Below are 57,671 nucleotides of genomic sequence, written 5' to 3'. Positions count from 1 at the left end.
TTCGTTCATGTCCGCCCGCAGGTTGTACCACTGCTTGGGCATCTGGTCTTCGGTCAAATAAAGTCTGTGGGGGATTTTAGCCATGGTGATTTCTCCTTTACAAATTTCAGATAGAGTGGAGAGATGGTGAATAGTTTCACTCTCAATTTGTTTTACAAAATAAAAAGCTCCTGTCCCAGATTTCTCTTGGGACAGGAGCGAATACGCTCTTGCGGTACCACCCAGATTGACGCAAACTGCGTCCACTCTGCTCACACATCAAACAATGCGCGCTCCCCTGATAACGGGCGGAGTCCCCGTCGCAGTTACTTGGCCGAAGCCGTTCGCCTTGCCCTGCTGAAGTCCATTCACACGGTCCGTGCCTGCCGCGATCACACCGCCCGCGGCTCTCTTGGAGGTTCGGTCTCCCTGCTACTCGTCTTCGTCATTGGTTTGTGTTGGTTTACTTGGTATGGTCACAGTATATTCGCAAAACAGTGGATTGTCAAGTACGATTTGCGAAAAACAATATATTATTTCTCTTATAAATTCTTATTATGAGAATGAAGGGCACAGTATCGTCTTTTTCTGCACACTGTGCTATAATGGGTAGCAGAATGAAAAAGCAGAAAGGACATGAGTGCAAATGCGGGTGATCGAGGGCGAAAACGAACTGCGGCTGACCTGTTCGCGGAGTGCGAGCGGCGGCATTGCGCTTTTGCGGTGCGAAACGCAGGACGATATTGTGCGTCTGCCGGATGAGATAGACGGTGTGCCTGTTACCGAGGTCGGCGCGTATGTACTCAGCGAGCGTGTCCCCGATCTGGCAGGCAAGGACACGTTTGCTGTCCGTATCACCTGCGGCGGCGCGGAGCCGAAGCACAATGCGGCGGCTATCCGCACGGTTACGCTCCCGAAGGATGCAAAAAGTGTTGGCAGTTATGCATTTTATAACTGCCGAAACCTTGAACGCATTGAACTGACTGATTCCGTCAGCGAATTCGGCGGCGGTGCGCTGATGAACTGCATGAGCCTGCGCGAAGTCATCCTGCACGCCGCACCGTCCGCGCCGACCTGCCTGCCCAGGCTGCTCGGCGAGTACGCCGGAGAACTCGATGTGCGGTTTGATGAGCACGCGCGGCTGCTGTTCCCCGAGTACGTCGAGGAACTGGAGGACCTCAGTCCGGCGCATATTTTTCAGCGGCGTATTCACGGTGCAGGATACAGCTACCGTCAGTGCTTTGACAGCGGTGTGCTGAATTTTCGGCAGTATGATGTTGCCCTGAGCGAACTGCTCGAGCGGCACGATTTTTCGGTCGCGGCACGCGTAGCTGTGCGGCGGCTTGCCGTACCGTTTGTGCTCTCGGATGCCGCAAAAGCGGACTATCTCGCGGTTTTACACACCCACGGCGGCAATCTGGCGCAGTCCTGCGCCAAGGCAGGCGAGACCGCTGCGCTGACGTTTCTGCTGTCGCTCGGTGTGCTCTCTGCTGCCGATGTGGATGCCGCGTGTACGTCTGCCCGCGCAGCAGAGCAGACGGCAGCACTGTCCGTTCTGCTGTCAGCCGCAGGCAAAACCGCATCCAAGGGACGGACAAAATCGTTTGAATTATAATATAAATATATAAAGTTATCAATAAATCCGCAGGGCAGGGTGCCCTGCGATGCAAGATGAACCTGTGAGGTGATGTTTTCTATGTCGCAGTCCTCCCGCTGGACTTCTATCGGGCGCGAAATCCTGTTTTCCGCCCGCACCGAACTGTACATGAATCTGCCGTTCCTCGATTCCGCGCTGGCGGCGCTGCCTGCGGCAGACGGTTACGATACACCCACGCTCGCTACCGACACGCGCGTGCTGTTTTTCAGCGGTGCCTGGCTGGCGCAGCAGTACGAGCGCTCCCGCGCGAACGTCAACCGCGCGTACCTGCACACGCTGTTCCACTGTCTGTTGCGGCACCCCGGAAAGACACGCGGACGCGATGCCGACCTGTGGGACCTTTCGTGCGATATCGCGGTTGAAAGCATGCTGGATTCGCTCGATTACCGCTGCCTGCAGGCCGAAAAGGTGTCGGTTCGGCGGCAGAATATCTACCGCGAACTGCGGGACGAGCTGCCGGTCCTGACGGCTGAGGCGGTCTATCGCCATTTTCGGCGCACACGGCTGAATTCGTATGACTGTGCCACGCTCACGCGCGTGTTTGCGACAGACGAGCACACGCTGTGGTACAAGGAGGACGACGATCAGCAGGAGCGCCGCTGGCAGCAGCAGGCCGAGCGCACGCAGACCGCGATGGAAACCGTTTTTGCGAACAAGGCGGAAGGCGGTCAGGCTGTGCGGGAGCAGCTTGCCGTTTCCACCCGTAAAACGACTGATTTTCGCGCGTTCCTGCGCCGGTTTGCCGCTCTGCGGGAGGAGGTCTCGGTGGATGCGGATTCGTTCGACTACGGCTACTACGCCTACGGGTTGCGTCATTTCGGAAATATGCCGCTTATCGAGCCGTTAGAAACGCGGGAGGTGCGGAAGATAGAGGATTTCGTCATTGCCATTGATACCTCGATGTCCACCTCCGGTGAACTCGTGCGCGCGTTCCTCAGCCGCACCTATGAGCTGCTGCAGGAGAACACCAGCTTTTTCCGGCATTTCAACCTGCGTATTCTGCAGTGCGACGATCAGCTGCGCTCGGACAAAAAGGTGACAAATGCGCGGGAACTTGCGGAATATATGGAGTATTTTGAACTGATCGGTCAGTCTGCGACCGATTTTCGTCCGGTTTTAGAGCACGTTGACCGCTTAAATGCCGAAGGTGCGTTCCGCCATCTGCGCGGCCTGCTGTACTTCACGGACGGACTCGGCATCTACCCGAAAAAACGTCCGAAGTACGATGCGGCGTTTGTCATGCTCGAAGGCGAAGCCTATCCGGATAAGGTGCCGTCCTGGGGGATTCGGGCGGTAATCAGCGAGGATGCGTTGGCCGTAGAATGAAAGTAGAATGAAAAAGGACGCTTTACGCGTCCTTTGAGGCTGTCGCGAAACTACAGTTTCGCCGACAAACAGGAACGGACCGTGGGCCGTTCCAAAGTCGTCCGAAAGTTCCTATACAGAAACTTTCTCCCTCCAGAAGTTCAAAAAGGGTGATACATGCTCCCCCTTTTTGAGCATTTGCAGAGCAAATGCTATTTCATGCGCGCTGCCGCGCGAAATGCTGAAAAAATGCTGACTATATGACTTTTCGACAGACTGAGGACGCTTTACGCGTCCTTTTTTGCAGTTCGGTTATTTTTCACCCATTCGGCGATCGTCTGCTTGACCTTCTTTATCTGCAGCGGCTTTGCCAGATGGGCATTCATGCCTGCGGCGAGGCACTTCTGTGCATCCTCGTAAAAGGCATTTGCGGTCATGGCGATGATGGGCAGCGTTTTCGCGTCCGGGCGGTTGAGCGAGCGAATGGTCTTCGTAGCGTCAATGCCGTTCATCACAGGCATCATTATATCCATGAGAACCGCGTCGAAGGTGTCCGGCGGATTGTTCTGCACGATTTCCACAGCCTGTTTGCCGTCCGTGACGACGGTTACGGTTGCTCCCTCGTCGGTCAGCAGGATCTGTGCGATTTCGGCGTTGAGGGCATTGTCCTCGACGAGCAGCAGCCTGCAGCCTGCAATGCTGATATCCGGCGCGGCATGTGCGTCCGGTGTCTGCTCGGGAGACGGTGCAATTTCAAACGGCAGGGTGATCACGAAGGTGGAGCCGACGCCAAGCTGACTCGTGACCGCAATCGAGCCGCCCATCCGGTCGACAAGCTCCTTGGTGATGGTCATGCCGAGACCGGTGCCGTGATAATAGCTGCGCGCGTCCTGCTTTTCCTGCGTGAACGGTTCAAAAATATGGTCAACAAAGTCCGGACTCATGCCGATACCCGTATCCGAAATCGTCCAGCGGTAGATGCATTTGCCGTCCTGTTCACCGAGCGAGTCCGTACGGGTGGTGATTTTACCGCCGGGACGGTTGTATTTGATGCAGTTGCTGTAAATATTGAGAAAAATCTGCCGCAGATGCAGCGGACTGCCGTAAATATACGGGTACGGAATGATGCATTTGTCCTTTTCGTACTCCCACTCAATGCCGGCTTCTTCGGCGCGGCCGACGATAATGGTAATGATATCGCGGGTCAGCTCCACCAGACTGATGCGCTCGTGCGTGAGGACTGTCGTGCCCTCCTCCAGTTTGCTCATCTGCAGCACATCGTTGATGAGCGACAGCAGGTGATTGGCGGAAATCTGCATTTTTTTGTGATTTTCCAGCAGCAGCGCCTTGTCATCAAAGTGGGTTTTGTCCACCTGCAGCAGACCGATAATGCCGTTGAGCGGTGTGCGGATATCGTGACTCATGCGCGAGAGAAATTCGGTTTTGGTGCGGTTCGCAATACGCATTTCATCGAAGGCGGCCTGCAGACGGGCGTTCTCTTGCTCGTCGCGGGCGTGCATCTGCGAGGTATCCTGCAGCAGGATAATCGCCGTGACCATCGGCATTTCGGCATTGATTTCCGGATCAAACACGGTGGTCTGCGTCATCAGCGCAGTTTTCTGTACCCAGCGGATAGCGCCGTCATCCTCCTGCACGCAGTACTCCACCGTGATGTGTTTTTCACCGGCGGCAAAGCGCTTGAGCAGACGGGCACTGGTATCTGCCGTGCGGTAGCTGCCGAGTGTTGCCGGTGTGACGCGCTTGCGGTACTCGTCGCAGTAGTCGCGGTAGGAGCAGGGAAGCGGGTAGTCGAGGAACAGCGCCCGGTCCGAATCATTCTTGCCCGCAGGTGAAATGTTGCGCTCGAGGGTGTCGCGCGTGAGGTTTACCGTGTAGATTGTGCCCGCCATATCGAGCAGCGCGTCCACATAGCTGTCGTTCTCAAGGATAGACTGCTTTAGCTGCTCGTAGTACAGCGTCAGCTGCTCCTTCGGGTCGATGGCTTGGTCGACGTTCAGCCGGATGGTCTCGAACGCGAGGATAAAATGATGCAGCCTGCCGTTTTCATCCCAATCGACCGGCAGAACGGTCAAACGGCTGTAGCGGCTTTCATCGGCCGCGTTGTACTGCAGTTCGAGGGTATCCTCTGCGCTGTGCAGGCTGCGCTGCAGTACGTCAAGCTGCAGCGCAGAACGGACGCGGCTGCGCTCGCTTTTAGCAGCCTGTTCCTCGGCAATCTGCTCGACGGCGCTGGTGTAGCTGCCGTCCGATGCCAGAAAAAAGCTCTCGCACGCGCGGATGGTGCGGTAGGTGTCCAGATGCGCATCGCAGTACAGACAGTCGGAAAAGCTGCGGTGCAGGCGGTTGACCTGCTTCAGCAGCTGAAAATCCAGCCGCTTTTCGGCGGCGGCTTCCTCGCGCTTGACGTGGTTTTTGTTGATGTACATGTTTTTGTCCGCAAGGTCAAACAGATCGCGCATATTGCTGTCCGGATTGTCCGATGCAAGTGCAAAGCCGGCCGCATAGCTGAGCGGTGTATCCGGGTGCTGTCGGGACGCCTCGGCAAGCTGTTTACGGACATGGGAAAGCAATTTCTGCAGCGCATCGGCATCCGGTCCGTGTGTTATCGCGAGGAACTCATCGCCGCCTGCACGGCCGACAAAATGCTCCTCGGGCATGGCCGCACGCAGCGCGACCGCAAATCGCCGGATGTATGCGTCACCGGCCTCATGGCCCATGCTGTTGTTGATGCGGCGCAGATTATTCAGGTCAAAGCTGCACACGCCGGTTTCTGACGCAGGCAGCGTCGGATCGTCGAGCAGCTCCTCGCACTTGTTCTTGTTGGGCAGGCCGGTCGCGGCATCCAGATAGACCTTATGCTGCAGAGCGCGGTTCATCGCAGCCGTGCGCAGCGCTTGAAACAGCTGGTAGCCGATCAGCAGCATGAGCACGACGATATCCGCTGTGATGTACTTCTCCAGAATGGAAAGCGAGGTTGCCTTGCGCTGTGAGTACGCCTCTGCCAGACCGGTCGCGTCATTGCAGATGCCGAAAAAGGTTTCGCTGATGGGAATGATGTCCGTGTTATTTGAGCCGACTGCGCGCACGCGGCCTATCTCCTGCTTGAGTGCTTGAAAATAGTCATCCAGCTCCTGCATTTTGCTTTGGAAGGCATCATTGTTTAGCCGCACGAGGTTGAGCTCGTCGCTGCCGAAGCGCAGTCCGTCGATAAACGCGTCAATATCTGCGATCATGCCGTCCTGCGGCTGACCGGAGATTTCCAGCTTGACGATACGCTGGGTCTTGCCGCGCACGAGTCCGGCGTAGTTGATGATACGCGCGGTGCCCTGAATACCGGCAACGAGGTTCATCATCCAGACAATCAATATAGCCAGCACGACTGCCAGCGCGCCAATGGCGGCGTTGACGATGCCGGTGCTTTTCTTTTTGGGGTTGCCAGCCATGTGCAATGACCTCCTTGCAGGCTGTCGAATTTTGTCGAACAAATTAGACGGGTGAGAATATATAAAATCATTATATCGTGAAAAGGGAACAGATGCAATGACAGAAGCGGAGAATCACGCGCTTCACAGAGATATCCACAGACTTGTGGATACATTGCCGATTTTGTGCTATAATGCAGAAAAAGCAATCGGAGGAACAGAGGATGAAGCTGCGTTATATGATTATCGGTGCCGGTGGCGTTGGCGGACCGGTAGGCGCGTATTTGAGCAAATCCGGTGCGGATACCACGCTTATTGCACGCGGAAAGCATCTTGCGGTCCTGCAGGAGCACGGCTTGACGCTTGTATCCGGAGAAAAGGAGCGCGAGAGCATTCCGGTCAAGGCGATCGACATGGACGGCTTTCTTGCCGCGAGGGAGCAGGGCGCTCCCTCGCCGGATGTGATTTTCGTGTGTGTCAAGGGATACTCTCTCGCGGATACCGTACCGTTCATCCGCAAGGCAGCAGGCAAAGACACGGTAGTTATTCCGGTGCTCAACATCTACGGCACAGGCCGTATCCTGCAGGAGGAGTTACCTGAGCTGCTCGTCACAGACGGCTGCATCTACATTTCGGCCAACCGGATTGCGCCGGGTGTCATTCAGAAGCACGGCGCAATCTGCCGTATCGTGTACGGACTGCCGAGCCACAAGACCGACCATCCGGTGCTGCAGCAGGTCGAGACAGACCTCAAAAACGCCGGAATCGACCCGGTTTATTCTCCCTATGTCGAGCGCGACACGCTGCTCAAATTTGCATATGTGTCACCGAATGCGGCCTGCGGACAGTATTATCACGCGAAAGCTGCGGAAATACAGCATCCGGGCGAGGTGCGCGACAGCTTTGTGCGCCTGATAAAAGAGGTCGCTGCGATAGCGAACAAGATGGGTATTCCGCTGGAGAGCAGGCCGGGGGAACTGGTCGAGCGCAACCTGCGCATTCTGGACGCACTTGCACCGACTGCGTCTACCTCTATGCAGCGCGATATGGAAGCCGGCAAGCAGTCCGAGGTGGATGGTTTGATTTATCAGGTTGTGCGTCTGGCAGAGCAGTATGGCGTGGATGTGCCGGAGTACCGCAAAATCGCAGAGGCGGTAAAAAAACAGACGGAAAATAAGTGAAAACGGCAAAGACCCGGAATCTTCCGAAGAAAGATTCCGGGTCTTTGCGCTATGGGTGGTGATGCTGTTTCGACTGTCATTGTCAACAACGACAATTTCACTGCACACCGTCCGATGGACGGTGACATTCGCAATCCTTTTCGAGCGCCTGAAGCTGCTGCTCCATGGTCGGCACCTCGCACTTGCCGGTGCGGATGGCCTCGAGCACGACCTCGGGCGACGCAGGAACCTTATTGATGCGCACGCCGATGGCACGCGACACGGCGTTGAGAATCGCCGGTGTGACGGGCACGGTCGCAACCTCGGAAATGCCCTTGGCACCGAACGGGCCCTGCGGTTCCGGGTCCTCGATTAAAATAATCTCGTAATCCGGCGTATCCTCGGCACGCGGCAGACCCAGCTGACGGTACAGCGTCTTGACCGGATAGCCGTTTTCCGTCGGATAGCCCTCGGTCAGTGCGTAGCCCTGTCCCATCGAGCAGGAGCCGTGCATCTGTCCCTCGATGATATGCGGATTGATGGCGCGGCCGACATCGTGCGCCGCGATGATTTTGAGCAGACGAACCTTGCCGGTCGCCTTGTCCACCTCGACGATAGCGGCCTGCGTGGCATACGCATACGCCGGAAAGTTGCGGTATTTTGCACCGCGCTTTTTTGCGCCCTCAAAATCGCCGATGGCGAAGCAGGGGTCGGATGCATAATAGTATTCCGCGCGGCGTTCTTCGCCCGGCCGCCACGGACGGCTGTCTAAATCCTGCTTGAGCTTGACGCACGCCTCATATACCGCACGGCCGCCGCACAGCGTCTGACGCTCGGAAACCGATTCACCGGTGGGGATAGTCAGCTCGGTGTCGCCGTTGGTGATGTAAATATTTGCGATATTCATGCCGAGCGTTTCCGCCGCGATCTGCGTCATGGCTGTGCGAAAGCCCTGTCCCATATCCGTGCCGGAAACGATCATGTGCAGGCGGCCGTCGCCCTGCAGAATCAGCTTGCACGCGCCGTCATCGGTGAAAATACCCTTGCCGACACCGACATTCTTAAATCCCGAGGCCATGCCCCATCCAAGCACCTTGCTGCCCTTGGGATACTGGCCTTCGTATTCCTTGAGTGCTTTTCGCAAACTTTTTTCGCATTGATTGATGGTATCCATCATACCCATGCTGTATTTGAGCACCTCACCGCCGACCGAGGTCGCACCCGGATAGACGGCATTGCGCCGGCGCAGCTCAAACGGGTCGATACCCAGCTTTTCCGCCATCATATCCATCGCGGTCTCAATCGAAATCGCCGCCTGATTGATGCCGTAGCCGCGAAACGCGCCGCCCTGCAGATTATTGTTGCGGATCGCCGAGCCTTCCACCTTGACATTGGGAATGATGTACGGGCCGCCGCTCATCAGCGCGCCGGTCATCAGCGTGCCGTAGCTTTCGCATTCGTACGGGCCGCCGTCCGAAAACATGCGGCAGTCCAGATACTGGAACTTGCCGTCCGGCGTAAAGCCGATCTCGTAATCCGTATGGTAGCCATGGCGTTTGGTGGTGAGGATCAAATCCTCCTTGCGCGTCAGCGTAATCTTGACCGGCTTGCCGCAGGCATGAGCGGCAACAACCGCCGGTGCTTCGAGAAATGAGTCGCATTTTTTACCGAAGCCGCCGCCGAGCGGCGTCACGATAACGCGGATATCCTCCTCCGGCTTGTCCAGAATCTTTGCCAGCATACTGCGGATTTCAAACGGCGCCTGTGTGCAGGAATAGAGGATCGTTTTGCCGTCCTGCACCATGCCGATAGCCGAAACCGGCTCCATGCAGGCGTGCTCCTGCGGCTCGATATCCTTGGAGACATTGAGCTTGACGATGCCCGTCCGCTGCTTTGCCTGCTCCACATCGCCGCTGACGCGGCCGGTGTGTACGATGAAGCTGTTTTTAAGGTAGCCGTCCGCCATGGTGTAGATACCGGGCAGTTCTTCATAGTCGATTTTAACCAGTTTGGCGGCCGCTCTCGCGTGCGCCGCCGTATCCGCGACAACCAGCGCGAGATGGTCACCGAGAAACCGCACCTCATCCGTGCAAAAGACCGGCTGCTCCGGCGTCCATGTGCCGACCTTATTCATGCCGGGCACGTCAGCCGCCGTCACGATGCGCACCACGCCTTCTGCCTGTTCGGCGGCGGAGTAGTCCACTGCGTTGATCTTTGCGTGCGGCGCCGGCGCCCAGACAAATGCACCATGCAGCAAAGTATCTGTGCCGATGTCCTCAGCGGTGAGGTCGTCGCAGAATTTCAGTTTGCCGCCGGTCTTGTCCATGCCGTCCACATCCCAGACCGACTTGCCGACCGCGGAACCGGTGATTTCGGGCACGACCTGATTTTCACCAACCACAATAACCGTGCTTTCGTGGCTGCGGAAGCTGTCAATATCCGGATCTTCTCCGCGCAGCCGCGCCGCTGCCAGCTTGACCGCCTCGATAATCTTGACATAGCCGGTGCAGCGGCAGTAGTTGTTTTTCAGTCCGTCGCAGATTTCCGGCTCGGTCGGAGCCGGATGGTGCAGCAGCAGCGCTTTTGTCGCCATCACCATGCCCGGTGTGCAGAAGCCGCACTGCACGGCGCCGACATCAAGAAACGAGTGCTGAATTACCTGCAGCATGGTGTCGTTCGGTGCGTTTTCGATGGTCTCGACGGCTTTGCCGTCCAATCGGTGCACGAGCGTCACGCACGAGCGTGTCAGCCTGCCGTCCACCAGTACGCTGCACGCGCCGCAGTGACCGGTGCTGCAGGCTTCTTTTGTGCCCTTCATGCACTTTACATTGCGGAGATATTCGAGCAGAGTGCGGTTTTCGCCGTCTTCTATTTCAATTTGTGTGCCATTGAGCGTAAATCGTATCATGGGATTTCGCCCTCCTGCTGTTACTTGATTTTTGCTTTGATGCGCATGAAGCGTCTGTGACCGGAGTCAAGCGCCTCGTAAAAGTCCTCGCTGTCTTTCGGGTCATCCTTTGTCAGCTTGGAGACCACATACATCAGCACGAACGCGGTCGCCAGACCGATCGTGCCGTACCACACATAGCCGAGATCCCAGACGAAGAAGGTCAGGCAGATGATGATCGCACCGACCGAAATCGAGGTGATAGCGGCTTTTCGGGTTGCCCACTTGCAATAAATGCCGAATACCAGTGCCGGGAACAGCGATTCGACCAGGGAGTCCGCGAAAATCATCAGATTGTAGACGTATTCCCAGTGCATGAGCGATACGGCAACCGTTACGGCACCGAACAGCAGAATCACCACGCGGATAACCGAAGTTTCGGAGGCCTTGAACCTGCAGTGGCCGATGCCGACGAGCAGATCCTTGTAGATGATAGAGGACATGACCATCAGCAGCGCATTTGCGGTGGACAGACCGACCGCCAGTACGCCGATGAGGAACACGATCATCAGAATCTGCGCGAGCAGACCGTGCGTGCCCGCGATGATGTTGCACATATACGGGATAACCAGTTCGGTCTCCGAGCTGGTCAGATTCGGCATGGCAGCCAGTGCTACCAGACCGATGAGCATTGTGCCGCCCCAGACAATGATCTGCAGGAACGGTGCAAGGAAAGCCATCTGACGCTGGTCCTTCAGACCCGCGCTGTAATAGCCCGAGCGCACAAAGACCTGCGGCAGCAGCAGCGTGTAGCCGAACGCGCACGCAAGCGGATAGCTGACGCGCGACGGATAGGTGCAGATACCGATCGGACCAGGGTAGGAGAACCAGTCCGGCGTCTGCACACGGACGGTCTGGAACGCCTCGATGATCGAGCCGTTGAATACGATCTTGAGCGTTACGAAAATAATTGCCCACAACGCCAGAATGAAGAACCAGCCCTGTACAGCATCCGCCAGTGCGGTGGATTTTACGCCGCCGAGCATGACGAATACCGTCATGATAATGCCGCAAATGAGCGTAAACGTCTGCGAGGATACCGCGCCGCCGGTGGCCACCTCAGCCGCGCGTCCGCCGGCTACCAGTACCGCCGAGATAAACGGCACGGCGCAGATAATGTAAACGATGTCGATGATAACGGTCAGCGCCTTGGACTTGTAGCGGCAGAAGAAGAAATCCGCCGGAGTGGTGAAGTGCTTCTGCTGGTTGACCAGCCATACCTTGGTCATTGTAAAGTAGCAGATGATCGGGAACATGGAGTAGATGCACATCTCCGAGAAGAAGTAGCCCAGTCCGTAGCGGTAATATGCGCCCGGGCCTGCGAAAAATACCCAGACGCTCATGCAGGAGGCGATATAGGTCATGACCATGACCGGCCACTTGAACCGGCCGCCCTGCAGATCGACCTTGCCTGCGTCACGTTTTTCCTTCCATGTGGTGTAGCGCGCGATGGCGATTAAAAATAGAAAATATGCCGCAAAAACGATCCATACCGTTTTGCCTGAAAGTAAACCCTGTGTTGTCATTTTCTCTGTTATCCTTTATTTGTCCGATTCTTTTTGCGTTTCGGAAGCGGCAGGCGTCATATTCTCTGCCGTTTTGTCCTGTTCCTCATCCTCAATCAGAGGGTATTCCTTCTCGGTCAGCTTGCAGCCGATATACACGGACAGCACCGTGCCGACAAAGCTGATCAGACCGTGTATGATGCAGGCGGTCTCGCTGCCGTAGGGGGGGAACCCCGGGAAATTATAGAATACCCAGAAGAACAGCACAGACGCCAGCCAGATTTTCTCTGTTCTGCCGATTTTCATTTTGTGTCACCTTGTTTTCTTGTTTATATGTAATTTCAGGTATGCATTTAGTCCTGAGAGCGCCATTCATCCAGCAGCGTATCCGAATCCACGACCAGTCCCAGATGCAGCGAGATCATGCGCAGCGCAGGCTCTTCGAGGTGCTCGGAGCCGCGGGTGAGGTCGCGCGGCACGACGACGCGGAAATCGCGGTTTGCGGCATCGAAGGCGGTGTTGATAACGCAGCAGTCGGTCATGCAGCCGGTGAGCACCACGCGGCGGATGCCGAGGTTGCGCAGCAGCAGCTCCAGATCGGTCGGATAGAACGCGCTCAGGCGCTTTTTGGTCGTTACCATGTAGTCCTCGTCGTGTACGTCGATGGACATTCTGTTCCAGCGTGTGCCCTCGATGGCGTGCTCTGCGATGTTGGGAATCTCACCGACCGTAACCGGAAACACCATGCGCCACGCAGACGGAAACAGTTTTTCGTCTGCGCCACCCTTACGCAGCGTTGAGCGGACATGAATGATCGGCAGACCGAGCGCGCGTGCTTGGTTCATGAAATGATTGAGCGGTTCGATGATCTCGCGTCCTCGCGGAGACGGACATGGACAGTCCGGATCGGTTGACAGGTGTCCATCGTGCATGTCGATCGTAATGACAGCCGTGTCGCGGCGATTAAGGAAAACCTGCTGTAATTGCTCCGGAACCTCCTTTTCGATGCTGTCAAAGTATGCTTTCATTTGATTTTTCTCCTTCCCCGGCAAAACGCCGCAGCAATCTGTGCGGCGCTGTCAATAGCGGTATTGGAGTTATTATAGCACATGTGTCATGACATGTGCAAATGTTTTGGTCGGGCGGGTGAAAGATTGTAAGGGTGGGGGACTGGGGCGAGGTTGGGCGGGAGGATGGTGGTGCGGCTATCTGTGTCGATCCCGAGAAGGGAGCGACATCACCGTTTGGTGACAGGTCCCCACCAAACGGTATTTCAATCCACGCCCCCACGAAGGGAGCGACCGCTGTCCATTTTCGCGCAGAAAACCAATGTTGACCAATTTCAATCCACGCTCCCGCGAAGGGAGCGACACCACCGCAAAGCATAGATACCAGCCAACCTAAATTTCAATCCACGCTCCCGTGAAGGGAGCGACGAGGAAACGACGATGGGTCTCGACGTTACGATTAAGATTTCAATCCACGCTCCCGCGAAGGGAGCGACTATCAAATTCATTGTCGGTTTCATCAAGCTGCTTACGATTTCAATCCACGCTCCCGCGAAGGGAGCGACCCGGTTGCAAAGTCGGCGCGGAATACTGTGAAACAATTGCAATCCACGCTCCCGCGAAGGGAGCGACATACCGCGCAATGCCTGAGCTGTGCAGCGGCTCATTTCAATCCACGCTCCCGCGAAGGGAGCGACGCGGTTCAGCCCGCCGTTCATGTCGCTGTGCATGGACATTTCAATCCACGCTCCCGCGAAGGGAGCGACCTCGGCGCCCAGCAGGACGCGCGTCCTGAACAACAATTTCAATCCACGCTCCCGCGAAGGGAGCGACCAGCATACCGCACATCAGTGACCCCAACACCAAAATTTCAATCCACGCTCCCGCGAAGGGAGCGACGGTCAGCACGCCTAAATCCTCGGGCAGCCGATCGATATTTCAATCCACGCTCCCGCGAAGGGAGCGACCCCAAACGGTCAGCCATTGCCGTAAGCGCTTTGATTTCAATCCACGCTCCCGCGAAGGGAGCGACACCGTGGTCTTTTTGTAGGTCTCCAGATAATCTGTATTTCAATCCACGCTCCCGCGAAGGGAGCGACCGCACACCGGGCGTATGACTAAGGACATGGCGGACATTTCAATCCACGCTCCCGCGAAGGGAGCGACCCGAACGCAGCGATTTTATCGAGGACTGCATCGCAATTTCAATCCACGCTCCCGCGAAGGGAGCGACGACTTCAGTGCGGCATGCTGTGCTCGTGTTACCTATTTCAATCCACGCTCCCACGAAGAGAGCGACTTAATCGCCGTGCAGAACGCTTCGGCACAAGCAATTTCAATCCACGCTCCCACGAAGGGAGCAACACTCTTACCACTACCCGGAGTGCCGGAATACAAATATTTCAATCCACGCTCCCGCGAAGGGAGCGACGGAGGTGGAAGAATGGTAGCACCGCTTGATGCAATTTCAATCCACGCTCCCGCAAAGGGAGCGACGCTTAATCCGCCACCCAATGCGCCAAGAAGCGACATTTCAATCCACGCTCCCGCGAAGGGAGCGACCTGCGGGTCTGAATCCTGCCGACTACGCCGACATATTTCAATCCACGCTCCCGTGAAGGGAGCGACCCCTGCTCACGCAGAGCCTCGAGTGCTCGCTCGAGATTTCAATCCACGCTCCCGTGAAGGGAGCGACGACGAGCATCCCCGCATCTGTAAGCGCACTGATGATTTCAATCCATGCTCCCGCGAAGGGAGCGACAGAACGAATGGTAAGAGTGTAATACTTCTCACCGATTTCAATCCACGCTCCCGCGAAGGGAGCGACCTTACGGTTACTATGATGAGCGTATTCACGGCGGCATTTCAATCCACGCTCCCGTGAAGGGAGCGACCTGCGCCGCACCGCCGTCTGTGCCGTTCGGTACATTTCAATCCACGCTCCCGCGAAGGGAGCGACTTCTGGCGGCACGCGACTAGCCGGCGCAGATGCTATTTCAATCCACGCTCCCGCGAAGGGAGCGACCGCGTGGCCTGCTCGTCCTCATCGTCTGTCTTGGAATTTCAATCCACGCCCCCGCGAAGGGAGCGACGGTTGAAAACCTCCAACCGGGTACTTACCGCGTATTTCAATCCACGCTCCCGCGAAGGGAGCGACGCTTGACCCGTCCGAGGTCGAGCAGCTGACGAAAGATTTCAATCCACGCTCCCGCGAAGGGAGCGACGCTCCTCGGCAAAGCCGCTATCAAGCAGCAGGACATTTCAATCCACGCTCCCGCGAAGGGAGCGACTGGACGCGGCCGAGTTGGAGCGGCTGCACCGTGACATTTCAATCCACGCTCCCGCGAAGGGAGCGACATCGCTGCGCTGTTCGTCCGATTCTTTCGTGATAATTTCAATCCACGCTCCCGCGAAGGGAGCGACGGTATCCGACCCGATATAGCCGGTCGCGGTCGCAACATTTCAATCCACGCTCCCGCGAAGGGAGCGACTCTATTGCCTTGCGGCGTGTCCTTATCGAGATACCGATTTCAATCCACGCTCCCGCGAAGGGAGCGACAATATACACGTTATCAATTCCTACCCCCTTAGTAATTTCAATCCACGCTCCCGCGAAGGGAGCGACTTGTGCGGTCTGCAACTTTTTGCGTCTGTGCGGATTTCAATCCACGCTCCCGCGAAGGGAGCGACCGACAAGACCCTGGGGAACTACCGCTGCAACCTCATTTCAATCCACGCTCCCGCGAAGGGAGCGACTTTTTGTTGAGACTCGTAACCGGACTGATTATAGAATTTCAATCCACGCTCCCGCGAAGGGAGCGACGTTTACTTCGTTCGCGGACCGTATTTCCGCCTCTATTTCAATCCACGCTCCCGCGAAGGGAGCGACGTGCTTGTCGCCGTCCTCGACCGGACTCATATTATTTCAATCCACGCTCCCGCGAAGGGAGCGACGTGCTTGTCGCCGTCCTCGACCGGACTCATATTATTTCAATCCACGCTCCCGCGAAGGGAGCGACTCCGTCTTCTGATTTCCGTATCAGATTCTATGATATTTCAATCCACGCTCCCGCGAAGGGAGCGACCTATTACTGGGATAACTCGCAAATGTCAGTTAAATTTCAATCCACGCTCCCGCGAAGGGAGCGACTTGATAATATCGCATTAACTCGGCTCGGCTGGTATTTCAATCCACGCTCCCGCGAAGGGAGCGACGCATTATTTCCGGTCGGCGGTTTTGTATTTGATCATTTCAATCCACGCTCCCGCGAAGGGAGCGACCCCTGCGCTCCTTCTTGTATCTAATCCAATCTTATTTCAATCCACGCTCCCGCGAAGGGAGCGACCTCACAAGCCTTGTAATTGGCTCTCAACAGGATGTATTTCAATCCACGCTCCCGCGAAGGGAGCGACGACCGTATTATTCGAGTTTGGAATAGTGGGTCAAGCATTTCAATCCACGCTCCCGCGAAGGGAGCGACATAGCGATCTGTTAGAAAGTCTAAGCTGACTTTATTTCAATCCACGCTCCCGCGAAGGGAGCGACACAGCACCACCAACGCAAGCAAAAGCGCGTGGATATTTCAATCCACGCTCCCGCGAAGGGAGCGACTTCATGCGCTGACCGTACCACTTCTCGACCGCGAGATTTCAATCCACGCTCCCGCGAAGGGAGCGACTTCCAGGAAGTCACCCTCGTTAATCGTCAGCGCGATTTCAATCCACGCTCCCGCGAAGGGAGCGACATGCGACCTTCGCCCATTTTGCCGGATACGGTAAATTTCAATCCACGCTCCCGCGAAGGGAGCGACATGAAAAGCATTGGGTGCGTTGCGAAATTGTGATATTTCAATCCACGCTCCCGCGAAGGGAGCGACGGTACAACACTGTACACAAATTCAGCTTCCAGATTTCAATCCACGCTCCCGCGAAGGGAGCGACGCAAGCCGTTTTCGCGTATATCCGTTGCGTTCGCATTTCAATCCACGCTCCCGCGAAGGGAGCGACGGCTTTGCCGATGCCGAATCCCTTCTTATGCGCAATTTCAATCCACGCTCCCGCGAAGGGAGCGACCTTACCGCCACGCTTGCCGCCCTCGGCCACGTTATTTCAATCCACGCTCCCGCGAAGGGAGCGACAGCGTCCTCCAGAGCCGAAACAAACTCATTCCGATTTCAATCCACGCTCCCGCGAAGGGAGCGACGCAGCGTGTGATATCGTGGAGAGGTGCGGAGCATATTTCAATCCACGCTCCCGCGAAGGGAGCGACCGGCGTATACGCGCAGCAGCGCAGCAGCTTGGCTATATTTCAATCCACGCTCCCGCGAAGGGAGCGACTTGACACGCTGACGGACACTGACAGCGCACAGGGGATTTCAATCCACGCTCCCGCGAAGGGAGCGACAGCAAAAATCACCAAGACTATCCCCGATGATCTTCGCAAAATAAACAATTGCAATAACAGTTTTGCATAGAATCGTGCAAAATACAACTGCAAAATTGACATCCGATAAAAGTATTGTATATATCCTATCGGAAATTCCGGTGCGAAGCGCCGACGCTTTTCGGTTCGCTTACACTTCGCACCGCCTTACACCATGAGCACGCCTTCCGGCTCATAGCCGCGTTTCGTGCCGAAATGCTCAATCTTATTCTCATACTTGCTGCCGAGATAGTAAAATCGCAGACTGTCCAGTTCATCATCCATAATGGAGCACAGCTTCTGCTGCAGCATACGGCACTGAGCCGCGTCAATCAGGCATTCAAACACGGAATTCTGCACACGCTGTCCATAATTGACGCACTGCCTGGCAATTTGCCGCAGGCGTTTGCGCCCGGCGGCTGTTTCGGTGTTGACGTCATAAGTAATCACAACCAGCATATTCGGCACCTCATTTCCACAAAAACGGCGGATAATCGTCCAGATCGCCGCGCAAATAGCGCGTCAGCAGCAGTGCCTGCGCGTAGGGCACCATACCCCAAGACAGCTTTTCCTCAAGGTATGGGTGACGAATTTCCTCGCGCTTTTTCTCCTGCCAGCCCTGTAAAAAGATTTTGCGGGCGTTCTCTGAGAGATAAACCGCACCGTTCTCCTGCACTTCAAAATCCTTCGCGGAAAACCTGCCGAGATTGACAGCCGAAAGCACAAAACGGTCTGCAAAGCACGGCCGAAGTTCTTCCATCAAATCGGCGGCAAGAGACTGCCGGCCCGGACGGTCGGTGTGCAGAAAACCGACATAGCTGTCCAGTCCGACGGCTTCCAGCGCAGCGGCGCAGTCGTTCGCCAACAGGGAATAGGCGAACGACAGCAGCGCGTTGCATGGGTCGAGCGGTGGACGGCGCGAGCGTCCGGTGAACGAAAACACGTCTTTGTGGTTGAGAATCAATCGGTCGAATACATCGAAATAGATGGCCGCACCTGCGCCCTCCAGTCCGCGCAGAGAGCCTGAATCAGTCTCTGCCTGCACCTGCGGCAGCAGCGCTTTCAGCTTGGCGGAGGCGGCTTTGAGCGCTTCTGTGTCCACGCGCATGGCGTGGTCGCGGCAGGTGCGTTCAATGCTCCACCGCGCGTTGTAAATCTTGCCGAACACCATCATGCGGGCAATACGGCAGGCTTGTGGTGGGTCATCCGCCGTACGGTATTGTGTGCGTCGAAGCAATACATTACCGTTGCTCACGCCGCAGGTTCGCGCCAGAAACCGCCCGCGCGGTGTGCAGAACGACAAGCTTACATCTCGCTTTGCACATGCGCCCATGAGTGCCGGAGACGCGCCTGCATAGCTGAAGCTGATAATTCCGGCGAGGGCATGGAGCGGAAACCGAGCCGTTACCTGCTTCTCGCGGTTGACGACAACATTTTCGCCATCGAGCGTTAAATATGCGTCCTCTGAGGTGACAAACAGCGTGTTAAGCAGCTTTTTCATTCCTCCATCGCTCCTTTCAGGTAGCCGGAGACAGGTTTCGCCTTCATCAGCTCGGGCAAACACAATTCCTTGAGCGAGCAGGCCGAGCAGCCTTTCTGCGGTTTCACCTTAGGCGTGCAGCCGCGCCGCAGATAGTCGTGCATTTCGGCAAGGCTGTCGCGTACACGCTGCCGCAGTTCGTCTGTAAATTCGACAGGCGTCCGTCGGCGCGGTTCACCGTAGAACAGCGCACCGTCGGAAATCTGACAGCACAGCATTTCCTCAAGACACATCGCCTGACCGCACAGCTGCAGCTCGTCCGCGTCGTGCGGCTTGGGTTTGCCGCGCTTGTATTCGATTGGAAACGGCGACCACAGTCCGTCTCGTCCCTGCAGGGCAACGCCGTTTTCCGAGTGATGAAATTCTACCACATCGCATTCACCGGACACACCGAGTACCGCAGAATGGATACGCATGGCACGAACAATCAGCAGGTCGCCGCGGCTTTCTGTGCCGCCGCCGTGCGCCTTCTCGTGCAGAATCGAGCCGTCCACCGTGCGGTAATTCTCCGCCCACTGATGCTCTACATGGATGAGCGCCCATTGCCGACGGCAGAATGCGAAATGCTGCAAACCGGAGAGCTGGAGGAAGTCCTCCTCGGCGTAGATTACCCCAGTACCTTGCAGGTCACGCCGGCCGGCAGGTTGGCTTCGTCAACCGTGATGGTGTAGTCCGTGTACGCACGCGGCGCAATTACGCCTTCGTTGTGCTCGGCATGAACCAGATCAAACAGCTTGTGCGAGGGTGCGTTGCCAAGCTCGGAATCATGCTTGAACACAATCAGCTGGCGTACAGCCATCTTGCCGCGAGCAGCCGAATGGTCGTTCTCGAACATGTTGATGATTGCCGTCCACAGCAGTTCAAGGTCAGCCTCAGAGAATCCGGTCGTCTTGCGGGCGAGATTTGCGGAAACATAGCCTTCCGCGCGGTACAGACCGTAAGGCACGATGTACTTGCGGCCCATTTCGGTGCCCTTTTTCTCCGCGTCAGCCTCGGTGGTGATGGCAACACGCGTGATGGTGACTTCCTGCGGCACAATGGGATCCACACTGCGGGCAAAGCCAAGCTGTACCGGACCGCGCACCTGTCCGCAGTTGAGCGCACCCTTGACAAAGGTGGTCATAACCGCACCGAATGTGCGAATATCGTAGAAATTCTGGCACATAAAGTCACGCAGCTTGCTGTCAAGCTGATCGTCCTTCTTCTTTGCATCCTTGAGCTTGTCCGGCGCTACGCCGACATAAGCGCAGGCTTCCGCATCGCTGCGGTTGAGCGGCACACTGTCCTTAACGTAAATGCGGTAGCCGGATTCGCCTTCCTTGGCCATCTCTATATAGTTGCGGATTTTGCGCTTGAGGCATACATCGGTCACCAGACCGTAGCCGGTTTCCGGGTCGATACGCGGCATGTTGCCCGCATCCGGATCGCCGTTCGGATTGCCGTTTTCCACGTCGAAAAAGATTACAAATTCATAGCGGTTTTTGATGGGTTCCATTTACTTGTCCTCCTTTACTTTGCGATGGTAGTATCCAAGATAAAAACAGGTGGTTTCTTCGGGGTTATAGCGAGAAGGAAGCGTCTCGGTCAGCAGAGAGAGCAGATGTTCCTTTTCGTTCTGCAATTTAACGGCGTAATTGTGCTTATTGCGCATCAGTTTTTTTATATGGTACTCACTAAGCGGAATAATTTTATTAAATGCAGTTTTAGGAGTGGAGCCAGCCGCACGAAAATAGCTGTCCTTAATACTGCGGTTGATCTGATAATCTACAGATGCAAGCTGAATCTGCTCGAGGACATAAAATAACTGTCCCAGAATGTAGGGCTGGTAGGTGCAGTCTTCGTTCAAGTGCATATATGCCACCTCTTTTAGAATAGAATAGTTAGACTGATTTTCGCAGTTTTTCAGCAGATACGCCTTCAAAATTGCGGCACGCCGCCAGTTTATCTCAGAATCTGCGCGGATACGGAGCATAACACCGTTCAGCAGTGCAGCCGGATAGCGGTCGTTGTTCCAGACGGCGCGGGCAGTCGCACCGGCCATAACCGGACTCGGCTTTTTGTCGCGGGCACTTTGGTTGACGGTTTCGGCAAGCAGCTGCCACAGCGGTAAAAAGCCGGCAGGCGCCTTCGCCGGACGCTTGATTTTCAGACGTTCATAGTGCGCGTTGACGTTCTTCATCAATTCACCAAACGTGTTTTTATAGAAGAATCGCACACTCAAACGCGCAGCATTCGGTGCCAGACCGAGAATGTAGAATGCACGGTCAGGATCAAGATTTAATTCCTGACACGGTTCGCTGTCTGCAAGGTGTTTGAGCGCAGCGGATAAGTCATTATCCGACCAGCTTTGCGTGTTATTGCCCATAAGACAGCTGAAAAAATCAGTATACTGCGGTTCCGCAGTCTCCGCCCAGCAAACGACAGTGGTGTCGCCGATGTACTGCGTATGCTCGCGGTCAGCCAGCAGGTGATTGAGCGCCGTCGTATAAGCAAATGCAGCGTGCTTGCCAACAGGTGCGTTGTAGTTCTGCTCGTGACCGTAGGAACAGAAGGCGGGTGCGTTGAACGATACAAGTGCGGCGCCGCTGGACTGCGCATCACGCACACCTTTGATGGCAGGATGAACGGCGGCAATCTCATCCAGTTCGCCGGTGACAAGACATTGCTGCTTGGGTGCATCGGAGTCACCGTCATAATGCGCCTGCCATGCAGCGCAGATGGCCGGATCATCTGCCGGATACTGCCCATTCACATAAAATACCAGATTGGCACCGGCAATGAGTTTGTCGTAATCATCGACAAGAGCAGGGTGCTGTGCAGCTTCGGCAGGCTGCCATGTATCAAAGAAGGAGAGAATTGCGTGTGCGAAAGGAGAGTCCACAGTGTCTAACAGCTTGCGGTGCAGCTCGGCAGCGGCGTGAAAGCATTGCAGACTGCGTTCCGGTTTGCCTTTTGCGTCTATGCCAAGCAGATATGCCGAATTATCCCACATAAAGTTGGACGTGACACCGGAAGAACGCTTGACTGCCGCCGGCAGATGAATATCCTCACGCGGACGGAGCACTTTCTTTTTGCCTGCATCCACTTCATGCAGCAGCGGAATAACCTGGGCGAGTTCACCGTTTTCCCGCAGCTGGAGCGCATAACTGATTTTCGGTCTGCCCCAGCCGGGCGCATCAATTTCACCGCGGGCATTGAGGGCATCGTAATATTGCGTCAGCGCCTGCAAAATCATTTGACCACCTCCGCACTGTGAATCGGGGGAACCTCCATGACACCGTCTACCAGCTTGGCGCGGAAGAACATCGGTGTGATATTGGCGGGATCGCTGTAATCCATGTCGAGCAGCATCCAGCCGAGATCGTGTTCACCGAGCAGTTCCTCCGGACAAGGCGGAAGTTGTTCACAAAGCTCAAATTTTACCGGAAATTCCCGTGTGCCGAAGTAGGGCATGCTGTAGCACTGTCCGCGGCGCAGACGGCGTTTCATAATGTCCTGAAACTTGCCGGGATTGTCGGTCGGCGCAGCCTTGTCGGTCATTTCAAAGTGCGCTTCAATGACATAGTGGACATCACGCAGTACCATTGCGGCACGCTGCTGAATGCTTTCCGACGCAGCAAGGTACAGCTCACCCTTGGGTTTTGCAATCCACGCCTTGACCGAACGCGCGTTGATGGTGTCCTTCACCTCATTTCGGCGGATGTTGGTGAAGTGAATCGGCGCACAGACATGAATGCGGTCGATGATCCAGCGAAGACCGGGGTGCCAGTAAATACTTTCCAGCAACCCGCGTGCCGCCGAGGGTGTCATGCAGTCATAGCTGACGCGTTCGGTCTTCATTTCAGGTCGGCTGAATAGAGCGTATGGACCGCTGACTTCAACTTGAATTGACATTGGTATATTTCCCTCCTTTACGAAGCCTTGCCAGATATTCCTTGGCATCAACAGAGAGTGGGATATGTGACAGGGCTTCGGTGTAATTTATTGAATAGACAGGAAGATGATTCCGGTCTATATTTGTAGTATATCACTTATGCTATATGAAAGCAAGATAAACTTTAAGAGTAGTTGTAATTATAAATCTATTTTCTGATAAGGAAGTGGTTTATGTTTACACGATACGTATAATATGTTATAGTGACGTTGTCGCTGGAAACAGTGTGGATTGAAATAAGAGGAGTGTTATTATAGGAAGACCGGGAGAATGTTACCACATTCTCCCGTTTTCCTTTTTACGCGAAAAATTATCCGAAGAACGCCTGACCGCTGTCTGCCTTGAGCGACAGACCGGTTTTCTCATCATACAGCGACAGATCACACAGAATAGCACTGCGGTCGTCCAGTCCGTTGCGCTCATCGGCGAGAAGCAGCGCACCGGCGTCGTACAGCGCCTGAAAATGCTCATCATACACCTGCACGGCATACTGCCCAAGCTGCCGATACAGCTTTTTAGAGCACGCACCATCGCAAAGTCGCTCGATGAGTTCAGAACCGTCCTTCCACGGAATATAAACTGTGCGTGTGTCGTTGTCGATCATGTGAAAATTTTCGGCGATCGTGCGGAACGGATACAGAGAGCCGCCGCGTCCGCGTTCAAACGCGTCGATCACGCCGATTTTGTCAATCGCGGAACCGTTCAGCTTGCGCAGTTCGCGGAAATAGTTCTCCATTGTCTGCGGAGAAGCGGGATCGGCATTGTTATCCAGCGCAGTATTTGTCGCACCGATGGCTTGTCCAAACAGCGGCGGAGCCTTCTCCGTGCGGCGGAAAATGGTAACAATGCTGTCCTCTGCGGCACGCTTGCCCTCGCGGTTGCAGCGTCCGGCGGCCTGCAGAATGGAATCCAGACCCGCCAGTTCGCGGTAAACGGCGGGGAAATCTATGTCAACACCGGCTTCAACAAGAGAAGTCGATACGACACGGCAGGGCAAACCGTCATTTAGTCGGCGTCGGATTTCCTCGAGCACCGTACGGCGGTGTGCCGGAACCATCAATGTGGACAGATGGAAACTGCCTTCCTCCGGCAATTTCGAGAAAATGGACTGCGCCGCTTTGCGGGAATTGACGATGCAAAGGACCTGCTCATGTGCGCACAGCAATTCGGCGAGTGCGTCATCCTCGAGGACACCGACTTGCCGGAACGTTACACGGCGGAATTTGTCGAAATAGAACGGAATCTGCGGGCAAATCTCGGAAACCGTATGCGACGGTGCGAATCGCTGAATCAAATCGCCGAGTACCGGCTGGGTAGCCGTACACAGCACGGCAGTTGCGCCGAACTGCTCTACCAGAGCGCCGATGGCCGCGACGCACGGCATCAGATGGCACAGCGGAAGCATTTGCGCTTCATCGAAAATAATCACGCTGTTTGCCAGATTGTGCAGCTTGCGGCACTGTGAGGAACGGTTAGCGTACATCGACTCGAAAAACTGAACGGCGGTTGTGATAACGAGCGGGCTGTCCCAGTTTTCGGCGGCCAGTGCCTTGGGATCGGGATTGCCGTTTTCCTCATCGTTCTCGAACTGTACACCGGAGTGATGCTCGAGTACGTTCTCATCGCCTAAAATACCGCGGAAAACATCGGCATTCTGCTCGATGATGGAGGTGTACGGTACAACATAAATCACACGTTTCATACCGTGTTCAACGGCGTGATGCAGCGCAAATGCGAGAGAACTGGTCGTTTTACCGCCGCCGGTCGGAACCGTAAGCGTGTAAATGCCCTTGGGATTGGCTGCGGCGGAAACGCACGCCTGCAAGATCTGCTGACGGAGCTTGTTCAGCGCGGAAGTCGGGTTGTCCCATGCGTTTAGCTTGGCCTGTAAGCGGGTGAGCAGGGTTTCGAGCGAATCTCCGGTGCCGCGCGGCATATCGCCTTTCATGAATCGCTCGGTATCCAGATAATCCGCGTCCACCAGACAGGAGTACAGCATGCGCGTGCGGAATGACTCGGAAAGCGACGGCCTGGTGACCGGACGCTGCGGCAGGCGTACCGGCGGAATGGGATAATCCGGGTCGAGCGGCGGAATAGCGGGAGTGCCCCACTTTTTTATTCTGCCGGTGAAGGTGGGTGTGCCTTCCGGGTCATTTGTGCTGCCTAAATCCGGCAAACCGCTGTGATGCCCCATGACACAAGCGGCTAAGAGCAGATTGTTTGACAACATGATGTTTCGTGCACCGGCGGTTGCATGATCGACCTTTGGACCATTATCCAGAAGACGATGCTGAAATGCGGCAGTTGCTTTGCCGTCATCATGGTGAACACCGGCCTCGTGACCTTCAGCTTGTGCACCGAATGCTTCGGCAAACTGCCCGCAGAGCGTGCCGACACCGCGCTCGTGATCGGAGAGAAGCTGATATTCTGTACGTTCAACGCCGTTTTCATTGATCGGACGGGTATGTGCATAGAATTTTTTATCCATAGCGATCACCTTCTATTGAATTGTTATATACAGTATATAACAGTTAAAGTCCGATAAAAAGTACAACACCCAATATGCCTGCCAAGAAGACCGCCTTGAATTACAGCAAACTGCTGAAAATATCAGTCAAATCCCATAGATTTTGTTGGATGAATTTATACAAAACTGGCAAAACCGCCAGAAAACAAAATCCCTATAATTCCGAGGTTGACACTGGGGATTGACTGTGCTATTCTATAACCAACAAATTCAGTAAGGAATCGGAAAGGAGCGAGCAAAATGTTCATCGTAAACGCACGAATGTCGGGTCGAATGTGTATGAACATGCTGTATTATGCTCAGATGCTGCCTGACCGACAGAATACGAAATTACTTTGAATCGTCTTGCTTGACGCTGCGCGTTCTTGCGGATTCATTGTATTTTCTGAAGCGGGGAGCTGCGAGCTTCCCGCTTTTTTGCGCATTTAAGAGGAATAAGGAGGAATTTTCTTGATAAAATTGTCACATATCTCGAAGGAGTTTGTGAGCGGCAAGCGAACCGTTCATGCGGTGCAGGATGTTTCGCTGACGATTGACAGGGGCGAAATTTTCGGTATGATCGGCTTTTCCGGTGCGGGTAAATCGACGTTGGTGCGCTGCATCAATCTGCTCGAGCGGCCGACCTCCGGCAAGGTGATCGTAGATGGTCAGGATATGCTGTCGCTCTCGGCAAAGGAGCTGCGGCAGGCCCGCAAGAAGATCGGCATGATCTTTCAGCACTTCAACCTGATGCCATCGCGCACCGTAGCCGGCAACGTAGCGTATCCGCTGCGCGGCAGCGGCCTTTCCAAACAGCAGATCGAGGAAAAAGTACAGCGGTTGCTTGATCTGGTCGGCATCGGTGATAAGGCGGAGGCGTATCCCAAGCAGCTGTCCGGCGGTCAGAAACAGCGTGTAGCAATCGCTCGCGCACTGGCAAACGACCCGAATGTGCTGCTCTGCGATGAGGCTACCTCGGCACTCGATCCGCAGACCACCAAGGCGATTCTGCAGCTGCTCAAGCACCTGAACGAAACCCTCGGCATCACGGTCGTTATCATCACCCATGAAATGGCGGTCGTCAAGGAGATCTGCCACCGCGTAGCCGTTATGGAGCACGGCAAGGTGGTCGAGTCCGGCGAGGTGTTCAACATTTTCGCCAACCCGAGAGAGGACATCACCAAGAACTTCATCCACACGACCTCCAATCTCCGCAAGATCGAAGAACTCATCGCGGAGGATTCGCCGGTCGTCAAGCTGAATCCGGGTGAACTGATCGTGCGCCTGAGCTATATTCAGCGCAACGTATCCGAGCCGCTCATCTCGACGGTATCGCGCAAATTCGACATTGTGCTCAACATCATCTTTTCGGATATCGCCATCGTGCAGAATGCACCGATTGGCGGCACGGTAGCCATCATCAGCGGCGGCCGCGATCAAATCACACAGGCAATCGCCTATCTCAGTGAGAAAAACGTAGGAGTGGAGGTCATCAAGGATGCAAGAGTTTCTGAATAACATCATTCCGAACGTGATGGCAAAGCTGCCGGACTTCTATGCAGCCATCGGCGACACGCTGCTCATGGTGGTCTGGTCGGGGGCAATCTCGTTCGTGCTCGGGCTGGCACTGGGCGTGCTGATCACGGTCACCAAGCCGGGCGGCATTCTGGAAAACAAAATCGTCTATCAGATTTTGGACAAGCTGGTCAGCCTGTTCCGTTCCATCCCGTTCATCATCCTGCTGACGTGGGTAATGCCGGTTTCCCGTGCAATTATGGGTACGGCAATTTATGTTCGGGGTGCAATCGTTCCGCTGGTATTCGGTGCGGTGCCGTTCTTCACCCGTCAGGTGGAAAGCGCACTTGCCGAGCTGGACGGCGGTCTGATCGAAGCGGCACTCTCGATGGGCTCCACACCGCTGGAGATCATCTTCCGCGTATACCTGAAGGAAAGCGTTGCCGCCATCGCGCGCGGTACAACCATCACGGCGATCAGCCTGCTGAACCTGACTGCAATGGCCGGTGTTGTCGGTGCCGGCGGCCTGGGCGACTTCGCCATCCGTTACGGCCACGACCGCAATATGCTGGACGTTACCAACGTTACCGTGCTGGTCCTCGTCATCATCGTTTGCATTATGGAGTTCGCTGGCGGCAAGGTCGTCAAGAAGAACACGCACTAAGGAGTGTCTGACATGAGTATTTCCAATCGCAAAGTTGTTATTGTCGGTGCAGGCCATGTCGGCTCCCATGTCGGCTACGCACTGATTTCGCAGAGTCTGGCAGACGAGATTGTCTACATCGACTCCGATCACGCAAAGGCAGTCGCACAGGCGTTCGACCTGACCGATGCGACCAATTACCTTCCGGTTCGCACCAAGGTCACCGCGGGTGACTACAGCGATGCCAAGGATGCACAGATTATGATCATTTCGGCAGGCCCGCTGCCGACCGGCAATCAGACTCGTATGGATACACTGGGTCAGACCATTGCCATTTTGAAGGATGTAACAAAATCTATTAAGGAATCCGGTTTTGATGGCATTATCGTCAATATCTCCAATCCGGCGGACGTTATCACGCATTACATTCAGCACACGCTGAACTGGGCGCCGGAACGTATCTTCTCTACCAGCACCACGCTGGACTCCGCAAGACTGCGCCGCGCGATCGCGCAGGAGATCGGCATTGACCAGAAATCCATCACCGCCTACGCGCTCGGCGAGCACGGCGAAAGCCAGATGGTCGCATGGTCGGCTGTCACCATCGCGGGCAAGCCGCTCAGCCAGTGGCGCGAGGAGTATCCGGACACCTTCGGCAAGCTCGACCTGGATGCGCTTGCTGACGCAGGCCGTGAAGGCGGCTGGACCATCCTGCGCGGCAAGCAGTGCACCGAGTTCGGCATTGGCGCTTCCGCTGCAGAAGTCGTTCGCGCCATTTTCTACAACGAGAACCGCATTCTTTCGGTTTCTGTTCTGCTGAACGGCAAGTACGGTCAGCACGATGTGTACGCCAGCGTGCCCGCTATTGTTAACCGCGACGGCATCGCAGAGATCATCGAGCTGCACCTGACTCCCGAGGAGCAGGAGAAGTTCAACGCATCCTGCAAGACCATGAGCGAGAATTATCAACTGTCGCTCACTCTCTAACATCAGTTAATTAAAAAGTTCACATCATAAACGGAGGTAATCCCAATGAAGCTCAAAAGAATCATCGCACTGTCCCTGTCCGCAGCGACCCTCGCCCTGTCCCTGACCGCCTGCGGCGGCTCGAGCAGCGCAGCTTCCGATAATGCACAGGCATCCGACAGCAATTCCGGCGATGCCGTAACCGTAAAGCTCGGCGTAGTCGGCAGCATTTACGAGGATCTGTGGACCCCGGCCAAGGAAAAGCTGGCTGACGAGGGCATCGACCTTGAGTTCGTACAGTTCTCGGACTACGTTACCCCGAACAACGCACTCGCTAACGGCGAGATCGATCTGAACGCTTTCCAGCACCGTATTTACCTGCAGAGCGAGATCGACAACTACGGCTACGAGATCGAGAATATCGGCAACACGTTCATCATCCCGCTGAACCTGTACTCCGACAAGGTTAAGTCGGTTGATGAGCTTAAGGACGGCGACACCGTAGCCATTCCGGACGATGTAACCAACGGCGGCCGTGCCCTCAAGGTTCTGGAAGCAGCGGGCCTGATCAAGCTGAAGGACAGCGCAGAGTTCAACCCGACCATCGACGACATCGAAACCTACAATAAGCAGATCACCATCGAGGAGCTCAAGGCAAATGTTATCCCGTCCACGCTGGCTGACGTTACCGCAGCTGTCGTAAACGGCAACTACGCACTGGATTTCGGCCTCAAGACCGAGGATGCCATCTACAAGGATGACCAGCTGGACATCGAGGAGTACTGGAACCTGATCGCAGCGCGTTCCGCTGACCTCGAGGATGCAGACAAGCTGGAAACCTACAAGAAGGTTGTTGCAGCATTCCAGTCCGACGAAACCGAGGCAGTATTCAACGACCAGTTCGGCGGCTACTTCATCAAGGCAGGCTGGGATCAGGATCTGCTGGCTGACAAGTAACTCACAGTGATTCCCAATGCCGCCGGAAAGCACCGGCGGCATTTTCGGCAGGAGGAAACAGCAATGGAAGTAAGCAAACAGGCTTTGCAGAATATCATTTCGGATGAAGAACGTCTGCTTTTCGCAGAGAACATCCCGGCGGAATACCTGAGCGATGCGCTCGGCCGCCGCACCGGCACGGCGGATGCGCTCGTGTTCGCGCGCTCGACCGAGGAGGTCAGCGGCGTGCTCCGGTACGCCAACGAAAACGGTATCCCGGTCACGCCGCGCGGCGCAGGCACCAATCTGGTGGGCTCGACAATCCCGCTGTTCGGTGGTATCATTCTGGATGTATCCCGCATGAACCGCGTGCTCGAGCTTGACCGCGACACCATGACCATCACCGTCGAACCGGGTATGCTGCTCAAAGATCTGCAGGCCTATGTTGAGGAGCACGGTCTGTTTTACCCGCCCGACCCGGGCGAAAAGGCCTCGAGCATCGGCGGCAACATCAGCACCAACGCGGGCGGTATGCGTGCGGTCAAGTACGGCGTAACACGCGATTATGTGCGCGGGCTGGAGGTCGTTCTTGCGGACGGCACGGTGCTGAAAGTCGGCGGCAAGCAGGTGAAGGACGCGAGCGGACTGTCGCTCAAGCACCTGCTCATCGGCTCGGAGGGCACGCTGGCGGTCATCACCAAGTGCCTGCTGCGCCTTCTTCCCAAGCCGGAGACCACGGTGAGCGTGCTCGTGCCGTTTGCTGACCTCGGCACGGGTATTCGCAGCGTGCTGACGATTTTGCAGGCAAATGCCAACCCGACCGCAGTCGAGTTCATGGAGCGCAAGGTCGTAGCCCTCGGCGAGAGCTTTTCCGGCGTGCAATATCCGCGCCCGGATGCCGGTTCATACATTCTGCTGACGTTTGACGGTCACGAGAGCGAGGTCAACGCGAATATCGAGCGCGTGCGCCGCCTTGCGCTCGACAACGGCGCCATCGACTATATCGTGCTGCGCAGCGCTGAGCAGGCGGCGAACATCTGGAAGGTGCGCGGTGCGCTCGTCATGGCGGTCGAGGCCGTGTCCGAGCAGGAGCCGGTGGACATTGTCGTGCCCATCAGCCACACGGCGGACTTTGTACGTTACATCAACGAGCTGGAAGCATCCTCAGGCGTGCGTATGATCGCGTTCGGTCATGCGGGTGACGGCAACGTGCATCTGTGCGTGGTGCGCGACGGCCGCGACCGGCAGACATGGGAGCGTGAACTGCACGACAACATGGAGCAGGCATACGCGAAGGCGTATTCCTACGGCGGCGTAGTATCGGGTGAGCACGGCATCGGCATTTCCAAGCGGTCATACTTCCTGCGGGAGACCGCGCAGGAGAATCTTGCCGTGATGAACACCATCAAGACCGCTCTCGACCCGAAGCACACGCTTAACGATCAGAAATCTTACATTATGGGAGGAAAATAACCATGCAGAGCTTATCTGAACGCACCGCCGGCTTTACCGACTCGGTCATCCGCCGTATGACGCGCGTTTCCATGCAGTATGATGCGGTAAATCTGTCGCAGGGTTTCCCGGACTTTGAGCCGCCGAAGGAGCTGCTCGACCGTCTGGCGCAGGTGGCCTACGAAGACTATCACCAGTATTCGATCACATGGGGTTCGCAGAACTTCCGCGAGGCGCTGGCCGCCAAGCAGACCTATTTCATGGGCCGCAGGATCGACCCGAACACCGAAATCGTCACGACCTGCGGCAGCACGGAGGCGATGATGGCTGCGATGATGACGGTCACCAATCCGGGTGACAAGGTTATCATTTTCTCCCCGTTTTACGAGAATTACGGTGCGGATACCATCCTGTCTGGCGCAGAGCCGATCTATGTGCCGCTCGTGCCGCCGGATTTTCACTTTGACGCGAACGTGCTCGAGGATGCATTCCGTCAGCACCCGAAGGCCATCATCCTGTGCAACCCGTCCAATCCGTGCGGCAAGGTGTTCACCCGCGAGGAGCTGGAGATTATCGCGTCTCTCGCGGAGAAGTACGATACCTACGTCATCACCGACGAGGTGTATGAGCACATCGTATTCGCACCCAACAAGCACACTTATTTTGCCACTCTGCCGGGCATGTGGGAGCGCACGCTGTCGTGCTCGTCGCTCTCCAAAACGTACTCGGTTACCGGCTGGCGACTGGGTTATATCATTGCCCCGCCGGAGATCATCGACCGTGCGAAAAAAGTACATGACTTCCTGACTGTCGGCGCAGCAGCACCGCTGCAGGAGGTTGTTGTTACCGGTCTCAAGATGGGCCAGGACTACTACGACGACTTGCAGGCCAAGTACACGCACAAAAAGGAGCTGTTCCTGAAAGGTCTGGACGATCTCAAAATCGCCCATACCGACCCGCAGGGCGCGTACTATGTTCTGCTTGACATTTCCGAGTTCGGCTACGAGAGCGATCTTGCGTTCTGCGAGGATCTGGCGCATTATGTCGGCGTAGGCGCGGTTCCCGGCTCGAGCTTCTTCCGTGAGCCGGTCAACAATCTGATTCGCCTGCATTTTGCAAAGAAGGACGAGACGCTGCTCGATGCACTCAACCGTCTGGAAGGTCTGCGTGATAAGATCAAACCGAAACACCGATAAACAGGAGGAAAAGCCGTCATGGATGTAAAGAAAGCCGCAGCGGAAACGAAGGACTACATCGTATCCATCCGCCGGGAATTTCATCAACACCCCGAACTGAGCCTGCAGGAATTCCGCACCGCGCAGCGCATTGAGGAGGAACTGGACAAGTTCGGCATTCCGCACACGCGCGTAGGCGAAACCGGCGTGCTCGGCACGCTGAAGGGCGCAAAGGACAACGGAAAAGTGCTGGTTCTGCGTGCGGATATCGACGCGCTGCCCATTGAGGAGACGCATGAGTGCGTCTATCGCTCGGAGAATGCAGGCGTTATGCACGCCTGCGGCCATGATGCGCACGCTGCCTGCCTTCTGGGTGCCGCGAAAATCCTGTCGGAGAACAGAGACGCGTTCAGCGGAAAGGTCCGTCTTGTGTTTCAGCCGGGAGAGGAAATCGGAAAAGGTGCAAAGCCGTTTGTCGCAGCCGGTGTGCTGGAGGGTGCCGAGCGCGTGTTCGGTCTGCACACGGCATACGATTTGGAGGCAGGCACGGTGGGACTCAAACCGGGCATCAACAACGCCGCAGTCGATCATTTCCGCATTCGTGTGCACGGTAAGTCCACGCACGTTTCCACGCCGCATCTGGGCGTAGATGCGCTGTATATCGCCAGTCAGATTGTCGTGGCAGTGCAGGGACTGGTTACGCGCCGCACTTCACCGACCGAGCCGGTCATCATCGGTATCGGCAAGCTGAACGCAGGCACGACCTACAACGCCGTGGCAGCATTTGCTGAAATGGAGGGCACAACGCGCACCATTTCGCAGGAGAGCCGCGACCGCGTCCGTGCACAGGTCAGTGAGACCGCGCAGAGCATTGCGGCGCTGTACGGCGGCACGGCGGAAATCGAGTGGATGGACTTTGCCGCTGCGCTCGTCAATGACCCGCAGGTGTGCGAGGAAGCTGCTCGGGTCGTGGACGAGCTGCTCGGAGCAGGACACGTTGTCACCGACCGTGAGCTGTCGCTCAGCGGCGATAATTTTGCCGAGTTTGAGCTGTATAAGCCGGGCGCGTATGCGTATCTCGGCACCGGCAATCCGGATTTGCCGCACACGATGATCACCAACCATAACGGCGGCTTCGATGTGGATGAGAATGCACTTGTGACCGGTGCCGGTCTGTATGTCGGGTATACAGTCGCGCGGCTTGGATAAAGCAAAACGCTCAGCTATCGTTTGATAGCTGAGCGTTTTGCTTTTGAAATTACAGTTTTGAACTTACATCCCGCACTCAAGTCCGTTATACCGTGTTACTACAAACGGATAGCTGAGTGTCTCCGGCTGGATGCCAAGCTGCCGCAGACCGGCGCACAAATCCTCGACAACCTGCATATCGTGGTCGCGCTGCGCGACGGACAGTTTCATTTTATCTCCATACGACGAGATCAGCAGCGCAAACGGCTGCACAGCACACGGCAGGATTGCGCCGTAATCGAGTACATACGGACGGCAGCTTTCCGGCAGGGCGAACCGGCCGACATTGGTAATGAGAAAGCTGTCCTCGAGCACAAAATCGGTCGTGACCTTCTGTGCCGCCTGCATTTTCTCTGCGAGCGGCATGTCTGCCTCATGCAGCGATTCACAGCGGTCTGCGGCGGCTTTTGCACGATAGAGCAGCTGTTCGCGCTGCATCTGATCCTTCAAAAACGCCTTCGTGCGCCGGAACACCTCGTCATTCGGCAGATCGCGGTACTCCGGAAAATACGGCAGATCGATAAAGCAAATAAAATACCGCGTGGTAAGCGTCGGCAGCAGCGGACGCAGATCGACCGGAATCTCCGCGATAACCGGCTTGTCCGTTCCGCCGAACTTATCATCAAACGCTTTCATCATTAGCGGAGCCAGTACGGACAGCGGACTGACGCCGATGGACTTTGCGTAATCGTGCAGCTGAGAAAACGGGAACGTCACCTCGGTAACGACCTCGGAGCCGTCAGCGCCCCACTGTACCTCGGGGGCATGAACAGCCTCCGGCTTTTTCCAGATGCCATCCGGCGAAAATTCACGGTCTGCCAGCTGCTCGTAGCCGTTTGCGCTCTCCTCGGGAGACCAGCGGGTATCCATGCCGCGCACAGAGCCGTCATTCTCAACCGGGAAACCGCAGTTTTTCAGGTACTGGAACAGTACACAGCGGATAAATTCCTCGAATCCGCGTCCATCCGAGATAGAGTGCTGATACTCCATATAGATGGTCTTGTCGTGGTAGCCGACGAGAAATAAGTATCCGTTCGTATCCTTGGAGCCGATGGTGTAGCGGGTGGATACACCGTCGAACGGCAGCACTACGGCGGGCTGCACGTTGCGGCGGTAGCGGAACGCGGTCTCGGTCGGCTCGGCGGTCAGCATCATGTGCGGAAAGCGCAGCAGTGCCTGCTCGACGGCTTCGCGCAGCTTGTCCGGGCGCACTTTATCGCGCATGCGGATGGTGTGGCGCGGCACACAGGCGACGGTTTCATGGGTGTTATACAGGAAGATTTTTGCATAGCTGTCCGTGCGGAGCAGCGGGTCATTCATGGTCATTATAGCATCTCCTCAAAGCATAATCCGGCGCATCTTATCTGGTAATTTCAGTATATCACTCCGCAACGACGTTGTAAATCAAAATGAGTCGAATTTGCACAGTATTATGCAAATATAGAACATGATGTACGATATAATGAGCCGCAAGCCTGGAAATACTTGCGATTCGGTTGGCAGAGTATATCACGCCGGAGAAGCTGACATAGGAGCATGGAATTTCTGCCGCGGCTGTTCGATTCGTTCTCGCGTGAGCGTATTCCGTGTGAGAGGCAAAAAACAAGCGACACCATATTTCGATTGGTGTCGCTTGTGTGCGTTTTCAGGCGCTGTCGGTATTGTCTGCCCTTGCAGGGCGGTTGTTCATGCCATATCCGTTGGGTGGTATGGATCGGATGGGATTACTGGTCGGTGTAGCGGCTGAGGATAACCGCTACCTGAGCACGGGTTGCGGTGCCGTTCGGCACGAGCGTAGTCGGGGTAACGCCGGTTACCAGACCGTTGCCATTCGCCCAGCTCATTGCTTCAGTAGCCCACGACTCGACAGAAGCCGCGTCTGCGTAGCCATCGAGTGCTGCACTGCCCTGCGGCGTATGACCGCGATAGGTATCGTAGCGGTACAGGATGGCCGCCAGCTGCTGACGGGTGATCAGCGTATCCGGCTGGAATCTGCCGTCCGTGAAGCCGTTGACGATGCCATTTTCGGAGGCCCATGCGATGGCTTCCGCGTACCACTTGCCGTCCGCCACATCGGTGAACTGTGCGGTGGAAGCGGCCTTGCTGCCGCTCATGCGGTAGAGTACCTGAACCAGCATTGCGCGGGTCATGCCGTCATCCGGACCGAACTTAGTCGCGGTCAGGCCCTTGAACCAGCCGTTCTCGAGTGCGGTGTTGACCTCGTTGTAGAACCACTTGCGCAGGTTGACATCGGAGAAGTCGCTGCTGTACTCGTGGGTGATAACGAAGGTGGAGAAGTGGGTGGTCTTAAAGGTAGCCTTTCCGGTCGCTGCATCATAAATGACAGGCAGCTTTTCAAACGAGCCGTCCTCAGCAAGATAGTATGCAACCAGATGATCGGCGTTCTCGCCGCTCTTGAGGCTGTATGCCACAGAAATCGCAGCCGTGCCGTTCAGCGCGTGAACGCGGGTTGCAGTGCCGTTTTTCGGTTGTACCTGCGCAGAAATGTTCAGGATGGTGCTGTTCTTCGGCAGGTATTTGCGCTGTGCGTCAGTCAGGGAGGACTTGTCAGCGGAAGCGAGCGAAATACTTGCCATACCGTCAGCCTGTGCGGCGCTGCCGAGTGCGGTCAGCGTCTCACGGTCGAGTGCAACCGTGCCGTTCGGCAGGGTAAGCGCTGCGCCGTTCTTTGCACCGGCAAGAGCAGCTACCACATCGCCGGTGAGCGATACCGTGCGTACGGTGGAATCTGCGGACAGGTCAAGCGTCAGCGAATCCTTGCCGGAAACCGCAGTCAGCTTGGAGCTGTCGGCAGAAACTGCTGCGGTGCCGTTCTTTACCGCAACCGTTGCGGGAACCTTGGTGCCGTCCGGTGCAGTGATGGAGGACGAGCCGCTGTCGGTCGGAGCCGGTGCAACACCGCCGCCGCCCGCTCCACCGCCGCCGCCTGCACCGCCGCCGCTGCTCGGCTTGGCGGCAAAGGCTGCGGTGACAGTAACGTCATTTGCCGGCATGGTGAAGGTGTAGGTCAGGGTGGACGCGGAAACCGTCTTATCGAGTGCGGTCTCCGGTGTTAGCGTCAGGGTTTTCAGCTGATAGCCGCTTGCGGGTGCAGCGGTGAGCGTTACCTTGTCGCCAGCCTTGGTGCGTGCCGCAGAAGCGGAAACACTGCCGTTTTCGGCCTTGCTGGCCGTAATTGCGTAAGTTTTGTGGAACAGATTGTCGGTGTTGACCGCCAGAGCTTCCGTTACGTTGCGGATAACCGCTTCAAAGCTGCCGTCCTTCTCGGTTACGGAAACAACGGCATTCGGAGCCGCCTTCTGGAGTTCGGACTTGATTTCCTCGGCGGTGCCGACACAGTTTGCGCTCGGTGTGAGCGTCAGCTTGACCGTGCCGTTCGCACGAACCTTGGTGGTGTTGGTGTCGATCACACCGTTGTCGTTCGGCTGAATCGGCGTGGTGTAGGTGAATTTGCCGGTGCCGTTCGTGCCGGAAATCTTGGCATCGTACTGTACAAGGTTGGTGAAGTGAACGCGGATGGTCTGGTTGTCATCGAGTGTGTGAATATAAATTGGATCGACAAGATTTACACCATCAACCTGTACAGCAGCATCGTTTTCTGCTGCGGTAATGTCACCCTGGGTAACCGTCCACTTTTCAACCATCTTTTGGGTGTTTGGTGCTGCAGTGAAGGTGATTACACTGCCGTTCGGCTGCTTGGTCTGAGAGTTAATCGCGGTGTCGTCAATCTTGGCGGTCAGATGGCCGTTCTCATCAGCAGTGCCGAAAGTAAGCGGATAGCTTGCCGTAACCTTAAAGTATACGGTTGCAGTAATATTCTTGTCCGCACGGATTTTGCCTTCCGGATTGGTTTTGGAGTTTACGGCAGTCTTTTTGCCGTTTACTTCCCACTGTTCAACCTGATAGCCAGTCTTTGGCGCTGCATGGAAGGTGATTTCCTCATCCTTATAGATGGTTATGCCATCAGTCGGCATAGCCTTGGTCTCAACTTCCTCACCGTAGATATCATACAGCGTGTATTTTACGGTGCCGTTGCCGGCTGCAGCGGTAGCCTTGGCGGTGTAGGAAGCGCTCTGGGCAAATTCGGCGTGGATGGACAGATCGCCGGCCAGTTCGCTGATGGTGTAAGTGCCGTTGGTCTTTGCCGCAGCTTCATCCTGAGCAGTACCGTTTACAACCCAGTTCTTGAAATGCCAGCCGCGGTCTGCGCGTGCCTGCAGCTCAACCTTGCTGCCGCCGGGAATCTTGGACAGATCGTTCACAGCTTCGCCGTCTACGGTTGCAATGATCGTGCCATGCTCCATTTTCGGTGTGGTAATCGCAAATGCGGCACGGTCGGTCTTGAGCGAAACCTTGGTGTTCTCGGTGATGGGGAAGGTATAGCTGCCGTCAGCGTTGAGCTTTCCTGCTTCAACAGCCTTGCCGTTCACCTGATAGGTCTCGCCCGTGGCGGCAGCATAGCCTGCCTTGGGCGCTACCGTAATTTCCGTATCACCGGTAACGCTTTCGCCGCTCTTGAGAGACTTGGTGAGCGTCTTGGAGGTATCGTTCGGATCAACCGTCTGATAGCTTGCGGTCAGTTCGCCTTCCAGCGTCAGCGTGTAGCTGTCGCGCTCGAATACGGCAGCCAGATCAATATCCTGCACGCCAACCTCAACAGAGAGCGTGTTGGAGCCGTTATCGTGCGGGGTGCCGGACGGATAACTGTTTGCACCGCGTTTCGCGAGAATCCACTGCTTGAAGTGCCAGCCGGTATTCGGCGTTGCGGTGAAGTTGAACTTTGCACCGCTGGCAATGTAAACCGGGAAGTTCTTGAGGCTTCCGGAGCCATCTTCATCCGTGCATTTGAGTGTACCGCCCTGCTTATTCTGAACGGAAGCATTCAGTTTGGTATCGGTGGTCTTGAAAAATACCGAAACGATTGCGGATGCTACACCTGTTTTGATAGTAACGCTGTTTGCTGTGATGGGATTACCGCTGCCATCCTTAATTGTCTGACCGCCGTAGGTCCAATGGTCAACTGCATAACCTGCATCCGGCGTAGCGGTCAGGGTAACATCGGTGTCTGCGGTAAAGCTGGAGATTGCACTGCCGTCATCCGCCTTGCCGGCATTCAGACCTGCGGTAATGATCGACGCAGAACCGACAGAGTGCTTATTTGCGCCTTCGCCGAAGTCCTCAGCCTTGAGGGTCAGGATGTAAGTCGTGCCGTTTACCGTGTAAACACCGGGGATAAAGGTGAATTCATAGTTGTTGTACAGCGTTTCGCTGGTAGCGGTAGTCTTGCATGGGGAAATCGTGTAGTTGCTGGGTGCAATGTTCGGCTCGAGCGTTACCGTATTGCCTGCGGTGTTGACTGCGGTATAGTCAAGGTGCAGAGCTTTAATCTCATCAGCAGTCATGTTTTTCGTGTCTGCCGAGAGAGAAAGCTGGGTGCTCGGATTGACCAGAGTCTGATCAACGCCGTCCTTCGGAGTGACAACGCGCAGCGTAACGGCACGCTGAACAACGGTAAACTCAGTTTCCGCAACCGGCTTGGTTTCGCCGTTTACATAAGCATACAGCGTGTAAGTGCCGGCATTCAGCTTATTGTTCTTTGTCAGCGGCTGCGAATCCTCGGAACCGGAAACTGCATACTTGAAGGTTGCGTTATCGACCTTCTGCAGACCATGCGTATCCTTACTCATGCGGGAGAGCGACGGCGTTACCGTATCGCCGTAGGTGAAGCGGGTGACGCTGTTGTTATCCTTGCCGTTGGTGAGCGTCAGCTGATAGCCGGTCGCGTTCTCGCCAACGAGAACCATCTGGCCTTCCGCGTTGCTCATATCCTTGAATACATAGCTGCCCGGATAATACGGGGTAACCGTGTAAGCGCCGTCTGCGGGCACGATAACATCCTTTGTAACCTTGCCGGTTTTGTCAATCTCAGCCGCAACCGTGGTAGAGAAGTCCGTGCCGCGAATCAGGAAGCTGAGCGTGCCGGTCGGGATGGAGGTAGCAGATGCGGAACGCATCGTAGCATTGATGTGCAGCGTGCGGTTGAACGTACCGCCAGCCTGAACATTCTCTGCCGTAACATTCAGATCACACCTGGGCGTGCGCTTGCTGTACTGCGTGGTAATCTCAGGCGAGTAAGCGGAAATGCTGTACTCGGTCTGGGAGGTATTATCCCAATAGCGCACATTCAGACGGCAGCGGTAAGTGCCCTTGTCCGCAGAACCGGCGTTTTCGATGCTCAGCATATCGGAAACGCTGCCGGCAATATCGGTCCAGGAACCATTGTTCAGCTTCTGCCACTGATAGTTTACACTGTTATACTTGCCGCCATCCGGATTTTTATTGTCACCGTTATACTTAACCGTTGCGGTTGCCAGAGAATCCGGATAGATCGGCAGAACCGTTTGCTTCTCCTTGCCGTCAATCGTTACCGAAATATCGGGATAACCTGCGGTGGTCTTGGTGCGGCAGGTCAGCGGTTCGCTGTAGATGCTGTTGCGCTGCTGCTCGGCCTTGTTGTTGTTGCGGGTCTGAATCTGATACTCATACTCGGTATAGGGAGACAGGTTCTTATCCGTGTAGCTGAAGGTGTAGGTGCCGTCGCCGTTCGGATTACCCTCGGTAAACGGTACGAATGCGAGTTCCTTGCGGCCGGAGCCGTCCGGGAAATCGTAGTAGCGGTACAGCTGGAAACCGGAAACGATCTTGTCGTAGGTCCACGTCAGGGTGACGGAATCATCGGTGGTTTTCGCAACATCCTGCTCAAAATCGTCCGGCAGCGGAGACGGAGCCTGCGGCTCGGTTACCGCGTAGGTAACAACCGGGAACGCCTGATTGCCGCTGCGGTAGTTGTAGCAGAAAATGCGCCAATTCATGCCGTAGCCGTACGGTTTGGCTTCAATCGGCATATTCTGCAGCGAACCGGAGAACGAGCCGCCTGCGGTGTTGACCGATACCTTGCCGGCAGAGCTTTCCGAACCGGCAACCACGCCTGCGGTTACGCCGCCTGCGCCTGCACCGGCCTTGGTTTCGATAGAGGTGGTGTTGGTGTAGTTTTTGCTGTCCGAGGTGGAGAAGCTGATCTCCTGCGTGATGCCGGAGCCGCCGCCTGCCGCGGTGAAGTCAACCTTAGCCGGATCACCGTTATAAGCCTTGGAGCCTGCACTCGGTGCGCTCGGATAGCTGGACGGATCACCGATCGTATGCGTCAGCACGCTGCCCGAAATGGACGGCAGAACGCTGTAATCCTCGGCAATGTTTTCGTAGTCGGACAGGTCGATCAGACCGATCGAGGCTTCGTGCGGGATGGAAACGGTGGAGGTTACTTTAGTGTATTTGCCTGTTCCGTCCGGGATGTAGGAGGTATACTCGTAAATCTCCATCGGGATGGAATAGAACGCCACTCTGTCCTCGCCGGAGGTTGTCTCGTAGGTGATGGACTGCTCGAGCGAGGAGGTGTGCTCGGTCTCGTAGGTGAAACCGGAGGTAAAGGCGGCTTCCGCCTCAACGCTGCCGATCTTAACGCCGAATACCGAGAATTCCTGCTCAAAGGAGACATACGCGCCGACCGAGATGGTAGAGGAGGAGCTGGTGCCATTCTCGGTGCCCTTCATGCTCGAGTAGGTGGTGGAGGACTCGGCATAGTTGCCGGACAGGTCATCGCGGTCGAGCAGATCGGAGAAGTACGGAGGCGAAGCCAGTACCGCCAGAACCTGCGGATCGGAGTAGGTGTAATAGTGCTTGCCGGTGTAGGTCATGTAGCTGGTATCGTCGTCCGTGTTGGCGAGACAGAGCGTGTACGAGCTGTTGACATCGGTTTTTACCGGCTGAGAGTCGTCAAACAGGTTGACGGTCGAAAGTCTGGTTGTACCCGGCGTGCGGGTGGTGTACGGCGTTGTTTGCGATGTAGTAGCATCTACATAGCCGACAAAAGCCTGATAGGAAGATCTTTTGCGGAACAGTTTATGCCACCAGCTCTTGTAATAATAACGGGTTGCGTACTGGGGAACTTTACCGGTGACGTTGTAGGATTCAGAATACTTGTTCTCATCCTTGGACATGGTCTGCGTCAGGGTGAACAGCGTGCCCGAACCTGCGGTGTTGTTGTCTTTATCCACCGCGGTGGTCACAGAGCCTGCGGATGCATCGTACTCGACGTAGTCCTCATTCGGCATAGCGGCCGTGTTATCGAGCGCCTGCTTGATGTTCAGACCATTCTCGTCGCAGGAGATAACAAGGCTGTCAAAGTACAGCAGATCGCTGGTTTTGCCGTCATCGGCTTTATCACCTGCGGTCGGACGGGAGATAATCGCCGTATTGGCCGGGCACAGCGGCAGAGAACGGAAGATATCGTTGTGCTTTGCCATTGCACCGTAGATGTACTCGCCTTTATCGTTCTTGGAGAACAGATCGAAATTCTGCGAAACAGACGGCTTGAAGGTGACGCCGTTCCATGCGTACAAACCTACATAGCGCGTGTTCTGCTTATTTGCCTTGAGGTCGGCATCCGACTGAGCCGCCAGAATCAGCGTTTTGCCGCCGCCGGTCATATCGCCGAAGGCGAAGGATGCGCGGACCAGATTGCTGCCCTCGTAGGTCAGCGGGAATTCCTGCGAGCTCTGCAGCATGTGCGCGCTCGTGGAGCCGAACATTACAACTGCACGCGAGCCTGCGTTCTGCTGCGGACCGTAGTAGTAACCCCAGGTGCAGGCGAGATCGTCTACGCCGTCCTGGTTGACGTCACCGCTGACGAGAGAGATCATGTTGGAAACGACACTGCCCTCACGGAAGAAGTACGTCCACGCCTGTCTCCAGTTAGAGGGATTGGAGTAATCGTCAGTCTGCAGGTCGTAAATCTCAATGCGGGAATTGCCGACCTCCGGTACATAGACCGCAACCTCGTCCTTACCGTCGTTGTCCCAGTCGCCGGTAGCTACCTGCAGGTAGTTTTTCAACTGATACGGGTTTTCTGCGAAGTTTTCGACCTTTTTGGCGGTCGTGCTGTCTTCGTCGCTGGTGTCGGTCAGATTCGGGTTGCCGATTTCCTTGCTGGTGTCCAGCAGTGTGATCGGCTTGCCGTACTCGCCGGTTGTCGCATTGCCGAACCGCAGGTACAGACCGCCTTTCGCGCTCAGGTCACCGGCGTAAACCATGACCGTCTGCGAGGACTTTGCGTCCTTGTCCGAGGTGAAATGGCCTGCGGCCACGTCTGCCATAGCGTAATCGGTCTTGTCGTTCAGCTTGGTAGTGGCATTGGTCATGCCGGTCAGATAACCCTTGGTGGCATAGCCGTCATTGCCCTTGCTGCCCACCGGGAACTGTGCGTATGTGCCGGTAGAGGTGGTTTTACCCTTGGAGATTTCCTTGGAATCGGTCTTAGCCGTCAGAAACTGTTCAGCCTGGGTAGATGCATTGTCATCATTGCCGTACAGCATGCTTTGAAGGATATTGTCCGTCTGGTTGGACTGGGAAACGCTTGTATCGCATTTCTCTGCGCTTTCACGCTTGTCCAGGCCGATTTTATCCGACGGCAGAACATCATTCTTCAGACCAACGGTATACAGCTCGTACACCGGCGTAACCTTGATGGTATTGCGCCCGTATGGGTTGCTGGGGTCGTTGGCATTAAAGCCGTCGGGCGCTTTGCTCGAATCAATACCGAGCGCCGCAAGCGCGTCCGAGCTGCCGGTATCCGCCGCCGCTGCGCGGATATCAAGCGGGCCGCCTATGCCGGCGATAAGAGCCAGTGCCAGAGCAAGGCTTATGCCGCGTTTGAATTTCATGGTATATTCCTCCTTTTCCCATTCTGCGGTGCGGTGGAACGAGCCGCGCCTGCAGAAAAGAGACTAAAAATTGCCTGCATTTATCATAGCAGCTTTGCAGCCCGTTGTGCGGCCGGATACACGAAATGTCCGATTTTCGACACGAAATACACCAATAGGAAAAACAGCGTGAAACACGCGTAAATTCTGCAAAAAATGACACACAATCCACAGAAGTTATCAACAGGCTGTGGATAAAATGCGGTAAAAAACACCCCGGTTTTGTCACCTGACAAAACCGGGGTGAAAGGCGCAGCCGTACTTTTCCGCCAGTGCGCGGAACCGTGCGGGCAGAGCACGGATGAGTGCGGCACTGCTTTCGTTTGCGCGTATGCTGCTCGAGCAGGCAGACATCATGCAGAAGCACTTCGGCGTGGGCAATAAGCGCGTGCCAAAGTTCTGCGTGTCATGTCAGCACTATTCGTTCGCGGTAAACGCATTCGTCGAGGTTGTCAAGGAGTGCGACGCGGACCGGTACGGTTTTATCCTGCGGGAAACACAGACCGGAAGTGTATCACGCTCGATGAACTGAAACTTTATCCGTATCTGATTTTTGAGCAGGGAGACCGCAATTCCTTTTATTTTTCCGAGGAACTGCTCAGCATGCTCGATATGCCGAAAACCATTATGTTATCCAAAGAGATAGATACCCTGAGCAACCGGAAAACCCCATCTCGACATATTCTGCCGCGATGATTCGGGTGTGTCGGTGAAGCACCGGAACGATTCGTGGTCGTTCGACATCGCAAAAGCCGCTAAACGGTATACGTTTAGCGGCAGTTTTTTTATCGGTTTCTTCTCCACGTTTCGGGTGCAAACAGCAGAAGCATGGGGAACAGCTCCAGACGACCGGCGAGCATATCGAAAGTCAGCACGATTTTACTCAGCGGGTGCAGCGCACTGAAGTTGGCTGCCGGACCGACCTGATTGAGTCCCGGACCGACGTTATTGATGCAGGTAACGACCGAGGTGAAGCTGGTTACCATATCCTCACAGTGCAGGCTGACAATAAGGACGGAAATGGCAATGACGATCAGATATGCCACAAGAAAGGCGTTGACCGAGCGCATGACCTCGTGCTGGACGCGCTGTCCGTCCATTTTATGCACGCGCACCAGACGCGGATGAATCAGCGACATCATTTCCTTCTTTACGCCCTTGAACAGCAGCAGGATGCGCGAGCATTTCATGCCGCCGCCGGTCGAACCGGCACACGCGCCGATGAACATCAGCAGCACGATCAGCAGCTTGCTGAATGCGGGCCACTGGTTAAAGTCCACGGTTGAAAAACCGGTGGTCGTGATGATAGACGCAACCTGAAACAGGGAATGGTGGAAGCTCTCGCGCAGCGAACTGAAGCAGCCGCGCACGTTGAAGGCGATCAGCGTGGTAAATACGGCAATCACGCCGAGGTACACGCGAATCTCCTCGATTTTGAATAATTGCTTGAATTTACGGGTCAAAAGCAGAAAATACGCGTTGAAATTGATACCGAAAAGAATCATAAAGACTGAGATGACATTCTGCAGGTAGGCGCTGTTGTAGTGCGCGATGGAATCATTCCAGTTGCCGAAGCCGCCGGTACCTGCCGTGCCGAGTGAAACGCAGATGGCATCGAACATCGGCATGCCGCCGAGCAGCAGCAGAATGATCTGCAGAACGGTCAGTCCAAAGTAAATCGCGTACAGGATAAGCGCGGTATCGCGCATATGCGGCGATATTTTGGAGACCGAGGGTCCCGGGCTTTCTGCGCGCATCAGATAAATGGTCTGACCGCCTGCCAGCGGCAGGACGATCAGCATGAACACCAGAATGCCCATGCCGCCGACCCAGTGCATCAGGCAGCGCCATAGCATAGAGGCATGCGAAAGCGCTTCCACATCGCCGAGAATGGTAGCACCGGTGGTGGTGAAGCCGGATGCGGCCTCGAAAATCGCATCTACTGCGAACGGAATCTCGCGGCTGAGCACGAACGGCAGGGCACCGGTCACGGCCAGCACCAGCCAGCACAGCGCGACTGCCACAAAGCCTTCGCGTGCGTAGAACTTGGTGTTTTTCGGCTTGTATTCACACAGAATGCCTGCGCCGACCATACAAATCAGTGCGGTGGCGATATAGGCAGGCAGCTCGGGTTCACGGTAAATGACCGCGGTAAACGCGGGCAGCAGCAGGAACAGGGACTCAATGCCCATCAGCCAGCCGATCAGATAGCGGACGATTGCGAAATTCATTTTCCGCTCCCTCTGGTTGTCGGCAGGAAGATATCCTGAAGGTCGTTCATGCCCTCGAAGGTGGAAACGACGATAACCGTATCGCCTTCATGCAGCACATCGTGGCCGCGCGGAATGATTCGCTTGCCTCTGCGGTTGATGCAGCACAGCAGAACATCCGGACGAATCGGCATATCCTGCAGGGGAACGCCGGTGAGGTGGTGCGCCGCAACACGAAATTCAAGCGCTTCTGCGCCGCCCAGCTGATGCAGGGTCTCCACGTTGGAGCCCATTGAGTTCTGCATGGCGCGGGTGTACTGGCTGATCAGCTCGGCGGTGGTCTGCCTGGGGCGAATCACCTTGCCGATCGGCATGCTGGCGATGACTTCCTCAAAGTTCACACGGTTAACCTTGGTGAACAGCTTCGCACGGGAATGACGGCCGGCGTGCAGCGCGAGCAGAATGTTCTCCTCGTCCATGCCGGTGAGCGCCGCAAACGCCTCGCAGGTCGCCAGACCCTCCTCGTCGAGCAGGTCGCGGTCGGTGCCGTCGCCGTAGATGATGGTCGCGTTCGGGAGCATTTCGGAAAGCGCCTCGCAGCGTTCCAGTTTGTTTTCGATAATCTTGACTGCAATGCCGGAATCCAGCAGGATTCTCGCAAGAAAGTACGAGATTTTGCCGCCGCCGACCAGCATCGCAGAGGAAATGCGCTTGACCGGCAGACCGACCTTCTCGAAAAATTCGCTCTGCTCGTGCGGCGGAATGATGACGGTGATGTTATCGTTCTCGTGCAGGATGAAGTCGCCCTTCGGGATATAGGTCTGACCGTCGCGGCGGACCATGCACAGCAGCACGTCCGTGCGGAGCAGAGGATTGACCTCGCAGACCGCCATGCCGTCCAGGCGGGACTCGTGCGGGATTTTGAGGTCGAGCAGCTCGATGCGTCCGCGGGCAAACGTGCTGACGCGGATGGCCGACGGGAAGCGGATCAGACGCGAAACAACACGCGCGGTGGACAGCTCGGGGTTGATGACCATCGAAATACCCAGCTCATCGCGGATAAAGCCGAGGTCGGATACATATTCCGGATCGCGCACACGCGCAATGGCGTGGCAGCCGGATGCTTTGCGAGCGATCAGGCAGGAAAGCAGATTGATTTCGTCATGGGTGGTAACGGCGATTAGCAGGTCGGTATCCTGCACGCCGGCTTCACGCAGAACGTGATAGCTGGTGCCGCTGCCCTTTACTGTAGCAAGGTCGTGTGTGTTGGACAGTTCCTCCAGACGGCGTTCGGACAGGTCAACCAGTGTCAGGTCGTGTCCGGCCGCGCTGAGCTGTCCCGCCAGCTCCGAGCCGACTTTGCCGCAGCCTACAATAATGATGCGCATAGCGCACCTCCGATCTATTTCTCTATAGCTGTGCCCTGTTGACACAGTCTTGATACACATATAGCGATTATAGCCGTTTGACCGGGAAAAAGCAATATCCAGACAGGAATTTTGCAGGAGTTTAGCGGAAAACCGACAAATAGGGAGAAATGGTCGGTGTATAGCTGATAATGTATGTCCGAAAAAAGGAAAAACCACCCGAACGGGTGGTTTTCACTGCGGATTAAAGTTCTGCGACAGGTCACTTAAACTGTGTATAAGTGGTATCGCTTGCGTAGCCGTCGCTGTCGGTCTGGTGCATGGAGACCAGATTGCCGTTATCATCAAAGGTACGGGTATCGGTCGAGAGTGTGCCGCCTTCGATAGTCGAGCGGGTGGTCTGCGTTTTGCCGTCCACCGAGTACACGGTGAGCACTTCTAACACGATGCCGCTCTCGTCTACGGTGACTGACTGGATGAGCCGTCCCTGACTGTCATAACGGTTGTCGGTGGAGGAGGTGATGTTGTCCTCGCCCTCGTAGGTGCGGGAGGACAGCACATCACCGTTGGTGTTCATGCCCATGCGGACGACCATCAGCTCATTGCCGTCTGCGTCGTAAACCGTGTTGACGGCAGAGGACTGACCGTTGTCAACCTCGGTGTAAACCGTCTCAGAGGAGACCGAAAGTTCGCCGTCCTCGTAGTTTTCCGTGCGAAGAACGCGGTTTTTGTCGTCATAGCTGCGGCGGTATTCCGAAGTAGAGTTGTTGGTTTTGTCGGTGGTGATAGCATCCGTGCAGTTGCCGTTTCCGTCATAGGTGTAGTCCGTATAGGTGAAATTGAGCGGTTCTTCCTCGCCTTCCACGGTCTGCATGGTGTAGGAGCGGAAGGTGCTGCCGTCCTTGTCATGGCAGTTGACCGTGTAGCTGCGGCTGCCTTCCTCCGTGCGCAGCTCCAGTTCATAGGAGGCAGCACGCGGCAGAACGGAAGCCAGCTGTGTCGGCACCTGCTCCATCACGGCAATGCGGCACGCAGGCGTGCGGTCATACGCGATGGTGGCACCGAGCACGATGACCGTGCTTACAATACAGGAAATAATGCGTTTGATCATATTTTTGTTCCCCTAAAATAATTAAGGTATAATAATTTCGGTAATCAAGGTGATTCCGGAAAAATGCAGCCGAACCGGAATTCGGCTGCATTCAGCGTTGCTGGATTTTTACTGCGGTGTTGCCTCAGTTACTTTACGATTTCCTTCGCTGCAACGGTCAGAGCCTCGACCTTTTCTGCGGCCTCGGCCTTGTTCTCGCCCTTGGCCATGATGTAAACCTTGACCTTCGGCTCGGTGCCGGACGGACGGATGATAAAGGTTGTGCCGCCCTCGAGCTCGTAGTACATCACGTTCTGACCCTTAAGCTCCATCGGCTCGGACTTGCCGTCTGCCATGCAGGTGCGGGTGCCCGGCATGTAGTCGCGGGTGTAATCGATCTTGTGGGTGCCGATCTGGGTCAGCGGCTTGTCGCGCAGCTCCTGCATGAGCTCCTTCATGCGCTGCAGGCCGGAAACGCCCGGCATAACGATCGAAATGGTCTGCTCGCAGTAGCAGCCGTACTTTTCGTACATCTCTTCCATTGCGTCGTACAGGGTCTTGCCCTGGGTGCGGTAGTAAGCCGCCATCTCGGCGATCAGCATGGAAGCGGTAACGGCATCCTTGTCGCGGGCATAATCGCCGCACAGGTAGCCGTAGGACTCCTCGAATGCGAAAATGTACTCGTGCGAGCCGTCCTGCTCGAACTGCTTGATCTTCTCGGCAAGGAACTTGAAGCCGGTGAAGGTGTCGAAGCACTCAACGCCGTTCTTTTCAGCCGCCGCGCGTGCCATCTCGGTGGTAACGATGGATTTGAGCACCGCCGGATGTGCAGGCATGGTGTTCGTCAGCTTCTTTGCGGTGATGATGTAATCGGTGAGCAGCACGCCGACCTGGTTGCCGGACAGGGTGACATACTCGCCGGACTTGTCCTTGAGGACGATGCCGGTACGGTCGGAGTCCGGGTCGGTGCCGATGATCAGATCAACATCGTTCTGCTTTGCCAGCTCGATGGCGAGCGTAAAGCCTTCCTTGTACTCCGGATTCGGGTTCTTAACGGTCGGGAAGTCGCCGTCGATCTTCATCTGCTCCGGCTCACAGATAATGTGCTTGTAGCCCAGACGGCGCAGGATCTCGGGCACCAGACGGTAGCCGGCACCGTGGAACGGCGTGTACACCAGCTTGAACTCATCGGCAACCTGCTTTACGCAGTCCGGATTTACCGCAACCTTAATGACTTCGCTGAGGTAAGCCTCGTCGGTCTCCTTAGACAGAATACGGATCAGACCGTTTTTGACGGACTCATCGTAGTCTGCAGTTTTTACACCGGTGAAGATATCGGTCTTTGCCATTTCACTGGCAACCACGTCTGCCTCGGCCGGAGGAAGCTGTGCGCCGTCCTCCCAGTAAACCTTGTAGCCGTTGTATTCCTTCGGGTTGTGGGAAGCCGTGATGTTGATGCCTGCGATGCAGCCGTAGTGACGGACAGCGAAGGACAGCTCCGGGGTCGGACGCAGCTCATCGAACAGCAGCGACTGGATGCCGTTTGCGGCCATGATGCACGCAGACTGCTTGGCGAACTCGGCCGAGAAATGGCGGGAGTCGTATGCGATGGCAACGCCGCGGTCCATTGCGGCCTGACCGTTCGATACGATCAGGTTTGCCAGACCCTGTGCAGCCTGACCGACGGTAAAGCGGTTCATGCGGTTGAGGCCGACGCCCAGTACACCGCGCAGACCGGCCGTGCCGAACGACAGCGGCGCAAAGAAACGGCTTTCGATCTCTTCCTGATTATCTGCAACAGCAGCCAGCTCGGCATGCTCGTCCGCAGAGAGGGCAGAGCAGTCCAGCCAACGCTTGTATTCCGACATATAATCCATTGGTATCACCTCATCGTGTTAGTTGGCGCATCGCCGCGTTCAGCCGACGGATTGCCACTATCTAAATTATACAATATCCGGCTGTCAATGCAAGGGGTTTTGCGCGAATTTGTGAAAAGATTCCATGAAGCGGAGTAATGATATACAAAACGGCAGAGCAGAAATTGTACGTTCTGTGAGAATACCGGAAAATTCTGCGAAAATGCGGAACCAAAACGGCAGCAGGCCGTCTATTTAGACAAAAGCCCTGTCTCGAGATAAAAATAACAGTACACAAATAAACAAAAGAATGGTAGAATAAAGGTAAATTATAATAAGAGGTGATAGCTTTGAAAAAAGTCCTTTCCGCCGTACTGACAGCGGCGCTGCTGGTCAGTACCGTGCCGGCTGCCTTTGCGGCTTCGGATATTGATGGCCACTGGGCAAAGTCCTACATTACCGAGCTGCATGAAAACGGCATTATCAATCCGTCTGCCAGCACGGGCAACTACGGCCCGGATGACAAGGTAACGCGCTGGGAGTTCATGCGCTATATCAACCGCGCGTTCGGCTTTACCGAAAAGGCGGATATCAGCTTCTCGGATGTCAATTCGAGCGATGTTTTCTACGAAACCGTGCAGATTGCGGTCAAGCAGGGTTATATCAACGGTGTCGGCAACAACCGTATGGCGCCGGAGGGCACGCTGACCCGTGAGCAGGCGGCAACCATCCTCGGCCGACTGCACAAGTACACGCCGATGGCTGACCTGTCTGCGCTGGATATGTTCTCTGATCGGGCCAAGCTGAGCGATTACAGCAAGTCCTACGTTGCGGAAGCGGTCAAGCAGGGTTATATCAATGGCTACACGAACGGTACCTTTAAGCCGCAGGGCACGCTCAGCCGAGGCGAAATCGCCAAAATGCTGTACGGCTATATGGGCACCTCGCTGAATAAGAACGGCAACGTGTACTCGCAGGCTACGCTCAAGAGCGATACCAAAAACGTTACGATTTCCGTACCGTGCACGCTGGCCGATGCGGATATCAAGGGCAATCTGTACATCACTGAGGGCGTTCTGGCGGGCAATGTAACGCTTGAGGATGTCACCGTTGCGGGCGATATCATCGTCAGCGGCGGCAATGTAACGCTGGACGGTGTTTCCGCACTCGAGATGGTCGTCTCCAACCCGACCGGACTGACCCCGCAGGTCATTGCGACCGGCAACACCAACATCGGCACCACCGAGGTGAAAACCTCTGCAACGCTGACCGAGAGCAATCTGGCAGCGACTGCAGGCGGCTTCTCCGATCTTAAAATGAACGGCAGCAGCGTCAGCCTGACGCTGGATGCAGCTGTCTGGGACGTTGCCAATGAGCAGACCGGCACCATCCTGACGACCGGCAGCACCTCCATCAGCACGCTTACCGCGAACGGAAGAACCACTGTCACCGGCGGCGGCTCGGTTCAGAAGGCGGTGCTCAACTCCAACGGCTGTGAGCTGACCATGCAGCCGACCAGCGTTGAGCTGGCGAGCGGCATCACCGCGAAGATTGCCGGCAAGGACGTTGCGGCGTCCACCAGCGTTTCGGTTTCTCCGTCCACGCTGTCCATCGACGTGAACAACAAGGACGCGATCGCGTTCTCCTACGAATTCACCTTCAACGCGGACAAGAACGATCTGACCCGTGTTTCGGTCAACGGCACCAATCTCAAGCAGGGCACGGATTACAACCTGCTGAGCGACAAGAACGGTATCCGCGTGTACAAAACCTATCTGTCCACGCTCAAGGCGGGCACCTACACCGCAGAACTGACCTTTGAGGACGGCTCCAAGGCAGCTATCGGTCTGGCGGTCAGCAACTCGGCGCAGAGCGCAGTCAGCCCGAGCCAGGTTACCTTTGACAAGTACGAGCAGTCCGCAAACCATGCCGATCAGACGGTAAACGTCGTTCTTCCGGCGGGCACGCGTCTGGATTCCATCAAAATCGGCAGTACGGTGCTCGAGCGCGGCACGGATTACACCTATAATGCAACGAATGGCACGATTCGTCTGCTCAAGGAGACGCTTGCCAAGAAGAGCAAGGGCACTTATACGGTTACATTCGTGCCCAATCAGGGTTCGTCCTTTACCTGCTCGCTGAGCGTGGTAGATACCGCGCCGGTGAACGAAGTACAGCCGTCCACGATCGATTTTGACGCGAACACCTCGTCCGGCGGCTACGCCGATCTGGTGGTAACGCTTAACATGGTAGACGGTGCAAAGCTTAAGAATATCCGCTCGAACGGCAAGACGCTCGAGGAGAACTGGCAGTACAAGATCGCGGGCAGCAAGGTCACGATCAACAAGTCTGCGGTTGCGGAATTCGGCAAGAACGGCGCATCCTACGCGGATTTCGTTTTTGTGATGAGCAAGGGTCAAAGCCCGACGCTGCGTGTCAACTACGTTACCACTTACGCGCTGACGGCTTCCGTGGTCGATGATCTCGGTCTGCCGATTTCGGGTGCGTCCGTCACCTTTACGCCTTCGGACGCGGAGAGCGGCACGGCAGCGCAGACGCTGACCACCGGCTCGGACGGCACGGCAACCGTTTATGTCAAGCGCGGCTCGTACGTTGTAACGGCAACGCATTCGCGCTTTACCGCGGCGGTTACGCAGACGGTCAAAATCTCTGCAGGCCGCACGGTCAAGCTGACCGGCGAGATTCTCGAGAATGTACAGCTGGTTGTCACCAACGCGTACGGCGCACCGCTGTCCGGTGCGGTTGTCACGGTCGGCGGCAAGAGCATCACCACCGGCACGGACGGCACGGCGTCGTTCAGCCTCAAGCGCGGCAGCTATGTGGCGCAGGTGGCGTGCACCGGCTACTCCGCACAGAGCGTACAGCTTTCCGTAACCGATTCGATTCGTGAGCGCGTACAGCTCAAGTAATTTCTCAAAAATGCAAGCCGCCCGGTTTTCCGGGCGGCTTTTTTGTGCGCTTTTACAGGCGGGATGGGGGATAGGGTGCAAGGGCGTCAGAACGGCGCACAGCGGCTTGCGGTTGGGGTGTGATAGGGAATAAGGGCGGCCTGCGGCACGGCGCAGAGCGGCGGCAGACCGCTGGTGGGTGAGGGGATAAGAAAACCCCCGAGGAGATTTTCCTCGGGGGTTTTGATTTTGCCGATTAGGCGAATGTAATCAACAGAGGTTGATTAGTTCGGGTAAACGTCGGTGTCCAGCTCATTGGTAACGTCAACAACCAGAACGTCCAGAGTCTTGCCGTCCTTAGAGTAGAACATTACGTTGTTCTTGTAGCTGGTAACGTTGCCAGTGCTATCGTAGTTCTCGATAGCGGTCTGGAGAGAGCCATCAGCAACACCGGTCTGAGCGTCGGTATCAACGAACAGTACCATGGTATCGTTCTTGTCGATCTCACGAGCGATGGTCTGGCCAGCAGCGACAGAGCCATTGCGAGCGATGGTTACGTTGCCGTCCTTGCCATTGCTATCCCATGCGAAGCCAGTCAGAGCACCCTTATTCAGGTTAGTCTTGTATACGTAGGTGTCGCAATCAGCGTAGCCGTCGGAATCCAGAGTATACTCAACAACAGTGCCCTCTGCGTAAGCAGAACCAGCGGACTGCTTAACCTTCAGAGTGGTTGCCTCGGTGCCGTTCCAAACGTTGTACTCAACGTACTCGTTGTTGTTAGCATCCTTAGCGTTGTTCTCGACACCGAAGATGTAAGCGTAGGTCTTGTCAGCGGAAGACGGATTCTTGTTGGTGTTTACAAATGCAACCTTAGCGTATGCGTAACCGTCAGAATCATCGGTCAGCATATCACCGGAGAAGATATTCTTGTCGCTCCAGTTCTTCATGTTGTCGCCGGTAACTACCTTGTAGTCATCAGAACCATACTTAACAAATACGGTAGCGGAAGCGTTGATGTAAGACAGAGTAGACTTGTCAGCCTTCTTGATCTTGCCGTCATCAACATAGCTGTTTGCCGGAATTGCGGTGTGGTGATCGTAACCAGCATACTTGCTGTTAATCTGTGCAATCTGATCCAGCTCGTACTTGCTGCCAGACTGAGAGTAGGTTACCAGAGTCGGGATAACATCGCCCGAGTTATTCTTCAGGCCGGATACCAGCGCACCGTTAGAAAGGATATCAGACTTATCCTCATCAATGTCAACAGTCTTGCGGGTGCCATCCGGGAAGAGCATATCAGCCTGCCACTTCTTGCCAACGCCAGAAGTCTTAGCTGCATCGATCATCAGAGCAACGTCGGTAGAACCAATCTTGTAATCGTCAACGTATACAACGTAGCCGCTCTTGATTACTACAGTAACAGTGTTGCTCAGCGCAATCTTAGAAGCATCGCCAGAAGCCAGTGCAGAAGTGTACCAGTTGTTGTCGATGCGGATGTCATTCTTGTTATCGCGGGTAGAAGTGATCTTGCCCTCAACAACGTCAGCCTTAACAGCGTCCAGCTTGGAGTTTACCTTGCTGTTGGTGATGATAACGTAGTCGTCCTTCTTCAGGCCGGAAACGTCAGAGTTGCAGGAATCCTTGTCCAGCTTGGAATAGCCAGAGAAGTTTGCAACGCCGAAGCCTGCCTTGTAAACAACGTTTACGTAATCCTTGCCAACGTAGGAAACCTTACCAACCATGTACTTGGTAACGTCCATGCTGATAACCTTGTCGTCATCATTCAGAACGGTCTTAACGTCAGCTGCCTTAGTTGCTGCAGTTGCGTCAGTTACATACCTGGTGATGGTCTTCTGAGTAGCGGTGTTATCCTCAGTTACCTTAGCTTCCTGGTCGTTACCAGTGGTTACACCCTGATTCAGGATGGTGTACTTGGTGCCATCAAACTTCAGCTTGCCGCCGTTGATTGCGTAATCGTTAACAACGCCGTTCAGAACGGAGCTGTCATCGGTTACGAATACGCCGTAAACTTCGTCAGAAGCCTTGAACAGAACCTTAACAACACGGTTGGTCAGAGCAGAGTAGTCCTTAGCAACCTTGGTGAAAGAAGAAACATAGTCACCCTTGTACTTGTCAGAGTCCTTCTGGTTAGCCGTGGTCATGGTCAGGGTCAGCTTGTAGGTGTCCTTGTTGGACTCCTTAACAACACCGTTCAGAGTGCCAATAGAAGTCTTCAGACCCATGTACTTCTCGCCAACAGTCTTGTTGTCAGCGCCGGTATAGGTCTCGTTGGTGTAAACGCCATCACGAAGAACAACGGTCGGAGCAAAAATGGTGTTGTAGATCAGCTGTGCAGCGTACTGACGCGGGCAAGCGGAAGTGAAGGAAGTGTTAACGTCCTCCAGCAGGCCGTTCTCGTCAGCCAGTGCGTTGGTCTTGGATGCCCAGCCGGTACCTACCAGACCAGCCTTCTGAGCGTCGTAACCCAGGGTTACGAGCAGCATCTTAGCAGCTTCCTGAGCGCTTACCTTTTCGTTCGGAACGAACTTGGTGTTGCTCTTACCAGCAATGATACCCAGAGACTGGCAGTACTTGATGTAGCCGCGAGCCCAGTGGGAGCCAATGTCGGTGAACGAGGTCTTGTCGTCGTTGTACGCAGAAGCGTCAGAATTACCGGTGCGCAGAACGTAGATCATCTTCGCCATCTCCGCACGGGTTACGGTACCGTTCGGCTTGAAAGAGCCATCGTCGTAGCCGTTAACTACGCCCAGCGATACCAGAGTGTCCACAACTTCGGTGTCAACCTTAATGTCAGCCGAATCCGTGAACGCTGCACCAGCAAACATGGTGAATGCGCAAGCAAACGCCAGTACCAGTGCAAGAACCTTTTTGAAGTTGCAAGGAAAATCTCAAAATACGCACTTGAATTAGGAATTTATAGGATATCAGATATTTTATGAACTTTTTTGATGTTTTGTATGCTTTAAGGGAAGATACAATAAATGGATATTTGCACTCTAAACACAGACAGACGGATGATATAATTCGTAAAATTTATAATCTATTTTGTTTAATCTGTCTAAATTAAATTTTGAAGCAGCTGTCCTAAAATTGCTCGTAGTATCCATATAATGGTTCTTGAAAGAATATATATAAAGCCTAAAATAGTTCAACAAATCCGCAAATATATTCCAAATCCACGAGTTATACCATGGTTTCGAGATTTTTGCGCGAATCTCAAAAAGGTTTTCGTTGCAAATCGAACAAATGTTCGATAGCGTATAAATTACCGCCGAACTGTATATTATTTCGCGCCGTGGCTACCGTGGCGCGACGTGCTGCGTGAGTCACCGGCGCGGGTAACGGACGCGCCGACGGGCGCCAACGGTGAGGAATGGGCGCGCCCATGCAGAGAAGCGCCTCGGCGGGCATGTAGCTGTCTGCCGTCAGCCGGATGACCTCGGCCGGTGTACCAACGAGGCGGAGGAGCAGCGGGGCGCAAGCCCGGGCACGCTGACACCTGACACGCGGGGGCGCTGCACGCGTGGTTGATGGTGTCAGACCTTAGCCGACGGCGAACGACCGACGGCATTAGAAAAGAGACTGACAGTTTCTGTCAGTCTCTTTCTTTTTTAGCCACCTTCGGGGGGCTTTCCTTGCCTCGGGGTCACTCCCTCAAGCATTAGCAGCGCTGCCGCGCAAGTCCAATAAATAGGACTTACTCACTTATGCGAGCGGAGCGAGCAAAGGCCACCGGCAGGAGCGGGTTTATCCCGCAGTATCAGCCTTACGGGCGGCTCGCCTCTCGGCAGTATGTAACCGGCTTATCTGGCGGGTGCATTGCATAATCGAGCGGGAAAGCAAGTGTCGGCCAACCTCGGCACGCGTCAGCCTACGAGGGCACCGCCGGTTGAGTTCGTTCACGATTTCGGCCAGTCGGCGGGCGTCCTCGGCCTCTAAGAGCAGGTCAACGCGTACCATGCGGCGGTCAGGCCATCGTTGGTAGGCTCCTGCGCTGCCGTGCTTGACAAGCAGCGTCCACGCTCTGCAATCGTCTTTCTGGGTGCTTGTTTTCCGTGCCATTGTGCCACTTCCTAACATGGGATATTACGGTATTATCATATACTGTTTATGGGGGTATGTCAACATGAAACCACAAGATATTGTGTATAAGATGAGCAGTCCGGCCGGTATGGCGGCTCTGATTGAGGAGCACGCGGACGCGTACAGCGGAGCCGACCGGCTTGCGGTCGTGCTTGATGAGGTGCTACCGGCGGAAACGTGGAACGCGCTCGCCAACCGGCTGTCAGATGACCTTGTGGGCGCTTGATGGGGTGCCTCGTCGTGCGGTGCTCGCGTCCGCTGCGCTCCTGTCTCCTCGCTGTTGGCCGTGGTGCTGCGGTCTGGCTCCGGGCACAACGGCGGGTCACTGGCTCCGCTCCCTCGGCGGCGCGCATCCGGTTCGGGGTCGGTCGCTGCGCCGCGCCCTCGCTCGTCGTGCCCGGCGTGGTGCGCCGCCCGCCGGGTGCCTTGCGCGGCTGCTCGGTGCCCCTGCCATTAGCCGCTGCTGCACTTGTTCGCATAGTGGCGTGCGGCGGTCGCTGCGCTCCATTTATGCCGCTGCGGCGGGGGAAAGGAACGCACGCTGCGGCGTGCGGCACCGGCCAAAGCGCAACCGGTGACAGAAGCCGACCGGTACCGCTTCGGCCGGTGAAACTGTAACCGAATTGTAACCGAAAGTGAATAAAAATTCGTTGCGCTGCTGCCGTTCGATGTGGTACAATAAACTTGCGGAAGGTAACGGCTCCGCTACAACGACATAGCGACTTCTTACGCCCTGTTTCTATCTGTTTCTTGCATGTAGAGCACCTCTTGGGCGTAGTCGAGCCGCCCGCGTGGAGAGCCGTTACCTCTCCGCGCGGGTGGTTTTTTTTACCTGCGAATCTCAAAAAGGTTCTTGCACTGGTACTGGCGTTTGCTTGCGCATTCACCATGTTTGCTGGTGCAGCGTTCACGGATTCGGCTGACATTAAGGTTGACACCGAAGTTGTGGACACTC

At 55.6% G+C, this 57,671-nt stretch carries 33 protein-coding genes and 1 CRISPR repeat array (1 of these 34 running past the window's edge); of the genes, 13 read left to right on the top strand and 20 right to left on the bottom strand.

All coding sequences use genetic code 11. From position 1 onward, the window contains the following. Positions 1 to 84, bottom strand: the 5' end (the start) of a protein-coding gene (locus ACWVX6_RS05330; protein ID WP_455152565.1) for a TrpB-like pyridoxal phosphate-dependent enzyme. Its footprint begins 1,284 nt before the window's first position; only the first 84 of its 1,368 coding nucleotides appear in the window; its start codon is at positions 82 to 84; its stop codon lies beyond the left edge, outside the window. A 541-nt stretch (positions 85 to 625) separates the two neighbouring features. Here ACWVX6_RS05330 and ACWVX6_RS05325 point away from each other — a divergent pair. Then, on the top strand, positions 626 to 1,594 hold the full coding sequence (locus ACWVX6_RS05325; RefSeq protein WP_455152564.1) for a leucine-rich repeat protein: 969 nt from the start codon (positions 626 to 628) through the stop codon (positions 1,592 to 1,594). Positions 1,595 to 1,675: 81 nt separating this feature from the next. Further along, on the top strand, positions 1,676 to 2,962 hold the full coding sequence (locus tag ACWVX6_RS05320) for a vWA domain-containing protein (RefSeq protein WP_455152563.1): 1,287 nt from the start codon (positions 1,676 to 1,678) through the stop codon (positions 2,960 to 2,962). A 266-nt stretch (positions 2,963 to 3,228) separates the two neighbouring features. Here the strand turns inward: ACWVX6_RS05320 and ACWVX6_RS05315 are convergent, their stop codons facing one another. Further along, positions 3,229 to 6,405: an ATP-binding protein gene (locus ACWVX6_RS05315; RefSeq protein ID WP_455152562.1), complete on the bottom strand. Its 3,177-nt coding sequence runs from the start codon at positions 6,403 to 6,405 to the stop codon at positions 3,229 to 3,231. A gap of 203 nt (positions 6,406 to 6,608) precedes the next feature. Between ACWVX6_RS05315 and ACWVX6_RS05310 the strand changes: the two genes are divergently transcribed. Further along, the gene (locus ACWVX6_RS05310) at positions 6,609 to 7,565 is read left to right on the top strand and encodes a ketopantoate reductase family protein (protein WP_455152561.1); all 957 of its coding nucleotides are present in this window, start codon (positions 6,609 to 6,611) and stop codon (positions 7,563 to 7,565) included. A gap of 97 nt (positions 7,566 to 7,662) precedes the next feature. Here ACWVX6_RS05310 and ACWVX6_RS05305 read toward each other — a convergent pair whose 3' ends face one another. From ACWVX6_RS05305 to cas3, 11 genes are all read right to left on the bottom strand, one after another. Beyond that, the gene (locus ACWVX6_RS05305) at positions 7,663 to 10,452 is read right to left on the bottom strand and encodes a molybdopterin-dependent oxidoreductase (protein WP_455152560.1); all 2,790 of its coding nucleotides are present in this window, start codon (positions 10,450 to 10,452) and stop codon (positions 7,663 to 7,665) included. Between the two features lie 20 nt (positions 10,453 to 10,472). Next, complete coding sequence (locus ACWVX6_RS05300; protein WP_455152559.1) at positions 10,473 to 12,017, bottom strand: sodium:solute symporter family protein; 1,545 nt, start codon at positions 12,015 to 12,017, stop codon at positions 10,473 to 10,475. A 15-nt stretch (positions 12,018 to 12,032) separates the two neighbouring features. Next, complete coding sequence (locus ACWVX6_RS05295) at positions 12,033 to 12,302, bottom strand: hypothetical protein (protein ID WP_119189831.1); 270 nt, start codon at positions 12,300 to 12,302, stop codon at positions 12,033 to 12,035. A gap of 47 nt (positions 12,303 to 12,349) precedes the next feature. Then, complete coding sequence (locus ACWVX6_RS05290; protein ID WP_455152558.1) at positions 12,350 to 13,024, bottom strand: cysteine hydrolase family protein; 675 nt, start codon at positions 13,022 to 13,024, stop codon at positions 12,350 to 12,352. Between the two features lie 242 nt (positions 13,025 to 13,266). Next, positions 13,267 to 17,408: a CRISPR direct-repeat array (repeat unit 32 nt; unit sequence ATTTCAATCCACGCTCCCGCGAAGGGAGCGAC). Between the two features lie 186 nt (positions 17,409 to 17,594). Then, complete coding sequence (cas2, locus tag ACWVX6_RS05285; protein WP_118730144.1) at positions 17,595 to 17,885, bottom strand: CRISPR-associated endonuclease Cas2; 291 nt, start codon at positions 17,883 to 17,885, stop codon at positions 17,595 to 17,597. A 10-nt stretch (positions 17,886 to 17,895) separates the two neighbouring features. Continuing rightward, positions 17,896 to 18,927 (bottom strand): type I-C CRISPR-associated endonuclease Cas1c, encoded by a 1,032-nt coding sequence (gene cas1c / locus ACWVX6_RS05280; RefSeq protein ID WP_118761651.1) that lies wholly within the window; start codon positions 18,925 to 18,927, stop codon positions 17,896 to 17,898. Beyond that, positions 18,924 to 19,538 carry a CRISPR-associated protein Cas4 gene (cas4, locus tag ACWVX6_RS05275; RefSeq protein ID WP_455152557.1) on the bottom strand — a complete coding sequence of 205 codons (615 nt, stop codon included), beginning with the start codon at positions 19,536 to 19,538 and terminating at the stop codon, positions 18,924 to 18,926. Before cas4 ends, cas1c begins: the two co-directional genes overlap by 4 nt. Positions 19,539 to 19,573: 35 nt before the next feature. Further along, positions 19,574 to 20,461, bottom strand: coding sequence for a type I-C CRISPR-associated protein Cas7/Csd2 (gene cas7c, locus ACWVX6_RS05270; RefSeq protein WP_455152556.1), 888 nt, complete (start codon positions 20,459 to 20,461; stop codon positions 19,574 to 19,576). Next, entirely contained in the window at positions 20,462 to 22,201 is a 1,740-nt protein-coding gene (gene cas8c, locus ACWVX6_RS05265) for a type I-C CRISPR-associated protein Cas8c/Csd1 (protein ID WP_455152555.1), read from the bottom strand. It abuts the gene before it with no gap. Next, the gene (cas5c, locus tag ACWVX6_RS05260) at positions 22,198 to 22,860 is read right to left on the bottom strand and encodes a type I-C CRISPR-associated protein Cas5c (protein WP_270440702.1); all 663 of its coding nucleotides are present in this window, start codon (positions 22,858 to 22,860) and stop codon (positions 22,198 to 22,200) included. The genes cas8c and cas5c overlap by 4 nt, the downstream gene beginning before the upstream one ends. A gap of 350 nt (positions 22,861 to 23,210) precedes the next feature. Beyond that, a complete protein-coding gene (gene cas3, locus ACWVX6_RS05255; RefSeq protein WP_455152554.1) occupies positions 23,211 to 25,388 on the bottom strand; it encodes a CRISPR-associated helicase Cas3' in 2,178 nt (725 codons plus the stop codon). A 489-nt stretch (positions 25,389 to 25,877) separates the two neighbouring features. Between cas3 and ACWVX6_RS05250 the strand changes: the two genes are divergently transcribed. From ACWVX6_RS05250 to ACWVX6_RS05220, 7 genes are all read left to right on the top strand, one after another. Next, a complete protein-coding gene (locus ACWVX6_RS05250; protein WP_118480579.1) occupies positions 25,878 to 26,924 on the top strand; it encodes a methionine ABC transporter ATP-binding protein in 1,047 nt (348 codons plus the stop codon). Then, positions 26,905 to 27,585 carry a methionine ABC transporter permease gene (locus tag ACWVX6_RS05245; protein ID WP_455152553.1) on the top strand — a complete coding sequence of 227 codons (681 nt, stop codon included), beginning with the start codon at positions 26,905 to 26,907 and terminating at the stop codon, positions 27,583 to 27,585. The genes ACWVX6_RS05250 and ACWVX6_RS05245 overlap by 20 nt, the downstream gene beginning before the upstream one ends. Positions 27,586 to 27,597: 12 nt before the next feature. Then, positions 27,598 to 28,551, top strand: a complete 954-nt coding sequence (locus tag ACWVX6_RS05240; protein ID WP_455152552.1) for an L-lactate dehydrogenase — start codon at positions 27,598 to 27,600, stop codon at positions 28,549 to 28,551. 45 nt (positions 28,552 to 28,596) lie between these two features. Beyond that, positions 28,597 to 29,487 (top strand): MetQ/NlpA family ABC transporter substrate-binding protein, encoded by an 891-nt coding sequence (locus tag ACWVX6_RS05235; protein WP_455152551.1) that lies wholly within the window; start codon positions 28,597 to 28,599, stop codon positions 29,485 to 29,487. Between the two features lie 63 nt (positions 29,488 to 29,550). After that, the gene (locus ACWVX6_RS05230; protein ID WP_455152550.1) at positions 29,551 to 30,939 is read left to right on the top strand and encodes an FAD-binding oxidoreductase; all 1,389 of its coding nucleotides are present in this window, start codon (positions 29,551 to 29,553) and stop codon (positions 30,937 to 30,939) included. A 2-nt stretch (positions 30,940 to 30,941) separates the two neighbouring features. Beyond that, positions 30,942 to 32,114, top strand: a complete 1,173-nt coding sequence (locus ACWVX6_RS05225; protein ID WP_455152549.1) for a pyridoxal phosphate-dependent aminotransferase — start codon at positions 30,942 to 30,944, stop codon at positions 32,112 to 32,114. 18 nt (positions 32,115 to 32,132) lie between these two features. Continuing rightward, a complete protein-coding gene (locus tag ACWVX6_RS05220) occupies positions 32,133 to 33,302 on the top strand; it encodes a M20 metallopeptidase family protein (protein WP_455152548.1) in 1,170 nt (389 codons plus the stop codon). 63 nt (positions 33,303 to 33,365) lie between these two features. Here ACWVX6_RS05220 and ACWVX6_RS05215 read toward each other — a convergent pair whose 3' ends face one another. Both ACWVX6_RS05215 and ACWVX6_RS05210 read right to left on the bottom strand, forming a co-directional pair. Then, positions 33,366 to 34,667, bottom strand: a complete 1,302-nt coding sequence (locus tag ACWVX6_RS05215) for a hypothetical protein (RefSeq protein WP_110435567.1) — start codon at positions 34,665 to 34,667, stop codon at positions 33,366 to 33,368. Between the two features lie 398 nt (positions 34,668 to 35,065). After that, positions 35,066 to 43,141: an InlB B-repeat-containing protein gene (locus tag ACWVX6_RS05210; RefSeq protein ID WP_455152547.1), complete on the bottom strand. Its 8,076-nt coding sequence runs from the start codon at positions 43,139 to 43,141 to the stop codon at positions 35,066 to 35,068. 340 nt (positions 43,142 to 43,481) lie between these two features. Between ACWVX6_RS05210 and ACWVX6_RS05205 the strand changes: the two genes are divergently transcribed. Beyond that, the gene (locus tag ACWVX6_RS05205) at positions 43,482 to 43,712 is read left to right on the top strand and encodes a hypothetical protein (protein WP_455152546.1); all 231 of its coding nucleotides are present in this window, start codon (positions 43,482 to 43,484) and stop codon (positions 43,710 to 43,712) included. Between the two features lie 253 nt (positions 43,713 to 43,965). Here the strand turns inward: ACWVX6_RS05205 and ACWVX6_RS05200 are convergent, their stop codons facing one another. The 4 genes from ACWVX6_RS05200 to ACWVX6_RS05185 form a co-directional block, all read right to left on the bottom strand. Then, positions 43,966 to 45,411: a TrkH family potassium uptake protein gene (locus ACWVX6_RS05200; protein ID WP_455152545.1), complete on the bottom strand. Its 1,446-nt coding sequence runs from the start codon at positions 45,409 to 45,411 to the stop codon at positions 43,966 to 43,968. Further along, positions 45,408 to 46,778: a Trk system potassium transporter TrkA gene (gene trkA, locus ACWVX6_RS05195; protein WP_455152544.1), complete on the bottom strand. Its 1,371-nt coding sequence runs from the start codon at positions 46,776 to 46,778 to the stop codon at positions 45,408 to 45,410. The genes ACWVX6_RS05200 and trkA overlap by 4 nt, the downstream gene beginning before the upstream one ends. A 241-nt stretch (positions 46,779 to 47,019) precedes the next feature. Next, positions 47,020 to 47,868: a hypothetical protein gene (locus ACWVX6_RS05190; RefSeq protein ID WP_455152543.1), complete on the bottom strand. Its 849-nt coding sequence runs from the start codon at positions 47,866 to 47,868 to the stop codon at positions 47,020 to 47,022. Positions 47,869 to 47,996: 128 nt separating this feature from the next. After that, positions 47,997 to 49,724 carry a phospho-sugar mutase gene (locus tag ACWVX6_RS05185; protein ID WP_455152542.1) on the bottom strand — a complete coding sequence of 576 codons (1,728 nt, stop codon included), beginning with the start codon at positions 49,722 to 49,724 and terminating at the stop codon, positions 47,997 to 47,999. 329 nt (positions 49,725 to 50,053) lie between these two features. Here ACWVX6_RS05185 and ACWVX6_RS05180 point away from each other — a divergent pair, with 329 nt between their 5' ends. Continuing rightward, a complete protein-coding gene (locus tag ACWVX6_RS05180) occupies positions 50,054 to 52,633 on the top strand; it encodes a X2-like carbohydrate binding domain-containing protein (protein ID WP_455152541.1) in 2,580 nt (859 codons plus the stop codon). 263 nt (positions 52,634 to 52,896) lie between these two features. On the opposite strand, the gene ACWVX6_RS05175 is transcribed toward ACWVX6_RS05180, so the two are convergent. Then, entirely contained in the window at positions 52,897 to 55,458 is a 2,562-nt protein-coding gene (locus ACWVX6_RS05175; RefSeq protein WP_455152540.1) for an S-layer homology domain-containing protein, read from the bottom strand. 1,301 nt (positions 55,459 to 56,759) lie between these two features. Here ACWVX6_RS05175 and ACWVX6_RS05170 point away from each other — a divergent pair. After that, the gene (locus ACWVX6_RS05170; protein WP_455152539.1) at positions 56,760 to 56,942 is read left to right on the top strand and encodes a hypothetical protein; all 183 of its coding nucleotides are present in this window, start codon (positions 56,760 to 56,762) and stop codon (positions 56,940 to 56,942) included. Positions 56,943 to 57,671: the final 729 nt, after the last annotated feature.

The organism is Butyricicoccus sp. (genome assembly GCF_977037065.1).
This window is presented reverse-complemented; position numbering and strand designations above follow the sequence as displayed.

Coding starts and splice junctions, on each gene's coding strand:
- ACWVX6_RS05325 (WP_455152564.1), top strand. CDS start 626: ATGCGGGTGATCGAGGGCGAAAACGAACTGCGGCTGACCTGTTCGCGG.
- ACWVX6_RS05320 (WP_455152563.1), top strand. CDS start 1,676: ATGTCGCAGTCCTCCCGCTGGACTTCTATCGGGCGCGAAATCCTGTTT.
- ACWVX6_RS05315 (WP_455152562.1), bottom strand. CDS start 6,405: ATGGCTGGCAACCCCAAAAAGAAAAGCACCGGCATCGTCAACGCCGCC.
- ACWVX6_RS05310 (WP_455152561.1), top strand. CDS start 6,609: ATGAAGCTGCGTTATATGATTATCGGTGCCGGTGGCGTTGGCGGACCG.
- ACWVX6_RS05305 (WP_455152560.1), bottom strand. CDS start 10,452: ATGATACGATTTACGCTCAATGGCACACAAATTGAAATAGAAGACGGC.
- ACWVX6_RS05300 (WP_455152559.1), bottom strand. CDS start 12,017: ATGACAACACAGGGTTTACTTTCAGGCAAAACGGTATGGATCGTTTTT.
- ACWVX6_RS05295 (WP_119189831.1), bottom strand. CDS start 12,302: ATGAAAATCGGCAGAACAGAGAAAATCTGGCTGGCGTCTGTGCTGTTC.
- ACWVX6_RS05290 (WP_455152558.1), bottom strand. CDS start 13,024: ATGAAAGCATACTTTGACAGCATCGAAAAGGAGGTTCCGGAGCAATTA.
- cas2 (WP_118730144.1), bottom strand. CDS start 17,885: ATGCTGGTTGTGATTACTTATGACGTCAACACCGAAACAGCCGCCGGG.
- cas1c (WP_118761651.1), bottom strand. CDS start 18,927: ATGAAAAAGCTGCTTAACACGCTGTTTGTCACCTCAGAGGACGCATAT.
- cas7c (WP_455152556.1), bottom strand. CDS start 20,461: ATGGAACCCATCAAAAACCGCTATGAATTTGTAATCTTTTTCGACGTG.
- cas8c (WP_455152555.1), bottom strand. CDS start 22,201: ATGATTTTGCAGGCGCTGACGCAATATTACGATGCCCTCAATGCCCGC.
- cas5c (WP_270440702.1), bottom strand. CDS start 22,860: ATGTCAATTCAAGTTGAAGTCAGCGGTCCATACGCTCTATTCAGCCGA.
- cas3 (WP_455152554.1), bottom strand. CDS start 25,388: ATGGATAAAAAATTCTATGCACATACCCGTCCGATCAATGAAAACGGC.
- ACWVX6_RS05245 (WP_455152553.1), top strand. CDS start 26,905: ATGCAAGAGTTTCTGAATAACATCATTCCGAACGTGATGGCAAAGCTG.
- ACWVX6_RS05240 (WP_455152552.1), top strand. CDS start 27,598: ATGAGTATTTCCAATCGCAAAGTTGTTATTGTCGGTGCAGGCCATGTC.
- ACWVX6_RS05235 (WP_455152551.1), top strand. CDS start 28,597: ATGAAGCTCAAAAGAATCATCGCACTGTCCCTGTCCGCAGCGACCCTC.
- ACWVX6_RS05230 (WP_455152550.1), top strand. CDS start 29,551: ATGGAAGTAAGCAAACAGGCTTTGCAGAATATCATTTCGGATGAAGAA.
- ACWVX6_RS05225 (WP_455152549.1), top strand. CDS start 30,942: ATGCAGAGCTTATCTGAACGCACCGCCGGCTTTACCGACTCGGTCATC.
- ACWVX6_RS05220 (WP_455152548.1), top strand. CDS start 32,133: ATGGATGTAAAGAAAGCCGCAGCGGAAACGAAGGACTACATCGTATCC.
- ACWVX6_RS05215 (WP_110435567.1), bottom strand. CDS start 34,667: ATGACCATGAATGACCCGCTGCTCCGCACGGACAGCTATGCAAAAATC.
- ACWVX6_RS05210 (WP_455152547.1), bottom strand. CDS start 43,141: ATGAAATTCAAACGCGGCATAAGCCTTGCTCTGGCACTGGCTCTTATC.
- ACWVX6_RS05205 (WP_455152546.1), top strand. CDS start 43,482: ATGAGTGCGGCACTGCTTTCGTTTGCGCGTATGCTGCTCGAGCAGGCA.
- ACWVX6_RS05200 (WP_455152545.1), bottom strand. CDS start 45,411: ATGAATTTCGCAATCGTCCGCTATCTGATCGGCTGGCTGATGGGCATT.
- trkA (WP_455152544.1), bottom strand. CDS start 46,778: ATGCGCATCATTATTGTAGGCTGCGGCAAAGTCGGCTCGGAGCTGGCG.
- ACWVX6_RS05190 (WP_455152543.1), bottom strand. CDS start 47,868: ATGATCAAACGCATTATTTCCTGTATTGTAAGCACGGTCATCGTGCTC.
- ACWVX6_RS05185 (WP_455152542.1), bottom strand. CDS start 49,724: ATGGATTATATGTCGGAATACAAGCGTTGGCTGGACTGCTCTGCCCTC.
- ACWVX6_RS05175 (WP_455152540.1), bottom strand. CDS start 55,458: ATGTTTGCTGGTGCAGCGTTCACGGATTCGGCTGACATTAAGGTTGAC.
- ACWVX6_RS05170 (WP_455152539.1), top strand. CDS start 56,760: ATGAAACCACAAGATATTGTGTATAAGATGAGCAGTCCGGCCGGTATG.